Source organism: Mucilaginibacter pedocola, from assembly GCF_002013915.1.
Taxonomy (GTDB): Bacteria; Bacteroidota; Bacteroidia; order Sphingobacteriales; family Sphingobacteriaceae; genus Mucilaginibacter; species Mucilaginibacter pedocola.
Genome location: NZ_MBTF01000012.1, coordinates 576,529 through 634,199, shown reverse-complemented (window position 1 = coordinate 634,199; position 57,671 = coordinate 576,529). Strand labels below are relative to the sequence as shown.

The window sequence follows — 57,671 nt, the reverse complement described above, 5'->3', positions numbered from 1 at the left end:
CATTGCCGCTGTTATACCAGATGGTCAACCAGCACAAGGTAGAATTCGGCGTGCCGTTTGTTTTGGCAAAGCACCATGCTGACCACATCAAACATTTGCTTGCCGAGGCGAAGGCGGACGACCGGGAGCAACTATCTCTAATGGTGACCCGGGAAGGCGTAACCCCGAATTTTGTGCCGGAAGAAGCAAGGAAAAGTAATATCACCTATCTGGAGGGGCTATCTGCCTGGGTCAACGATCACTGCGAAATCAGGCTGTCTGCACGGGTTTTGGATTTCATCAGGCAGGCGAAGGCCACCGGGGCAAGACGTGATCTGGTGGATTACCTGGTAAATACGACCGTTATTATGGAAGACGACCAGGAATTAATGCTGATCTCCGATGATGCGATCTTCTATACGCTGGGTCTTCCGCAACACCGGATCACCAGTACGGAATACTTTGCAAAACGTATCCTGCCCGCGGGTTCACCAGCCCTCGACGAATTCATTACCAACCAGTACCGGGGCTACACTCCTTCACTGAGCCAGGTCAATGAGCAATACACTCAGAAACTGGCCGGTAAACCCCATCGTTATGAACTATGCCTTGAAAACCTATCTTTAAACCTGAACCCCTATAATGTGACCACCGGCGTGCTGCATGCCCGCTGGCTGGTACTCAGCAACCTGTTAAATGAAGCGGAACTTAAGATGGCCGTAACGGCAGTTTTTACCGGTATGCTGAAGGCTGTATCACTGCCAGGGATAAAAGATTTTGTCAGGCTGATCGTCCGCGAGCAGTTCAAGCTTCTGGGTGCCAGGCGGGAATTCGTTTTAGGTTGCCTGAATGATGCCATATCGGAAACCGGTATTTAAATTTATCGTTTGCTAACCGGAGGAAAGACATTGCAGGAAAAAAAACCGATCGTATTTGATTATCGTTTAGAAAACGAGGTTAATCAGGAGCCCTTCCAGCTTGTTATCAGCAGGACAGAAGGGCCGGTCGATAATGAGTTGCTGTTTCTCAGCTTGTACGAACGGCTCAGGGCAGAGATACTTCCAGGGCGGGAACAAATGTATTATAATGATCTGTCCAGGGTGTTACACCATCATTATTGGAAAAACGAAACAAAATTTGTTTTCGTAAACGAACTGGCGGGGGCGTACCATAAGGCACGAAAAGCAGGCCTGCTTAACGATGCCAGGGTTAACGATTTTTTAGAAGATTGGTTGAGCGAGCGTGAAACCAATTCGGCCATATATGAAGGAACGATCAGGTTAAGTGCCGTTGCCGATGAACAGACTGCCTTACGCATGGAGGTACCGGTAGGGACGCCGTACACGTATATTCCCGAACCCCAAAGTGACCGGGAGGCTTTTCTGCGGCTGAAATTCATGATGGGGCCACAGGTTTGTGAATTCCTTATTCGTGAATTTAACCGCAAGTACCAGGAGCCAACGGCTGAGGTTTATGTCAGCGAGCTTGCACCTCTTAAAAAATTCACGGAGCACGCAGATTATGGCCTGATAATATCGGCTTTCGAGCGTCACGATAACGATCATGAGCGTGAATACCTGCGGATATTGCACGGCTATTATGAAAATCATCGCTGCGAACAACACATTGGGAATACTGCTGCGCTGGTTTACGGGAAATACATCCTTTACCAGGAATGGCTGGAAAAACAACTGCGGGAATCTTTTACCGAAAATAAGCCGCGCGGCCTTCCTCAACTTGATCCCGGCAAAGTTTCCGCGGATTTCACTTTAGGGCAGGAACTATTCGACCGGATCTATCGGCGCAACCTGCTGGCGGATTTCTTTCTGGTGCCTGCGCCACCGGCTTCCGGGCGATTTTGGTATGACATAAACGACCGGGAAACCGACGATCCGGCAAAGGTGGTAAGGGTAAGCCCGCTATCCATCCCCCAGCGCCGGCGTGCGACGAAATCCGATTTTGTTTTGGTTCATGATCAGGTAAATATTATCCGGGATATTAAAAGCAAAGCCTACCGGCATTTTATTGATGACCTAATAACCTGTCTGCAGCAAATGATCGGGTTTCACCGAGATCTTTCCAAACCCGAAGAACGGAAGGAGGATCATTACAAGTTACTGGAACTTGCAGAGGATTTTATCAAATGGTTAAAGGCCGGCCCTAAACTAACCGCAAATCCCTCTAAATCCGGGACCAAAGGAGAAGCACTGTCTGGCCCGGAGGTGAAAATGGAAGAAACGCCACAGCCTGTAATCGCCCTGGCCTGTTACTATAAAAATGAAAAAATTGACCGGGCCAATTCGAGGGAAATCATACAGCGGTACAATCCCGGGCAAAGTGGTGATAAACTATACCACCATTACATTTTCTACAGCGATCATGCGAACCGGGTATCGCCCGGCGATACCAAAACCATCACGAAGAATAAACTGGAAAGGCTGCTAAAGGTCGTGGAATTACTCGCTGATCACCCTTCAGGTTTCGCCCACGCGAAGCGGGACCTTGAAGAATTTAAGCGCCGGGCAGGGATTGATTAAAAATAACTGGTTATGCTGGAATTTGTGACCGCAAATCACCGGTTACCAGGAAATGCCCTTCCCAAATTTGTACCTGTTAAACAGTTACAAATGAAAAAGAGTGTTGCATCCAAAAGAAGAATCGATCTCGAACAACTGATCAAGGCTGGCGTACAACTGACCATGCTGATCCAGGCTATTGACCACCTCCTCCGGCATTTTCAAATATGAAATTTTGATCCCGTTCCAAATCAGCTTTATTGAGCATTGCGATCAATATTTATCCTTAGAATCGCGGTCGTCAGGTTTTAAGGATGTTCTTGATCACCAGGCCGAGAAATGTTCCCTGCATCAGCAACCGGAAAAGAGCGAATAAAACATGATTGCATTTGGCGGTATTGTTCAGAGGCACCAGGTAGTTCTGATTAAAATTCAGTGCCTGGATCAGATAAGCGTATAAAAAAACTTTGATCTTGACGTGTTTGCCATTATAAAACTCATCGGTCCCCGGAATGACGGCCTGCTCTATGTAATCGATCTCTGCCTGGATGATCCTCTTCACTTTCCTGTATTCTTTTGGATCGGAAAGCCGGTTGGTGACCGCCCTGCTGAAATGAAAATACAGGTCCGGGTAGGTGCTGAGCAGCCTGTTCTGTAACAGAAAAAGGTTCCCACCTGCCAGGAATTCGTTCACCGGTGGCGTAGGGTGAGGCGGTAAAGAAATGCTTGCCGAATACACATGATAAACCGGAAGCCCGACAATTTCATAAATTTCCATAGCGGATTTGTCCTGTGAAAATGAACGCTGATCGATGCGAGTCCTTATGCTATCTGGATCGCCATCATCTAAATAGCCTAAAAATCGCACGGAAAGGTCGCCCTCCATGGCTTCCGATAATAAACGCCAAACAGAAGATTTCCGTTGTGCTTTTTCAGTAGCCTGCAGGTGGTTTTTTTGCGACGACTGATAGTAGTCGGCCAAATTGATATTATCCAGTTTAAAAGCGGCAGCTGTGGCTAAATGAATTAAAAAACCGATTATCCCGAACAGAAGCGAAAAAGATAACAATAATGTCAGGTTGATCACATAGTTCTCTAAAGGATCGAAACGGCCTACCTCCTTGATCCAGCAATAAGAGAAAAATGAAAAAAATACGATGAAAACCAGGGATACTGCCAATAAGATTCCTGACAGTCCCGCAGAGAACGACAGTTTAATTTTCTGAAGCCATTTCTCCGATTTTCGGTGGTTAAATAGCGAAATGATCAAAAAACCAAGTACAGTGCAGCACAACATTGCACCGAAATTACGCCATGGATAAATCCTAAGCAGGTCAAAGAGTTTATAAAGGAAATGCATGATCTTTTGATATTGGATAAAGTTCTAAGGTGAGCTTAAGATAATGATAATCCGCTAAAGAAGGCGTTGATAACGATGATGGCTATTAAAAAAAAATTTGCCGCCTTGTACCTGATGTCCCCTGCCGGGATGTCTTATACTAAATCGACGTATGGAAAAGAAGAACATCAGGGAATTGTTGATAAAAGCCCAGGAGGGGATTTTACCTGCCGGTGAAGCAGACGCTGTTGATTTTTGGCTGCATCACCTCAATGAAGACGGGCCGTCGGGACTGACAGATGAAGATTTGCTCCAGGCGCGGAAGCAGATGTGGGTGAAGATCACCAAAGCCAGCGAACCGTAATTGCTTTTGCCACAAACCGGAGGAGGGTTAAATTTCAGGGCACCATACCACTTTTTTTAATATACTTTTTTCTGCCCTTCCGCGGGGGGAAGCCAGGGCAAAGGTGGCCCGGTTTCCCCCGGTGATGCAGTATAACGCTTTCCGCAATCATGGTATAATCTTCCGGTCGACATAGCATTCGATGGCAAGCCTACTGGAAAGCAAAGCCCTCATCTCACGTGTGTCCGGCGAGTTCTTTTGCCAACCTAATGGCCAGTGCCGGCAAGACCTTAGCTGCGCTTTTCTTCTGTTTGAATGAAAAAATTAATAAAACAATAAAAAGTGCCTTTGGAGCCGGAGGCGATACCCGCCCTTGCCGGTTGGTTTGGATTAACCGCGGAGTACCCTTAAATTTATTTTTATGTCAGCACCCGAGAACTTTTTAAATCCCAGTATCACATCCGTCATCCGTATTATGAATAGAGAGCAGGCGGAAAGCATAGAAAACAGTATTCACCAACACGGCGCTTTTACCTTCGTGGTACCTAATAGTTCCGAATGGGACGAGCAGCGGTGGCTCGGATTGATCTGGTTGAACAGCGAACGGGATGATTTTTCGATCGGTTATATCGGTGTTTTTAAGAAGCAAACCAATATCGCCGTTGGGCAGGTTCGTTTAAAGAGTTATGATATTTTTGGAATGGAGCCTATATCGGCAGAATTGCTCAGCGGGTGCTTTCGTCATCATGTAATGGACGAGCATAGCTGGTTGCGTATAGGAGGTTATGAGCACTTAGGCAAGTGGAGGGGGGAGGAGTTATTTGAAAAGGTCATTAGCCTGCGTCCCGAGCTTAAAGAAACCATTTCGGAGTTATATAACCGTATCCATTTTCCTGAAATCGGGCAGGAAGATACCGGTCGGATATCGCAAATCGCGATTGAAAAAGATGCAGCAGGTTTGTCGCTTGATATTTTTGGTGTGGAGAGATCGAAGATTTTCGATAGCTGGCGAATGGGAACTAAGGGTTTTGGTGAATCTTTTCTGAGCGGTTTGACAGCGTTTACGGTCTACGAGGATGATGTTATTGCGCATGACCTTCATACCTTCCCGGGTTACGAGTTTGTGAATAAGGGCGATATAACCGGCGTGGTAGAATTCCAGAATGATGAGGGTGAAAAATTGACGGTAATTAACGCTAACCGTAAACCACTTGAAAAAGCTTTGGGTGTGGATCTTATTTATTTTCATCGTAGGTATGAGGCGTTTGTGATGGTGCAATACAAGATCATGGATCAACGGTCGGCGTCGGGTGAATATTATTATAATCCCAATCAGGAATCACATTTTGATGAGTTGGCAAGGCTGCAGCGGGTAAAAGCGGCAATTGACGGTGAAAATCCAGGTCTTGGTTTGAAATATTACCGTTTTGCTGACTGCCCCTTATTTTTCAAGCTATGCAGGAAAATAAATTTTAAAACCACAGATCATTCCCTGGCACCCGGTATGTACATTCCGCTTGACCAATGGGAATTGTTATTGTCCGATACCAGCACCGAAGGCCCCTCGGGAGGTGTGCAGATTGGCACGCATACTTTGAAGAGGCGGTATATGAACAAGGATACTTTTGTAGACCTTGTTCAGGCCGGTTTTGTTGGAACTACTGCGAATGCGTCAAAGAAAATCGGCGCATTTTTAGAGGATGCAATCGCCAAGGGGCGCTCGGTTATTTACACCATCGATGAGAAAACGGGGGCGCGAAAAAGGAATACCGCAGGGAAGGGAAAAGGCAGACGAACAAGATACCGCCTGGTAGATGATGATGAACCTTTTTAATTGAAAAGAGCAGTTATTTTAAAGGGTTTCCTTAGATTTAGCTGAGAAAGAATGGCGCAGGCCTTCGATAATATAGGCACTATTAACCTATTATCTGCTTATCACCTCTAAAATGTGCAATTTTCAACGTAAAGATCATCCGGGGATTACCTGTAAAATATCAATTATTTCTTCGGGGAAGCTCCTGTCAGAAAAAATGCCCCTGGATAAAAAAGGGCTGTGTATATTTCATAGCCGGGACATCGATTTTAAGCTTAAAAATAAATTTGATCGTTGGCTGGATGCAATGCTGGGACAGTCAAGAAAACATGTGCCGGATGACGATGAATATGAGCACCGGCTTGTGTCGGGTGAACCGGGGCCATTTGTATTTGATCTTCGGGGTGCCTACCTGATCGGAAAAGAAAGGGGATCAAAAGAAACAGGCAAGGTTACTGAAATACTGATAAGAAGTATTGAATTTGAATATGATACTGAGGTAAAACTGGATTATGCGGAGATAGCAGATCCCTTACGTATCGAAAATTGTCAGGTGAAAAAGGGAATCCTGAACTTTAAACACACTATTGTTAATGCGGAACTGTTTATAACGAACACTCATATAGGAACACTTTCCTTTAACGATGCCCGGTTAAACGGCGGATTACTGATGCGGAACTGCGACCTGGTTAATTACGCGGAATTCGGAGGAATGGTCGTTCGCAATGTTTTTCAATTAAGTGATGTCCATTTCAAAACGCATGCGTTCTTCAACAGTACTAATTTTGCGTGCGAAAGTGTGCTGATCGAAAATACGGACTTCCTCGGAAAGGCAGAATTCGGCCTGGCCACTTTTCACGGCGATGTGGAAATCCAGGAAAGCCGTTTTGACCAGCTTTTAAGTTTTTCTAATGCGACTTTTAAAGGGCCGGTATGTTTTACCGGCAACAAATATGAGGACAATGTGCAATTTACTTCTAATGACCGTAGCAACCGGATGTTTTATGAAGAAGTACGGTTTATCTTCATCGATAAATTCTCTGAAGTGCAGCAAAGGCTGATCTTTGACAATGTCAATTACTACCTGATCAGTGGCCCTGACCGGAAGGAGTTAGCGGCGCTGGAAAGAAGGAATAAGGTAACCGTTGGTGCCGGCTGTATCAAATACCGGGTACAAACGCCGTTAATCCATATCGATACGAGAGATGTGACCGGTAACATCGCACGGGAATTGGCCTACTCGTTCACCAACTATTTTACCTCTTCGACCGGTAGTAACCTGGGTGTCGAATTTGTAGATAAAAGGATCGATTCACTTTCATTGTTCTACTTTACGGACGAAGATATCAGTCAGGTAGAATTTAAGCGCCGCTTAAAAAAAGCGGAAACGGGGTATTGGGATTCCGGGCCTCCGGGACCGGATGATGTCGAAGAAGCGGAAATATCCCGAAAGGTAGATAATTATGTTTCGAAATATGCCATCATGGTCAAAATGGCGATGTTGCGCGACCGGGGTCAGTGGAGCAGTATTGATACAAAGGATGTATTGGAGGCGGTTAGCTTTACCGGAATCGACAAGCGAACAATGGAATTAAATCAAACTATTAATTTTTATATAGATATCATGAAAATCAGAAAGATCGTTGCCCAAGCCAACAGCCAGGTAAATATTGCAGAGGTAATCAAGAAAGTCGAATTTAAACCAAAGGTGCAACCTTACAGCGAAGCGGATTTTGAGGAGATTAAGGGCGTTTTAACCCGGTTGAACGAAGCGGAATTACAGGAACTGAGACAGGATTTGGTTGTGTTGCCTGCGGACGAGATGGATTTTACCGCAATGGAAAAGATCAGCCTGCGGTTGAACGAGTTTGCGGCAAAACATGGTGTTTCCATCGTGGACGGTATTGCCTCGTCCGCTATTTTTGAGATTCTCAAAGCGATCATGATCGGCTAATTTAGGTCCATTGATCTTTTGTATCCTTCTTCGTTGTTTAATTAATGCTTATGACCTTTAAAGACTTCCAATATTTGGGCCCGGCAATCGGGGTGTGCATCGGCTGGTTGCTCAGCGGTATCACGACCTATTTACGGGGCAGCCGTGAGGACCGGAAAGTGCTTAAGTCGATCCTTTATCATTTACTGAATGCCTATGCTTTGCTTCATAAGCTCAGGAAAGATAACCTGGATGAAGCCTACCGCCAGATCTACAGCCGTATACCGGAGCTTTCCGGCGAAGCTGTTGAAAAAGAGTTTTTAGAAAAGGTGAAACCGGTATTGATACAGGTACAAGCAGAGTCGGTGTTACAGGGTGACGACCTTTCCAAACTGAGAGAAGGATACAAAGAATCACTAAAAGAGCTTTCCAGGATTCGCCCGGTCATGGCATACTATATCTCTGACAGCGTTAATATCGATGCGTTGTTCAGTATCCTGGAAAAGATCATCGGCGGGATCGCTGAAGCGGCGACCGGGGCGCCCGACCCTGCAGGCGTTGCCGCAGTTAGTAAATGGATGCAGCCGCACATGGCAGAGCACGGCCTCAAAAGCCTGCGGTCCGATATTCGTTATGTGGCTATCAGAATAGGCCCGCTCACGTGTCTCGATGTTTGGAGGATACTTAAACGGCTCAATTCCGGGCTGTCCAAAAAAGCTATTGCTGCGACAACGGCGAGGATGTCGGAAATGATCCGGGATATTTCGTCCGGGGGAGGTGCTATGCATCAGGGATAGGAGCGGCATCCTGCGGAGCAGATACAGCGGATAGCCCGGCCCCGGAGGGGGATGCCCGGTTTGTTTTAATTTTCTTGTGGCTATCCGCCGTTCGCTTTCAACTACAGGCCAAGGGCATCGATCGCGGCAATTGCGTTGTCAAGCGTGATCGCCTGGGACTGATTAAGGTTGAATTGGAACTCCATTCTTTCGATGAGGTAGAATAGAAAATTCCAGTCCGGGTTATGTGCCGCTATTCCGGCTTCGAGCGCTTGTTTGACGGCTTGCAGGTTCCCGGCCGAATAGATGGCGAGGTTAAATAGGGCATCGGTTACTTGTCCGTCTATGCGATTAAAAACATCTGCGGTATTCTGGGGCTGCAGGCTGTATTCCAGCAAAGCCATTAATTTAGGCAACAACTCGATGCTGGTCAGGTTATTCAGGAAACGGAACCAGAAATCGTAACGGTCTTCGAGCTGCGGCCTGCTCAGAATGTAGTCGGCATAAAAATCAAATCCGGCCCGGATGTTCATTGCCGTTAGTCTTTTAGCGGCCTGCAATCTTTCCTGCTCTTCTTCTGAATCGTCATGCAATACGGCCATTAGGTAATCTTTGAGGTCCCCCTGAACCTCATCATCCTTCAGTATATCCGCAAGGTCCCAGCGAAAACTGTTTTTACCCTGGTTATAAAGCACCTTCATCAATCCCGTGGCATCCCCGGTTTCCTCAAGGTAGCGTCTTGCTACACCGGCCTTCACGGACAAAACATCCTCACGGGCGACCAGACTGTTTAAGATCGGTTCGTAAGCATCTTCCAGGTGCAGCGAGATTGCATATTCCGCATTGTTCTCCCAAACCTTGTCGTGCTGGTCCCCTTGCCTGAGGTTAAGGACCACCCGTTCTGCTACAGCTTTTTCCCCGACCTGGTTGACGATATAGGCAAACGGGTCTTCGTTATTCGGGGAGGAAAAATCATAAAACTCGGTCAGATCGAGCATTTTATCGTCCGGTATCCTGATGCCCCAGTTTTTAATGAAATAATTGATCATCAGAACGATATTGTCTATGTACCCACCGTGTTGCAGCCGGCTGATCGCCTTAATAAAATCCCGCCTTTGCGTCCAGCGGTTGACCCATTCGTTGATCATGGCGGTTTGGGGCGCACTGAGTTGGACCTGGTTATAATTTTTAAGCTGGTTATATATACTCTCGAAACGATCGAATTCCAATTGGGTATCATTGGCCATATAGGCCTCCAGTTCCTGTATATTAGTGGAACGGCCGTGGCGGGTCAGTTCCAGCACGATATCGACGGCGCTTTTTGGGTAATCCTGTTCCTCATCCAGTTCAAAACGCGTGTAAAGCGACCAGATCTCATTCCAGCCGACTTCTTCCTCGCCAATATCCCTCATGATACGGCGCACCTGTTCCTTAAGGCTTTCCGGATCGAATAAAAGATCAAAACTTTCCTGCTCGCGGCTGCGCCTGAGTTCCTGTATCGCGTTATTGCGCTGCCCTTCAAGGTCCTGCCCGGTGCGCTCAAGGTACAAGGCGCGCAAAAATCCGGGTTTATCCTCCAGGTCACTTTGCCGGGTATAGTTACTGGCCGCGATATAAAACGACACCAGCCACTTTTCGGTCTTCGCGCCTTCCAATACCAGCCTGATGGAATATGCAACGGTATCTTCGTTGAGCAGAAAGGAAAGCAACAGGTCGCGGTCAGTATCGCGAAGCTGCCCGTTGTGAAAAACCGCCTCAAAGGCGGTTCGCACGGTACCGGTCTGCTCAAAAAACTTCCGAAGCTCGTTTACGAATCCCGTGCCCCCGGATCGCCCGTAGTTGTTGTAAACCGATAAGATAAGGGTAAAGACTTCCGGATCTTCTGGGAAGAGCCTGATAGCCTGACCAATGGCATTTTTTAAGACATCCATTTTGTCGCGGTAGTGCCCGTATTCGGTGTTGTAAGGTTCTTTAAAGAATTCAAAGAGGGCATAAACCGAACGCTGATCTGTCACGGCAGTAAGGCCCCGTTTCAGGAGGATGGTCTCATCCAGTAAATTATCGCGGTTGTTTCGGTTGTTACGCCCCCGTAACGCTTCGATGGCGATACCCTCCAGGAACACATCGAGGTATTCGTGAACCTTATTCGTTTTGGTCAGCAGGCTGTAAACTGTTGCGCGGAAGTAAGGCAGACTTTCCTGGCGCAGGCGCGCGGTGAGTTCTGCAATGGTCTGATCGTCGAACAACTGCAGTTTCGCCATGCTGTTGACGGCTGAGTAAACAATTTCGGGTTTCGCCCAATTGGCGTTAATCAGGTTGAGTACCAGTTGCCTTATCTTCCCTTTCTCCGCTGCGGGGATAGCGAAGTGCTCGAGCACGGATAAGGCATTCAGTTTGGTTTTAAAAGTTTCATAGGGGCTATCAAGGATACCGGCGAGGTAATCCAAGGCGGCAGGTTGTTCAGCGAAGTAGGCCAGGTCGGCCTCTGAGAATTTGTTGGACCGGATCCAAAGCTGTTTTTGGCGGAAAGACTCGAAAATTCCCTTAAATATGGCGAGGCGGGTTTCGTCGGCTACGCGGTGGGGCTCGAATTTGATCACAGCTTCGGGCTCGGTCGCGACGATCCAGGCAATCAGCTCATCGCGCTGCGCTCCTTCTGTGATTGCGACATAAAACGAGAGTGTGTTCATCCAGCCCGGCTTGATTTTGTTATGGGCCGGCGGGAAAGTGATCAGGTTCTTCACTTGGTCGAAATTCATATCGATCATGCCCTTGGCCGCAAAATATTCCTGGATATTGTTATGCTCAAACGACCAGTTCCCTTTATGGGTGACGATTACGGCAGATCTGGAGACCAGGTCCCGGTCCTCCGGTTCGTAAATGGTTTGAGTGAATTCTGCCTCCGTAAGGTAGTTCCTGCCAATATATTCCATCACCAGCGCCATGCGGGTAAGCAGGCGCATCAGCTTGTCCTGCGTATCCTGTCGGCTGTATTGGAGGCGCGCCCTGATCGCTTCTTCGAAGATAAGGTGGCGGCCGCCCTTCAGGTTTTGGTTCCGGAGGTAAACAGGTGCCAGAATATTTAAAAAGAATGGTTTGGTGACCAGTTCACGGTATCCCTGGCCGACAGCTTCATCAAGAAAGGCCTGGCCGTTACCGCCTAACCGGTCGACGCTGTCAATGATCTGCTCAAAGCTTACCTCGTCGATATAGCAGATATCGAAACCTTTCAACGTTCCGGACTCTTTGCCGGCGGGCAATTCGTAGAAATTGGTGCGGCTTGAAACGATTATGTTCGTCTCCGGGTATTTTTCTGAAAATGCATCCAGGCTGGCGACCGCCTCCTTAAAATAGGGGGGCTCGATTTCGTCAAGTGCGTCGAGCACGATTACGGCGAGCCCGGCGGGTATCTCTTTGATTTCAGGCTGGAGAAAATCTTCTATGGAGCCGCCACGGTATTGCGATAGTTTCTTAAATACGGGGATCAGCGCGGTGCCCTTGTGCTGGAAATGTTCAACCAGCCGGACCAACTCGGTGGATTTGCCCGAGCCGGCGTTACCCAGCAAGGCGAGGTGCTTGTGGGTATCTGTCAGTGCCGCAAGCGTTTGCTGGCAGCTACCCAGGGAAAAGAAATGCAAAAATGGGTCTTCCCCTTCCAGGGTAACAGTCCTGGCAATAGGAGCCTCCACCGGTGGTACTTCCCTGGTTTCAGCGACAAACTCAGCCAGCGCCTCCAGAGTAGGCATGTCCGGCCTCGTCCCCGCTTTATCTACGATTTCAGACTTCGCCTCGATCTTCTCCTCCCTGATCTTGTTATGTATGCCGGAGGTTAGCCGGGATGTAAGTTTATCGGTTAGCTGAACGGCATTCTCAAAGTAGTTGACCCACCCGTTGGGCTGTATCTTTTTTTTAAAAGCCAGTACCTTGTTGTATTGCTCCAGTTCGTATGCCCCAACTGGCGGATCACCCGGGGCCTTGAAAAAGAAATAGATCGTGATATCCTCGCCTGCTTCCTTTCTTTCCGTGGCAAGGTAGAATTCTTCTTCGGTGCCTGAGTCGAAGGTCTGGCCATCTTCCATTTCGGTAGGCGTTCCGAAGCGCTTCCAAAGCAGCCCGACATAAAATCCGTAGTCGCTGAATACACGGTTGATCAATGTTTGGGGCCGCATATCCCCGTATTCACCGACAATATCTTTCCAGTAAAGTGGGATGAGGCTGATGGGCTGACGCATCTCGCGGAAGGTCGTTTCCAGGTTGCGGCAAATTTCGGTAATGCGGACGCGTTCTTCATCGACATCACCGGGGCAGGATATGAATAGTTGGAATTGCGGAACGTTTGTAAACTTCATAGAATCCAGGTTTAGAGATGCAATTTCTGAAAAATCCAAGCAAGAACCCATAAAACTTAAAAACGCCCGTGCCAGCTTTCATGGCGGTTTTAGCGGTTGCCAGCAAAATTTTAAAAGGCCGGCATCGTGGGCGGCTCCGGAATGCTAAAATCTACAGGCTAATTTGTTTAAAACGAATAAGTTTTAGTAAATTTATGCGACCTAACGATATCATAGATAATCCCCGTCCATTCTGGTTTAATTTTAAATCTTCCGAATCTGTCAAATTTTATATTTGTTCATTGACCGAGCGTAATACCGAAGTTAATATGGTTAATCAGCGGATTTCGAGCTAAAATCGCTTAGCATACAATTATAGAATCGGGGACAATTGAGCTTATTCATCGGGCTTGTAACCGATTCGCTTCCGCTTTTCCGCTGGCGGTTGTTGCTTTTCCAGTTTGGTCGAAAGCTCATCAAGGTAACTAAACAGGATTTCCATGTTTTTCCCTTGATTGAAAATTTCATTTTTAATTTTTTCGATTTCCAGCCTGATTTCTATTGTATCTGCCAGCGCTTTTCTAATATTGACAAATATTCTCATGATACGGCGATTTACCTGTATCGCTGCCGTGCTGTTCAAAACACTTGAAAGCATACTAATTCCCAGTTCGGTAAAGGCCATTGGGGCATACTTAAAATGTTGACCTTGCTTTAAGGTGCCAAAATGGCTCCTTAAGGTTTTATACTCATCGGGAGTAAGCTCAAACATAAAATCTTCGTCGGCAAATCGTTCTATATTCCTTCTCACTTGCCGTTTGAGGTGTTTGGTCTCAACTTCGTAAAGCTCGCCCAGGTCGTAGTCGAGCATTACTTTATGTCCTCTTATATAATATATCTTACTGGAGATTATCTCGTCGGGAGTCAATAAATTGTCTGTCATTACTAAAATGAATTAGAGAGGTTGTCACAAACCGTGACAACCTTGTTTAAATTTGTACTTCGTTTTTTTTCTTGCTATCAAGTTTATTTTTGAGGAGCGCCATATCCTCACTGACTTTGGCATCTAAGATCTTTGCGTAATGTTGCGTGGTGCGAATGTTTTTATGGCCAAGCATTTTAGATACACTTTCGATGGAAACACCATTAGCCAGTGTAACTGATGTAGCAAAAGTGTGCCGAGCGATATGGTAGGTTAATTCCTTACTTATGCCACATACGTCAGCGATCTCTTTCAGGTAGCTGTTCATTTTTTGGTTGGACAATACAGGCAGTACCCGGTCATGGTGAAGGCATTCGATATTGTCCTCATATTTTTTTAGGATCTGCAAGGCGATCGGCAATAATGGTATGCGGGAAGCAGTATCTGTTTTTTGCCTGCTGGTTACTATCCACTGTTGTTTGTCTATGCCTTTAATAATCTCTGACCTTTTTAGCTTTTTAACATCTGCATAAGCCAAACCTGTAAAGCAACTGAACAGGAAAGCATCCCTTACCTGATCCAGGCGGTAACTGACCAACTGTTTTTCTGTGATGACTTGTATTTCCTCAGCTGTCAGGTAATGCCTGATCACTTCCTTCACCTTGGGTTTATAATTGACGAACGGGTCTTTATCCAACCAGCCATTAGCGATGCAGATCCGGATGACCTTTTTAAAATTCTTTAAGTACTTGACAGCTGTATTATTGCAGCAATGCCTTTCCGAACGCAGGTAAAAATCATAAGAAGTAATGAACTCATGATCGATCTCAACGATATCTATGTCATTCTTCTTGTACTGCCATTGCATAAAATCAATGGTATGTTTAAGACTGGTCTCGTAACGTTCCAAGGTCCCGGCAGCATATTCCTTCCCGATCAGGGACTTTATACGTTTGTTATGCTCCTGAAAAATAGGAACAAGCATTTTGGAACGCTTTACGTTCGCCTTACCTAATAATCTATCTCTTAAATTTTCAGCAGTGACCGGTGACTTCGCGTCCAACATGAGCCTGTGCTCCTCAAATACTTTTTGCTCCAGTGTCTTTAAGTAATTATTGAACACCCTGGCCTCATCATTGGTGCCGGTCATTTTTTGGATATCGGAATTCCACCGCTCCGGTTTTATATAGCGTCGGGTGGTAAATTCGACACGTTCACCGGCAACGGTCAATCTTAAGTAAACGGGAGCTGTCCCGTTATTGAGGGTTTTTGACTTCTTCAAAGAGAAGTTGATACAGACGGTCCTGATCATCGCTTTAACAATTAAAAGTTAATAAATAAACATTTAGCGGTTTCGCGAGACCTAAAATTACGGGAGACCAACAGGTCTCGCAAGAGGTCTCGACCAGATCGAGATGTATTGCGTTCGGATGCGTTGTCTGTAAACAGAAAACGCCCCAAATCCTATGATTTGAAGCGTTTTTCAAAAACTTGATATACTAATTGCGGAGAGGGAGGGATTCAAACCCCCGGTACCTGTTACAGTACACCTGATTTCGAATCAGGCACATTCGATCACTCTGACACCTCTCCGAGTAACAAACCTATACCAAATTTTAATGCTTGGTTGGCGATTTGTCGGGCGGCAAATATAGAAGTAAAGTATTTAACGGGCAAGTGCTTTTTTATGAAATTTAAAGGCATTTGGGCTTTGGCTTTATCGCCATTTGCTTAAATTGGCATCTTTACCATCATATCTCATGAAAAAAGCCTGCATCGTTGCTCTTTTACTTCTAATAAGCATAGCCACCTTCGCCCAAAAGGCAGAACAATACGTAAAAATTGAAACACCGCAGGCATGGTGTATCGTAAAGCTTTATAACGAAACACCCGTGCATCGCGATAACTTTATCCGCCTGGCCAAAATGGGTTATTGGGACAAAACCACCTTTAACCGCATATTGAAAGGTTTTGTGATACAGGGCGGAGACCAGGATTCGCTTTACGATAGCCTGCACGTGCGCAATGCCGAGCAAAAATGGATAGCTGCCGAATTACGCCCTAACCTTTACCATAAGCGCGGCATATTGGCTATGGGGAGGGACGATAACAAAACCCAGGCATCATTTACCACGCAGATCTACTTTGTTGACGGGCGCACTTATACAAACGAGCAACTGGATGCCATCGAAAAACGATACCACAACCATTTTATCGAAGAGCAGCGCAAAGTTTATAACACCGTTGGCGGTACGCCTTCGCTTGATCAGCATTACACCGTGTTTGGCGAAATAGTAAAAGGTATCGACTTTATTGATAAAGTAACAGCCGTAAAAGTGAATAAAGATGGTAACCCCGATACCCCCGTACCGATGAAGGTTACTCTGCTGAAGGCTAAAGACGCGCAGAAAGCCCTGAAAGCAGAATAGCCGATGGTTGTGCTTGCTACTGATTTCCCCGAACAAAACCGCCTGCCGGTGGTTTATTTTGTATGATAATTAAAGAACACCCGCTTGCCATACAGCAGGTTGAGGTCTGTGCAATGCTTATCATTTTTGCCTATTTGATATAGAATAATTCGATTAGGATACTGTAAACCAATGCCCTAATTTTATCTCATCAAAACAGACGAAGGGCCCTCATGGCCCAATACAATTAAACCTATACAACATGGAAAACCAAACAGGCGACATTAACAAATGCCCGTTCCACAACGGCAGTATGAAACACAATACCGGCGGTGGCGGTACCCGCAACCGCGATTGGTGGCCAAACCAGCTTAAGCTGAACATCCTGCGCCAGCACTCCTCGTTATCAAACCCAATGGGCGAAGATTTTAACTATGCCGAAGCCTTTAACAGCCTCGATTTGGAAGCCGTTAAAGCCGATCTACATGCTTTAATGACCGATTCGCAAGATTGGTGGCCTGCAGATTTTGGGCACTATGGTCCCTTGTTCATCCGTATGGCATGGCACAGCGCCGGTACTTACCGCGTTAGCGACGGCCGCGGTGGCGGTGGTGCAGGCCAACAGCGTTTTGCACCATTGAATAGCTGGCCCGATAACGTAAGCCTCGATAAAGCGCGCCGTTTGCTTTGGCCCATCAAACAAAAATACGGCAACAAAATATCGTGGGCCGATCTGATGATACTGACGGGTAACGTTGCACTGGAATCGATGGGTTTTAAAACCTTTGGTTTTGCCGGTGGCCGTGTTGATACCTGGGAACCACAGGAGGATGTATACTGGGGCAGCGAAACTACCTGGCTGGGTAACGATAAACGCTATTCGGATGGTTCGCAGGGCGTAGCCGGGCATGGCGTTTTGTCGGCAGATGAAGATGCTGACGGCGGTAAGCATTCGCGCGACCTGGAAAAACCGCTTGCGGCGGCACATATGGGTTTGATATACGTAAACCCCGAAGGCCCGGATGGCAACCCCGACCCGATAGCAGCAGCTAAAGACATCCGCGATACCTTCGGCCGCATGGCCATGAATGATGAAGAAACCGTTGCGCTGATAGCGGGTGGGCACACCTTTGGTAAAACACATGGTGCAGCATCCTCTGATAACGTTGGTAAAGAGCCGGAAGCCGTTGATCTGGAGGCACAGGGTTTTGGCTGGGCCAATAAGTACGGCAGCGGTAAAGGTGCCGATACCATTACCAGTGGCTTGGAAGTTACCTGGACAACCACGCCAACACAGTGGAGCAATAACTTCTTCGAGAACCTCTTCGGCTTTGAATGGCAACTAACTAAAAGCCCTGCCGGTGCACACCAATGGGTAGCTAAAGATGCTGACGATATTATACCGCATGCATACGATAGCAGCAAAAAACAAAAGCCGACCATGCTGACCACCGACCTTGCTTTGAGGTTGGATCCTGCGTATGAAAAAATATCGCGTAACTTTTTAGAGAACCCCGATGCTTTTGCAGATGCATTTGCACGTGCATGGTTCAAACTAACCCACCGCGATATGGGGCCGCGCGAGCTTTACCTCGGCGCAGACGTACCGCAGGAAGAGCTGCTATGGCAAGACCCTATCCCGGCTGTTGACCATGCTTTAATAGACGACGCTGATGCGGCATCGTTAAAAGCAAAAGTGCTGGCGTCGGGCCTAACAGTATCTGAATTAGTGGGTACTGCATGGGCATCGGCCTCAACCTACCGCGGTTCTGATAAACGCGGTGGCGCAAATGGTGCCCGTATCCGTTTGGCTCCGCAAAAATACTGGAAGGTGAATAATCCTGGTCAGTTACAAAAAGTGCTTGATGTGCTGGAAGGTATTCAGAAAGAGTTTCAGGCCGGCGGCAAAAAAGTATCTATTGCAGATTTGATCGTGCTGGCCGGTAATGCCGGTATCGAGAAAGCCGCAAAAGATGCAGGCAGCGAAATATCTGTACCGTTCACACCGGGCCGTATGGATGCCTCGCAGGAGAAAACCGATGTGGAATCGGTTGGTTACCTGGAGCCTGTTGCCGATGGTTTCCGCAACTACCGCGGCTTTAAATACAGCGTATCTACCGAAGAATTGCTGATCGATAAAGCTCAATTGCTAACCCTTACCGGCCCGGAACTTACCGTGCTTATGGGCGGCTTAAAAGGCATCAACATCAACTTTGATGGCAGCAATAAAGGTGTATTCACCAACCGCCCCGGCCAGCTTACCAACGATTACTTTGTGAACCTGCTGGATATGGGCACCGCTTGGAAAGCAGCATCGCCGGATAGGGAACTTTATGATGGTACCGACCGTAAAACCGGCGAGGCCAAATGGACCGGCACTCGTGCCGACCTGGTATTCGGCTCAAATTCCGAACTACGCGCTTTGGCCGAAGTTTACGGCAGCGCCGATGCTCAAAGCAAATTCCTGAAGGATTTTGTAGCCGCATGGGCAAAGGTTACAAACCTGGGCAGGACAGACCTGGCATAAGCTGATATATTTCCTGAATAATTTAAAAGGTGCTGTTAACTTTGGTTAGCGGCACCTTTTTTTATATTTACCGCAGCCAATAAACCGGGTGAAGAAGAGCGAGATGCAGTTTGAGGAAGCAACAGCATATATATTGAATAAACTGAGCAGCGAATTACCTGCCCATTTAACTTACCATTGCCTTGCGCATACGCAGGATGTGGTACGCTCGGCCCGGCAAATTGGCGTGGCCGAAGGCATAGGGGAGTACGATATGAAGCTTTTGCTTACCGCTGCGTACTACCACGATGCCGGTTTTTTGAAAGGCGCTGCAGGCCACGAAGAGGAATCGTGCAGGATGGCGGAAGAAGCATTACCGGGTTTTGGCTACTCTGCGGATGATATTAAACAAGTATGCGGCATGATAATGGCCACCCAGATACCTCAAAATCCGCAGAACCTTTTAGAGCAAATTATTGCCGATGCAGACCTGGATTACCTGGGGCGCGATGATTTCTTTACCATCGGTAATACCCTGTTCGATGAGTTGGCCTTTTTCGGCGTAATAAAAACAGAAGATGAATGGAATGCCCTTCAGGTCCGCTTTCTGGAGAAACACCATTTCTTTACCTACACGGCCATTACATCTCGCCAGCAAAAGAAAGAAGAGAACCTGGAATTGGTGAAACAAAAGCTGCCGTAATAGCCTATAGCTTCCCTAACAATTCCCGCGCTTTTTGATAGTTTGATGTACCCGCGGCCACCTTTTGCAGCCACACTTTGGCGTTGGCGTTATCCTTTTGTTTCACGTAGCTCAGTCCTACGTAATAGGCGGCATCATACTTAAATGCCGATTCGCCGTTGTACAATTGCTGCAATATTTCTCTTGCCTTCGCTTCCTGCTTGTCTTCTATTAGCGTGAGCGCATAGTAGTAAGCTATAAGGCTGTTTTTGGTATCGGCAGTATACTCTTTCGCCAGCAGGCCTTCGGCTTTGGTAAATTCTTTATTGTTATAAAATGCGGCGGCTTTCTCCAAATTGGTTTCGGCTCCGTCGCCACGTTCTGCTACCGACATGGTAGTGGCTGTGTTATATTCCTCGTAAAGCCCTCTACGGAAAGGGTTGAAAACGATAATACCCAGTATCAGCACTGCAGCTACCGCGCTTAGCCAACGGCTATAATTTCCAAACGATACCACTTTGGCCTCGGGCTTAAAGTATTGCTGGTTTAGGCTGCCGAGCGTTTGTTTTAAAGCCTCGGCATTGCTATCGGGCACTAAAAACCGGCGTAGTGCCGTATTGGCCTCGCGGTATTGTGCTACGTACTCGCGCAATTCGGCATCGGCCTGCATTTGCAGCTCGAACTCCGCGCGTTCTTCGGCGCTCATCTCCCCATCTACATAATTTGCTGCCTGTAACAGGCTGTCGTTTTCCAGTGCCATTGCTTTAAAGTTGAACCAGTTTTACCAATGATGCCATACACTCCGATTTCTTTTTGCGCAAATACCCGTAGGTAACACCCATGGCCTCGGCCACTTTTTCCTGCGCCTCGCCCTGCATGCTCCAGCGGATAATTTCTTTACAACGCTCGCCCAGTTGCTCAAAGGCGGCCCAAAACCTGCCGGTTTGTTGGTTATGCTCTTCAAGCTGTTCGGCCAGCGCAAAAGTATCCTCGCTGCCTTCTAATAAATCGTCGCCCGAATTTGTTACCGGGGAAGCTGCTCTTTTTTTCAATTCGTTGAACCACTTGCGCTTGCACACCATAAAAACAAAGGCATTAAAGGGGCAGGTAAGCTGCAGGCCTTTGTCTTTGGCCTGGTGGTATATATCTATCAGCGCTTCCTGGAAAATATCGGCGGCATCATCCTCGGTGCCATTATTAAAGCATATGTAGCTTTTTACCTGGCGGGCGCAGCTTTTATACACTTCGCCAATTAAGGCTGCATCATTATTCAGCAGCGCCGTAACGTAGCGTTGGTCGGGATGGGTGGGTTTTGTCATAAAATAGGCTGAGCGAAAATTACGAAAAAATATTTTTTAAAAAATTTTTCAAAAAGGGGGGTAACAAAGTTTTGGCGGCGCTGATATAGGTGCAAACAACGATAAACACGGCGAAACGCTGAAAAGCCAAAACAGAGTAAGCAATAAAAAATTAAAAATAACACACCATGAAAAAGTTCAATTTAACCTCAGTAGCAGTTGCAGCATTATTGTTATTATCAGTATCCTGCAAAAAAGAAAATTTCAAACCTATCAACGCCGACTTCACCGCGAAGGATTTTGTGGCCAACAACGGCCCTAAAGTACAAAGCGTACAAATTAACGCATCGGCACTACCACAAACCGTAAGCCTGGCAGGTGGTACTAAAATTACCTTCCCGGTTGGTTCGTTAACAGTTGGCGGCAACGCGGTGACCGGCACAGCAACCGTAGAAGTAATAGAAGTATTGAAACGCAGCGCGGTAGTATCATTCGGTAGCAATACCAACCACATCAGCGGCGCGCCTTTAGCATCAGACGGTTTTATTTATGTAGATGTAAAGGCCAACGGCGTGAGTGTAGACCACGATATGCCTGTAGCTATGCAGATATCTATACCCGCAAAACGCAACGGCGTAACCCAAATATGGCAAGGGGTAGATCAACAAGGCGCACCGCTACAACCCGGCGCAGCAGCACAAATGGCCTGGGCCGCACCTAAAGACCGCCCTAACGGCGTAGGTGGCAACAAAGAAGTAGCCTCGGTAGATAATAACTTCACCTTTAACTTTGGCAGCACCGGCTGGATAAATACCGACGTATTCTACAGCTACAGCAACCCAAAAACTACCGTGAATGTTGATCTGGTGAACAACCCCGGCACGCTTTCAACCTTCCACTCTTACAGCGGCGAAACTTATGTATACTTCTGCGCAAAAGGCTCTAACGTGGCGGCACAATTGTATACCACAACCGGCCCTAACAGCGTAAAAAGCTACGATAACGTAATGCCGATAGGTGTTGAAGGTAAATTCATGAGCTTCTCTATCAAAGATGGCAAATACTACTACGCCGAACTGGAAAGCACCATCACTGCCGACCAGCACGTAACCCTAACCCTTACCGAAACTACTCAAACTGCGGTACAGGCTTCTATAGATGCTTTGGATAATTATTAAACCACATTAAAATTCGAATAGAAGATCGGCTCCGTTGAGGGGCCGGTCTTTATTTGTTTAATTTTCTATATTTAGTCGCCAATTCTAACCTATCTGCCTTTATGAAAAAGTTATTGTTCATTGCCTTTGCCTGCATTGCGGGTAAGCTGCATGCCCAGGGGCAGCTTGGCACTATGCCTGCCGATACCGTGCCCGCCATTATCAACCACACCATAGAGAACGGTACCGCCAAGTTTTCGCCGCAATTGCGCCCTCTGCGGCCCATTGCAGGAGCACCGGCACCTTACTTCACTTACTTTTGGGAGTTTGGTGATGGCGGTTTCAGTTTCGAAAAAGAGCCGGAGCATACTTATTTAGATACTGGCAAATTTGATGTGCGGCTGTATGCAACCAATAACTACGATGACGGCAAGCGCCCGCCAACCCGCCCCAAAAAGCTCATCAACAAAACACCAAAAAAAATGATGGCTTCGGCACCTGTGCCAAGCAATATGTTTCAGCAGGGGAGCAGCATTACGTTAAAGAACAACTGCATGCCCAAACCCGGCGATGATATGATGATACTATTGGGCTACCGTAACAAGGGCGAAAACCTGCGCCCCAATGTAGCGGGCACCATTGCCATTTTGTATAACGATAAAGAGTTTACCAGTAATAACTTCGAACTTGCCGAAGCACGCAACTATCATGGCGAAACAGCAACCGAATTGAAAGCTATCCCATCGCTGGCGGCAGCTTCGCTCAGGAAGCAGCAGGTAACCAAATACTATGCATCCGCTGAACCGGGTATAACCATGGGCGAGATAGAAGAACTGCTGGAGAAAGAAAAGCTGGTAGTAGCCGACCAGCTAAAGAACTTTAAAAGCAGCAAGGCATGGCATTTTGATAAACTGGCAGCAGGGCAGGAGAACTTTGTTTTCCTGAATTTTAAAACTACACCCGAAATGATAAAAGACACTAACGCCACCGTGCGCCTCACCGGTGTTTTTTTGCCGGATGACCCTACGCTGGAAAAAGAAGCATTCGGGATAGAGTTGCAGATAGTAGCCTCGCACGACCCCAATAAAATGTCTATCCGCCAAACCCGCATGAGCTACCGCCTAACCGGGAAGAACCGGGAGTTGACTTACAAGGTACGTTTCCAGAATACCGGTAAAGGCCCCGCCAAAAAGGTGAACGTAGGGGTGAGCATTTCGCCGGTGTTTGATGTGAATACCATCCGCGTAAGCAAAACCAAACCCGAAGTAAAAAGCTGCGACTCGGCATACGCCAACCAAAGCTGCCTGAGCAAAATTGTGGGTACAGATAGCGTGAACTTCATCTTCAACAACATTTACCTGCCCGGCACCCAGCAGGAGGGCGTAGACGATGCCGACTCCACCATGGGTTTTGTTGAGTACAAAATAAAATTTAAAGAAAAGCCTAAGAAGCAGCCCATTTATACCCGAGCAGCCATCATTTTTGATAAGAACGAACCCATTTATACCAACCGAGCCACCGGGAGGTTCAGGATGGGTATTTCGCCGGGCATCATCGTAGGTTATGGTTTTCCTATCCAGTCGAAAAGCAATAACTACCTAACGCAAAGTAATTTTACTATCGGTGCCACAATTTCACCGTACTCCACCTTTGGCAAATACCTGCAGACCGAGCTTTATTTCAGCAGTTTCAGGGAGACGGCAGAAACGCGGTCTATCACAGGCATTCGTAAAGATACCTCGGTAGATGCGGGTAAATACCTTATCACCAGCCGAACCCAAACACGCTCTACCAAGGTGACCACTATCAACGTGGTGCCGGTATCGTTACGCTGGAATTTTAACACCTACTTTGGTGCCGGAGTAGGTGCATTGCTGGCACTGGATATTAATAACACCGCAAAAAACAATATCACCTACGGCTTAACAGGTACTAACGGTACGCCGGATATTACGGTTAATGCGCTTTCAGAAAAAATATCGAACTCCTTCTCCGATATCCGCACCACCTTTTTTGCCGATGTGGTGGTAGGGCGTGTACGCGTTGGCCCCTCCCTTGGTTTGAGGTATTATTACGACCCTAAAACATCTGCTTCGCAAATGACGACTTATGTGGCGTGGAAGTTGTAAGTGGCGTTGATTTATAGCGATGGGTTTTAAACCCATCGCTATAAATCAACCGCCCATTCAGGCGTCCACGCCTGAATGTAAAATCCTGCCAGCGTCCACGCTGGCGAAAGCCGTGATCGTGTACGCTCAAAAATGTTCTCATCCAGGCGCGGACGCCTGGACGGGCGTTAATATCAATTAATAGCGATGGGTTTGAAACCCATCGCTATGGTTACCGCACGTCGATTTAATTAAATACCTTATTTTAGGCGAACCAATATCGCCTATGCTTCGTTTTGCCTGTTGTATGTTGCTCGCTTTGCTGTTACTAAACAGCACAGAAAGCCGTGCGCAGGACGCAACCCTTAACAGCAAACTAACCGAATTAAAAAAGCAAAACAACCTTACCGACTGGCTATACGAACGCATAGAATACACCAACGCCAACCCGCAGCAATTACCTTTTTTGCTGAAAACCCAAACCGAGGCCTGGCGGCAACCTGCCAATGCCGATGAACGCGTGGCATGGCTTACGCTACTTACCACCCAGGGGTACGACCAATTGCAGGCCGGCGATATCCTGAGTTCTATCAATTACTACGAGGAAGCTTACGCTTATTATTACAAATACAAGGTGGCCGATTTTGATGCGAATGAGTACATCTGTAAGCCGCTGAGTAACAATTACACCCGCCTTGGCGATTACGAACGCGCGGTATTCATTCAGCAACGCTCGGTAGATAATTTGCCGGCTGCCGATGTTGATAATATTGCTTCGGTGTATAGCAATATGGCTATCTCGTATTATTCGATGGGGAATTACCCCATGGCCGAAAGCTGCATTGCCAAAGGCGAAAAACTGGTGAAAAGCTCCGAAGTAAAGTTCAGGCTGCAAAATATACTGGCAGATATTTATTACGACCATAATCAATTGCCCGAGGCGCGTGCACTGCTTACTAAAAACATCGCGCATCAAAAAAAAGTAGATGCCGAAAGTGCCTACAGCAGGTTTGGCGCTTATACAACTTTGGGTAGGGTAGAACTGAAGGCCGGGCGTTTAGATGCTGCAGAGTCTGCCTTTAAAACGGCGCTATTGCTGGTTAATAAATGGTTCCCCGGCGACAGGCAGCGCGAACGGGCGAATATTACTGCTGCCTTGGGAAAAATAGAGCGGGAGCTTGGCCGGCAAACAAATGCTTTGGCTTATTTGAATGATGCCTTAAAGTTATTACGGATAAATACTGCCGAAGGTAAAACGCAGGCTAAGCTTATTTATGGCGAGAATAATTTGGTAGATATTTTCCACGAGAAGGCTTTGGTTTACAAGTCCCTCAAACAGGACGAAGCGGCTATGGAAAACCTGCGTTACGCCTTGCTGGCAACCGATAAAATGCGGCGCGAGTTTGCCGATAACAAAACCAAAGAGCGCCTGCAGCACGATGCCAAAGGCCTTGCCGAAGAGGCAATTGAAATGGCGAGCGCACTTTACAGTAAAACAAAGGATAGCAAATACCTTAACCTGGTACTGGAAATTGCAGAGCAAACCAAGGCCCGTACGCTGGCCGACGAGATACAGCACAGCCACCAGCAAATTGCCAATCGGCACGATACCGCCATGCGCCACCTGCTGGATATAGAACGCGCCATTGCCTACAACGAGCGCCTGGCCATGGAGGGCAAAGATGCGGGCAGGTACCGCCAAACAGTAAATGTGCTAAAGTATAACCTATCGCTCCTCAATAAAACCTACCGGCGCGAGGCCGCAGATGGTATGCTGCCAACTTCGGCTACGCTTGCTGCCCTGCCGCAACAATTGCATGTGGTGGAATACTTTTGGGGAAACAAAGCAATGTATGCCATTAGTATCCGCAACAGGGCGGTAGAAAGGGTAGTGCGTGTTGCCAATGCCGATTCGCTATCCAAACAGATTACGACATTCATCAACAACTATTACCGTAACGGGCCGGGTGCCATGCTGAATGCGCCCAAAGCGTTTTACGGGCAGTCGAACGCTATTTACCGGCAATTGCTTAGCGGGATGAGTTTAAAGAATGGCGAACAGCTATGTTTGGTGCCCGACGATGTGCTGGGTCATTTGGGTTTTGATGGCTTAATTACCAATAGTAACTACAAGCCCATCATACAACAATGGCCTTTTTTGCTGAGGCAGGTAAGTACAACTTATACATTCTCGCTGAATGCGCTCCTGAAAAACAAACCTCAAGGCAGCGCACACGATAACTTTACCGGGCTGTTTGTTACCCATCAGAATAACAGCAACACACCTATTATCGCAGTGAAAAAAGAGGCCGAAGCCGTAAATAAACTTGTGAGGGGCGATTACCTGTACGATGCGGAAGTTAATAATAAAGCCTTCTTTAACGCTTTTGAAAATTCGGCGGTTCTGCACATCAGTACGCATGCCTACTTATCGGGTGTAAATAAAGAACCCACGCTTGATTTTGGTACGCAAAAACTCTTCCTGTTCGAGTTATTGGCTAAGCGTAATAAGCCCTCGCTGGTGGTATTGAGCGCCTGCCGTACAGGCGATGGTTTGCTGGCGCAGGGGGAGGGTGTTATCAGCCTCTCGCGCGGGTTTAGTGCGGTGGGCACGCCCGCCACCATTGCCGGGCTTTGGAACGTGAACGATGATGCCGTGGCCACCATCACCGCCGGCATGTATAAACACTTGCTTGCGGGTAAAAGCACGGGCGCGGCCTTACACCTTGCCAAGCTCAACTGGCTCCAAGCCGTACGCCCGGCCGATGCCCTGTATTTACCCTATTATTGGGATAGCCTAACGCTGATGGGTACCGATGCAACTGTAAAATTGCAGCAGGCGAGAGGCTTCAACTACTTGTATTTGTTGTTGCTGTTTTTACCGCTTGTAGCTTATGTGGTATGGCGATTAAGGCGCTGATAATTAATGGTTAGCGTTGGGTTTTTATTGGATAAAATAATAAAAGGTTATCCAATTATCACGCCTGTATTATGCACTTGTAAAGCCATTGTAACGCTCTCCAAAAAATATCCAAACTTCATTAATGATTTGATAATGCAAACTTCTTATTAAGTAAAAAACAGCCCGGTAACTTTAATGAAGTTTTTACAACGGATTTGAAAATGCCGGTTTTGGGGGTACCTGCGCCGGGATTTTTGCGTCTCGGGAATTCAGCACAGCCCCTGTACTTATTATGAAGAAAAAGGTATTATTTATTACCGGCTCTATCAACCAAACCTCCCAAATGCACCAGATAGCAGCACTGCTGCCCGATTACGATTGCTGGTTCAGCCAACTCTTTACCGACTCAGGCACTATCAATACGGTTATTAACCATACACCATTGCTTAACAGCACCATATTAGCAGGCCGCTTCAAAACCAACTCCGAAGCATACCTTGCTAAAAATGGTTTGCAGATAGATTATGCTGCCAAACGCAACCTGTACGACCTGGTGGTTTACTGTACCGATGTATTGGTGCCCATGCGCATGCGCAATGTAAAAACCATTTGGGTGCAGGAGGGGATGACCGATAAGCCAACAGTGGTAACCAAACTGGTAAAAGCACTAAACCTCCCGCCGTTTTATAGCGGCAACACGGCGCTCAATGGCTCGTCGAATTTGTGCGATGTGTACTGTGCAGCTTCGGAAGGCTACCGCCGCCAGTTCATCCAAAACGGTACCGATGCCCGCAAAATAGTAGTTACGGGTATCCCCAACTATGATAATATAGCGCAGCACCTTAATAACGATTTCCCGCACAGCGGCTACGTAATGGTGGCCACTACCGATATGCGCGAAACTTATCGTTACGAAAACCGCTCGGCATTTATCCGTAGCGCGGTTGAGATAGCAAATGGCCGCCAACTGCTTTTCAAACTGCACCCTAACGAGAACTTTGAACGCGCTATTCGTGAGATAAAACAACATGCTCCGGAAGGTACCATGATATACACCGAGGGCGATACCAATAAAATGATAGCCAATTGCTGTGAACTTATTACGCAGTACTCAACGGTGGTGTACGTAGGTATTGCTCTTGGCAAAAAGGTGCACTCGTGGTTTAATGTAAAACAGTTGGAAAAACTGGCACCTATACAAAACGGCGGTACATCGGCACAAACCATAGCCAACTTGTGCCGCAAGTTTATAGCGCATAGCGGACCTAAAGCCGGCTTTGATGCGCAGGCGGCAATGGTAGAAGAAGTAAGGTTTGAGATAACAGAAGAGTTAGTACTAAACTAAAAGGCAGGATGGGGAAGAACATTGTTATAGTTGTACAGGCGCGTATGGCATCAAGCAGGTTGCCGGGTAAAGTAATGCTGCCAATATTGAGCAAAACTTTGCTGGCGCGAATGATAGAGCGCTTGGAAATGATATATACGCCGGCTACGGTAGTAATTGCCACTTCGCAGCACCCCAATGATAATGTGATAGCCAGGGAAGCCGATATGCTGGACGTGCCATACTACCGGGGCGATTTGAACAACCTGCTCGACCGCCACTACCAATTGGCTAAAGCATACCAGGCAGATGTGGTATTGAAAATACCTTCGGACTGCCCGCTGATAGACCCTGCGGTTATTGATGAAGTACTTGGCTTTTTCCTGGATAGCCCGGAGAAATATGATTATGTAAGCAACCTGCACCCCGCAACCTGGCCCGATGGTAACGATGTGGAAATAATTACCATGGATTGCCTGGAGCGCACCTGGAAGCAGGCAACACGCCCGTTGGAACTGGAGCACACTACGCCTTACATATGGGAGAACCCCTCGCAGTTTAAAATAGGCAATGTGGAGTGGGCAACGGGGCTGGATTACTCCATGTCGCACCGTTTCACTATCGATTATCACGAAGACTACCTGTTCATCAAACGTGTTTTTGAGGAGTTGTATGAGGATAAGCCCGATTTCTCCTGCGAGGATATCCTTAACCTGCTCGAACGAAAGCCCGAGATATACGAACTGAACGCCAAATACGCCGGGGTAAACTGGTACCGCAACCACCTGGACGAATTAATAACGGTGGGCGAGGGACAAACCAACCTACTTTTTAAAAACGAGGTTGAATAATTATTCAAACATCAAAAAAACATCATAGTGCATCAGCAATATAGTAACGAAGAATTGGAAGCCGTAGCCCTTAGGGTGCGCGAGCATATTGTACGTATGTCTACCGATGGGGGCTGCTTCACCGGCGCCTCGCTTTCGGCGGTAGACCTTATTGTGTACCTCTACAGCAACTACCTTAACATCAATAAAGATAACTTGTACGACCCGGAGCGCGATTACCTGTTCCTGTCGAAAGGGCACGATGTACCCGCTTTGTACGGCACGCTTGCCGAGCTTGGGCTGCTGGATAAAGAACGCCTGAAGAACCACCTCTCTATCGACGATTACATTTATTGGCACCCTAACACCCGCATACCTGGTATCGAGTTCCATTCGGGTTCGCTGGGGCATTTGCCATCGGTAGCTATGGGTGTGGCCATGGATATTAAAATTAGCGGGGGCAGCAACAAAGTGGTTTGCATTTTGGGCGATGGCGAACTGAACGAAGGCACCTGCTGGGAAGCCGTGTTGGTGGCCAATGCCTACAAACTGGATAACCTCATTTTTGTGGTAGACCGTAACCACTTCCAGGCCAATATGCGTACCGAGGATCTGATCCCGCTGGAGCCGCTTGCCGATAAATTCGAGGCCTTTGGCGCGGCTGTAAAACGTATAAACGGGCACAGCTTTGATGCTTTGCACGAGGCTTTTAGCGCGTACCCTTTCCAGGAAGGGAAACTGAATGTGGTGATAGCCGATACTGTTCGTGGTAAAGGGCTGCCCAGCATACAGGAACGTGCCGACCGCTGGTTCTGCAACTTCAATGACGGCGAAATTGAGCAATTGCTGGAAGAATTGCATGGCAACCACACAACCCTATTAACATCCGAAACGCTAATTGTGCGCTAAAATGACCTACCAAGAATTATTGACCCAAACTGCTTTAGATAATGAGCAGGTAATAGTGATGACTGCCGAGAACCGTGCGCTGGTACGCAACCTGCCCGGTATTTTAGGCAAGCGTTTTATTGATACCGGCATTACCGAGCAAACCATGATAGGTGCTGCCGCCGGCCTTGCCCTGCGCAACCGCATCCCGGTGGTGCACGCCCTTGCAGCATTTTTAACCATGCGCGCCTTCGAGTTTGTGCGTACCGATTTAGGTATTGCCGACCTGCCTGTAAAGCTGAGCGGTTTTATTCCCGGATTATTATCAGATGCCAACGGCCCTACACACCAGGCTATTGAGGATATTGCCATTATGCGCGGCATCCCAAATCTAACCGTATTTGCCCCGGCAGATGAAGACGATTTGGTGAAAATGCTTCCGCAAATATGGGAATCGCAAAGCCCTGCCTACACGCGCATCAACACCCGTAAAACGGCTTACGTGCACACGCCATTTGAAATGGGCAAGGCAGAAGTAATTGCCGAGGGTACCGATGTTACCATACTTACCTACGGATTGCTGTTCGAGCAGGCACTGGTTGCGGTAGATATGCTGAAAGCCGAAGGGCTTTCTGTAGGCTTGATAAACATGCGCAGCCTGAAACCGGTGGATGAAGAAGCAATACTGAAAGCCGCTGCATCAAGCAAAATGCTGGTTACACTGGAAGACCACTTCCAAACCGGCGGGCTTTACACCATAGTTGCCGAAGTATTGCTGAAAAACCAAAGAACCGCCAAAGTAATGCCAATAGCCCTTGACGAGAAGTGGTTCCGTCCGGCATTGCTGCCTGCCGTGCTGGAGCATGAAGGCTTAACAGGCAAACAAATTGCCGAACGCATTTTAGGCCAGCGAACCAATCAGCAACAACCCGAAATATTGATATCCGAATTTTCAGAATAAAAGAACTTACACCATGCCCAATACTATCGATCTAAATAACAACTTCCCCGACATCACTGAGTCGGACAAGATATACGAACGCGCCCTGAAGTTGCAGAAACCCGTTACCCAAACCCTGGCAAAAGGCCCGGGCCAGTTTACCAAAGGCGTAGCGCCAAAGTACCTTACCAAAGGCAAAGGCTCGCACGTTTGGGATGCGGACGGTAACGAGTACATCGATTTTAATGCCGCCATTGGCCCCGTATCGTTAGGCTATGCTTACCCCGCTGTTGATGAGGCTATCCGCAAGCAACTGAACGATGGTATTACCTTCTCGTTGATGCATCCCTTAGAGGTGGAATTGTCGGAGCTTGTCACCAAAGTTATCCCAAACGCCGAAGCTGTAAAAATTGCAAAAACAGGTGCCGATGTTTGTTCGGCAGCTATCCGTGTAGCGCGTGCCTTTACCGGGCGCGATAAGGTTTTTTGCTGTGGTTACCACGGCTGGCACGATTGGTACATAGGCATCACCAGCCGCAACGCCGGTATCCCCGAATCTACCCAGGAGATGACCTATACATTCGAGTATAACGATATCGAATCGGTTAAGGCAGCTTTAGATGAAACCGTTGCAGCGCTTATATTGGAGCCATTTATCTTTCAGGCACCTGCACCGGGTTTCTTGCAAGAGCTTGCCGAGCTTTGCAAAGCCAACGGTACTCTGCTGATATTCGACGAAATGTGGACAGGCTTCCGCGTTGCCTTAGGCGGTGCGCAGGAGTACTTTAATGTAAAAGCCGATCTGGCGGTGTTCTCTAAAGCCTGTGCCAACGGTATGCCTATAGCATTGCTTACCGGCCGTGCCGATGTAATGGAACTCTTCAATTCTGAAGTTTTCAGTTACACCACCTTCGGTGGCGAGGCTTTATCGATTGCTTCTTGCATAGCTACCATTAACGAGCTGCGCGATAAACTGGTACCTCAATATTTGGACGAAAAAGGCGCATTACTGAAAGATGGCTATAACGCCTTAACCATTGAGTTGGGTATGGACCAATATACTACCTGCATTGGCTTCAACTGCCGCACCATGGTAACTTTCACGCCCGATGCCGGCAACGGTTTGGAATTGAAAACCCTGATGCAGCAGGAAATGATAAAACGCGGCGTGCTTTGGGCGGGCTTCCACAATATGTGCTACAGCCACACCAATGAGGATATCCAATATACCCTTTCTGCTTACCGCGATGTACTGCCTATAGTGAAAGAAGCCATCCTGAGCGGCGATATCAAACAATACCTCAAAGGCGAGGTGCTCGAAGCAGTATTCCGCAAGGTGAGCAACTACAACATCAAACCCAAAACCGTTGCCTAACATGGAGCTATTCTCATTAAAAGGGAAAACCGCCATAGTAACGGGTGCGCTTGGGCTCATCGGCAAAAAACATTGCGAGGCACTGGCACTGGCCGGTGCGCAGGTAGTGGTTGCCGATGTAAATAAAGAAGCGGCAGTTGCCTTTGCTACAGCCCTTGGGTCCGAGCACATTGGCTTAGGCGTTGATGTTACCGATAAAGCATCGCTCGAAACAGCCTGCACCGGCATTAAAGCCCGATACGGCTCGATAGACATACTGGTGAATAACGCCGCGATAAACGATATGTTCGAGAACCCGGCCATGGCCAAAGAGCTTTCGGCATTTGAGAATTATCCGCTGGATGCTTTTCAAAAGTCGATAAATGTAAACGTTACGGGTGTGTTTCTGTGCTCGCAGGTTTTCGGCGCGGTAATGGCAGGGCAGGGGACTGGCAGCATTATCAATGTGGCTTCTACCTATGGCATCGTAGGCCCCGACCAAAGCATCTACCGCGACGAGCAGGGACAACAAACTTTTTATAAATCGCCTGCCTACCCGGTTACCAAGGGTGCTGTAATAAACTTTACCCGCTTTTTAGCTGCCTACTGGGGCAATAAAGGCGTGAGGGTAAATACCCTATCGCCGGGTGGCGTTGAAAATAACCAAAACGAATTTTTTGTAAACAATTATTCCGCTAAAACACTGCTGGGCCGCATGGCGCAACCTAACGATTACCAGGGCGCGTTGATATTCCTGGCAAGCGATGCTTCGGCCTATATGACCGGCGCTAACCTTATTGTTGATGGCGGCTGGACAGCAATTTAACCCCTATACCTAACATGGAACAAAATTTAAAAAACAAGGCAGCAAACATTAAACTTTTGCTAACCGATTGCGATGGCGTACTAACCGACGCGGGCGTTTACTATGGCGCCGATGGCGAAGAACTAAAGAAATTTAACATGCGCGATGGCATGGGCGCCGAACGCCTGCGCAAAGTAGCCGGTGTGCAAACCGGTATCATCACCGGCGAAACCTCGCCCTCGGTAGCTAAACGTGCCGAAAAATTGGGTATTACCGAACTGCACTTAGGCATTAAAAATAAAGTAGAAGTTTTTAAAGAGATAAGCAGCCGCTTAGGTTTAGCTGCCGAAGAGATAGCCTACATTGGCGACGACTACAACGATCTGGAAGTAATGGAACTGGCAGGCCTAACCGCAGCCCCTGCAGATGCCTTGCCGCTGGTGTTAGAGCGTGTTGATGTGGTTTGTCGCGCCGGTGCGGGCGAAGGCTGTTTCCGCGAGTTTGCCGAGTTTATCATCGAAGCAAAAACCGAAACGGTTGTAAACGTAAAAGGCGGCCCTGTTACGCTGAGCAACGGCCGTATTATAGGCAAAGGCCAGCCATCATATATAATTGCCGAAATTGGCATTAACCACAATGGTTCGCTGGAAATTGCCAAAAAACTGATAGACGAAGCAGTTGCTGCCAAAGCCGATGCGGTTAAATTCCAGAAACGTACGCCGGAAATTTGTGTACCCAAAGACCAATGGGAAATGATGCGCGATACCCCATGGGGCCGCATGAGCTACATCGATTACAAACGCAAAACAGAATTTGGCATTGCCGAATACGCCGCTATCGACCGCTATTGCAAAAAAGTAGGTATCGATTGGTTCGTATCTACCTGGGATGTGCCTTCGGTTGATTTTATGGAGCAATTCGAGACTGTGATGTACAAACTGGCCTCGGCATCGTTAACCGATTTCCCGTTGATACAACGCATATTGGAAACCGGCAAGCCACTAATGCTATCTACCGGCATGAGCACCATGAACGAGATAGAGAACACTATGGCTTTTGTTAACGCTTTTGCGCCAAACTACCCGCTGTTTATTGCGCACTCAACATCGGCATACCCATGCCCGCCGCAGGAGCTTAACCTGCGTATGATACAAACGCTGGAAGACAAATACAAGGGCATCCCGATAGGTTACTCGGGCCACGAGACAGGCTTGGCCACCACCGTAGCTGCCGTTGCCATGGGCGCAACCTTCGTAGAACGCCACTTTACGCTTGACCGCGCCATGTGGGGTTCAGACCATGCCGCTTCGGTAGAGCCACAAGGCCTATCGCGTTTGGTTCGCGATATACGCGATGCCGAAATTGCTGCCGGCGATGGCGTTAAAAAAGTATACGAATCGGAACTTGGCCCCATGAAACGCCTGCGCGTAAACATCAGCGACGAGTACAAAGAAAAGTCAATAAGCTAAACAATGCCGCAGGAAAAACTGCTTACCATAACCACTACTATTTTGGTGTGCTGGGTGATATTTATTATCGCCTGGGAACGCATAAATCCTTACCGTAAAAGCCTTCCCTTCTTCAGGGAGGGCTTTTGGGTTGATCTGGTTTGGTACACCATCATCCAAAGCTACTTCCTCAAAATATTGATATTCGACTATATTATTGCGCCTGTTAAGTCGCATTTCGATTGGTCATCTTTTCAATTTGTAAGCCATTGGCCGGTATGGGTGCAGGTGGCGTTCTTCCTGTTTACGCACGATTTGTATATCTACTTGTTCCACCGCTTTCAGCATAGTAACAAATTCTTCTGGCGCACGCACGAGGCGCACCACTCGGGTAAGGAAGTTGATTTTTTGGCCGGTTCGCGTTCGCATATTGCCGAGATCATCATTAACCAAACTATCGAGTTCGCACCCATAATTCTGTTAGGAGCAGCCCCGGAAGTGATACCAATCAAAGCCCTGCTCGATGCCATGTTCGGTATGTTTATCCATGCCAACGTGAAGGTGAAAATGGGTAAGCTGAAGTATTTCATCAACTCGCCCGAGCTGCATTTGTGGCACCATGCCAATTACATCGAGGTGTTTCATGCTAACTTCTCTACTAAATTTTCTTTCTGGGATCACTTGTTCAAAACGGCTTATGACCCGGGCCATCCGCCCGGCAACCTGCCCGAAAACTGGGGGCTGGGTTACGAATACCCAAAAGATTACTTTCTACAGCATGCTTTCTCGGTAAAACGTTTTGATGAAAAAGGGCTGCTGAAATACAAATGGTTTGAGAGATACTACAACCTGCGCCCTAACCTGCTGAAAAGGATAGAAGTGATGCTGGGTAAGGCACCGCGCAAAGCGCAAAAGCCTGCGAAAGGCAGCCCGGTTTATCCGTTGGTGATGGAAGAACAAGAAGAAAAATACGCAAATACTTAAGCCTTGGCCTGGATATATATTATTGTTGCCGCCATTTTCGAAACCGCCTGGACCTACAGCGTTAAGTTCCTCAAATTCGATAATTTTAAAACCCTTGCCTGGGTAAATTTTTATAAATGGGACGGCGGGCTGCCCATTATAGGTCCGTTGGTGGGTTATATCATCTTCGGGTTGGCCAATGTTTATTTCTTTTCGTTAGGCATTAAAGAACTCCCCATAGCCACCGCCTACGCCGTTTGGACGGCCGTAACGCTGGTGCTTATCAAGATAACCGAGGTTATGTTCCTGAGTGAACCCTTCTCCTGGAAGGATACCGTTTTCCTGCTGCTCATCATGACGGGGATAATAGGGTTGAAGATGCAGGCAAGCAGTTAAATGCTTTTTTGAGCCGCCTGCTAAAGTAATTTGAACCTCTCAACAAAACGCGCATTGTTTTTATTGCGGATATTTGTACTGCATATATCCGCTTATGAAAAAACTATCCCGCATTTTAAAACGCTTCGTGCTTATTAGTCTTGCTTTAGCAGGCGTACTCAGCTTGGCTACCTGTGCTTTTATGCAGCAGCCGCAATTTGGCAGTTTACCCAAAGGCGAACGCTTGGAGGAGGTGAAGAAGTCACCAAGGTATAGCGACGGAAAATTTCATAATTTGATTGAGCGGCCGACTATCACGGAGGGCTACAGCATTGTAGGCGAATCGTGGAAAACGCTTTTTGGTAATTTGCCAAGGCGAACCCCTGTAGATTCGTTGCCATCGGTAAAGACTGATTTGAAAGCTATTCCTGCCAACCAAAATGTAATGGTATGGTTCGGGCACTCGTCGGTTTTTATACAGGCAGGCGGCGTTACTTTCTTGGCCGACCCGATATTTAGCGGAAAGGCCACCCCGCTGCCGTGGGGTGTAAAAGCCTACAAAGGCAGCGATGTTTATACGGCAGATGATATGCCCGAAATAGATTACCTGCTGATATCTCACGACCATTACGACCACCTCGACTATGAAACGGTAACAGCCCTGAAAAATAAAGTGAAGCATGTGGTTTGCGGGCTGGGCGTGGGCGCGCATTTTCAGCGCTGGGGCTACAAGCCCGAACAAATTATTGAGAGGGACTGGTATCAGAAAGTGCCCGTAAATGATAGCGTTGTCATATATAACGAATCATCACACCATCGATCGGGCAGGGGTTTTGTGCAAAATAAAGCGCTGTGGATGTCGTACCTAATTAAAACGCCGGCAAACAAAATATACATCAGCGGTGATGGTGGCTTCGACGGGCGCTTTGCTGCTATCGGTAAGAAATTTGATGGCGTAGATTGGGCGGTAATGGAGAACGGGCAGTATGATATGGCCTGGCATTCGGTACACAACCTGCCCGACGAAGTAATTGCCGCAACCATGGGGCTGCGCGCCAAAAACTTGCTGCCCGTGCACCACTCCAAATTCACGCTTGCCAAACACCCCTGGGACGAACCATTGAATAAAGTGACCGAACTATCCGTCGGCAAACCCTACCGCCTTGCCACCCCAATGATAGGCGAGGTGGTACGCATGGATGACAGCACCCAGTTATTTAAACAATGGTGGAAGGGGTTGAACTGATCTAAACTTTCACCCAAACACTAAGAGGGCCCATTTTTTTGCCTCCGATCGCCACAGCTTCCTGTAAAGCATCGCCGCTTTCGTACCCAACTACAGGCAGCGCTTGGGCAAAGGCAACCAATGCTGATCTGTATTGGCGGCTATTATCTCTGCAAAAGAAATTAGAAAGCCCTGCAACGCCATGGCTGGTGTGAATGATGCCTCCGCTAATTATCTTGCCGTAGTCTTCGTGATAAACGAATTTAATTTCTGGGTGCTGCAGTAAGCTATCTTTAAATATCCTGTCCTGCTTGTCATTACCCCAGGCCTTTTCCCATGCTTGCAGCTTTTCGGAGGTGTCGGCTATCTTAAAATCGATCGTTGTTTCTGTTTCATCAGCGTAGTTTACCCACTGCGCTTCGAAGAGTTTATGAAAACCATGCGCCTCCAGTTCAAGGGAATTAAAACTGTCCTTTAATGATTTCAGCAGGGGCAAACCACGCATCGCATCAACAACGGCATTAGTATCGATAGAACTGCTAAGGGTAACTAGGTCGGGATAATAAGGCGGCACCGGCCCGGGCGACCGCCAGATATTTTGCTGAACGCTACCCGGCGCACCGTGGGTAGCACATATGATACCACACCACTCAGCATTATTTAAAATGGTGCGTTGGAGTAGGTTATCAGGGTTTGAGTATTCGGGCATTGTATCCAAAAATAGTAAAGTGAGGATAAAAATTAGCGGTCTCTTTTTTAACCGCGGAGGGCACAGAGGTTGCGCGGAGGTTCGCAGAGAGCCTATCACGTGGTTAAGAGTTATAACAGCGTCAATTATATAGAGGAAAAAGTTTCCCCTTTGCGCCTTGGCGTCTTTGCGTGAAAAAAGTAACCACATGATAGGCTCTGTGCCTCTCCGCGTAAAACTCTGTGCCCTCTGCGGTAAAAATAACCAACTTGTTACACCAAATCGGCCCGTCTCTAATAGCACTTTATAATTATTGCCCTATCTTGGCTTTTACTAACTATAACCATGAAAAAACTCATCTTCCTGCTATTACTTATACCTTTCACCACAAAGGCCCAGCAAACTTATGTTGCCAAAAAAGGCATTCAATATTACGCAGAGAGCGTAAATAAGCAAGATGCCTACATCAACTCCCAATGCAAACTTGATTTGTATTACCCAAAAGATGCAAAAGGTTTCGCTACCATAGTATGGTTCCATGGAGGTGGTTTAACCGGCGGGGGTAAGGAAATTCCGCAAGCTTTAATGGAAAAAGGATACGCGGTGATAGGGGTAGGGTACAGGCTATCGCCAAAGGCAAAAGGCCCTGCCTATATAGAAGACGCAGCGGCTGCGGTCGCCTGGGCATTTAACCACATAACCCAATACGGCGGCAGCGATAAACAGATATACCTTTCGGGGCACTCGGCCGGCGGCTACCTGGCCATGATGATCACCCTCAACAAAAAATATCTGGCAAAATACGATATAGATGCCAACAGGATAGCCGAACTGATACCCTTCAGCGGGCAGTGCATAACACACTTCACCATCAGGCAGGAGCATGGCATAAAAGATACCCAGCCCACTATTGATGAATACGCCCCGCTTTATTGGGTGCGAGCCGATGCGCCACCTATGCTGCTGATCACCGGCGACGCCGAGATGGAACTACTGGGCCGCTACGAAGAGAACGCTTACATGGCACGCATGATGAAACTGGCCGGGCATAAGGCTACGCGCCTGTTTCAGCTGCAGGGTTTTGATCATGGGGGCATGGCCACGCCGGCCTTTCCGCTCCTGCTAAAAGAAATTGCGGCGCGTAAAAAAGCCATTGGCGATTAATTAGGGGCGGTTTTCAAAATTATTTTAAATGCTCATTTAGTTTCATTCTAAAATATCAACAAGGGTTGGTTTAAAGCTAAGATTAATTAAATTGCGCTGTAATTTAAACTAACGAATGGCCCAGCAAACCATTATGGTCATTGATGATGACCAGGAGATACTAACCCTTATCAATTTAATACTAAGGGATGCAGGTTACCTTGTGAAGATAGGCAAGGATGTGACTGACTTGTTCGAGGTGGAGAAAAACCCGCCCGACTTGCTGCTTATTGATAATTGGTTGGATGGGAAAATGGGCCGTGATATTTGTTATCAACTTAAAACCAGCCCCAAAACACAGCACCTCAAAGTATTGCTGATATCGGCCACACACAATTTACCACAAACAGCCGAAGCCGCCAAAGCTGATGGTTATGTAGCTAAACCATTTGATGTAGATGTGTTGCTGAATGCAGTTAAAAATGCGCTTAGTGCCGCTTAAAGGAGCCGATAGCATAGTTCACATCAGACGTTGCTATGGAACGTAGAAATTGAATTTGTTATTTTTCTACCAACCAGCCCTTCCTACGGAAGGTTCTTTTTTTTTATCCTGTAAGACAATGCTATTAAGTCAAAACCACCCCAGAGGAGTGAAAGATCGGTAGCAAATAGTGTCTACCAACGAAACGTTGCGATGGAACAATCTTTTTTCATCCCATAGGGATGTTTGGTTGGTAGCAGTGGCCATAATAAAATGAGCGGCGTTCCCTCGGAACGCATGGTGGATTGGCAACTATCCCCCGCGTGATGTGTTCGGATGCTTATACCGCCGGAATAACGAATGAAAAGGTAGCACCTTTGCCCGGCTCGCTCTCTACCCAAATACGCCCGTCGTGGCGTTTAATTATCTCGGCACTTAAGTAAAGGCCTATGCCAAAGCCCGAAATGTGACGGGTTTGTTCGCCTTCAACCCGGTAAAACCTATCGAATAGTTTGGGTTGGTCTGCCAGGCTGATACCCATGCCTTCATCCCGTACACTTACCAATGCACCTTTGGTCGTTCGTTCGCATTTTATTTCGATGCTGGTGCCTTTTGGCGAGTATTTTACAGCATTGCTTAGCAGGTTAGATATTACCGAACCGATCTTATCGTGGTCGGCATATACGTTTATGGCATCGCCGGGAGTGAATAAGAAAGTGTAGCCGCTGGTAGTAAGTTCGGTTTCGCGGATGTTGCCTTCTATCAGTTTTTCCAGGTCGAATGTTTCACGGTCTATCTGTATCTGGCTCGATTCGAGGCGCGAGATGTTCAGGAAACCGTTTATCATGTTGGCCATTTTGCGGGCCTGCACATTGGCTTTATCCATAGCGCCCGATAAAAATTTATCGTCGCTGTTCTTCAGCTTCATGTTGGCCACCTGTATAAGCGCGGTGAGCGATGTCAGCGGTGTTTTCAGTTCGTGGCTCACCATGCCGATAAAATCGTTCTTGCGCATCTCATCGCGCTTTTTCTCTGATATATCGCGCGATATTTTTGATATACCTATAATGTCGCCCTGCGGGTTCCGTACCGGCGATATGGTGAGCGAAACATCGATCAGTTGCCCGTCTTTTTTTGCGCGGATGGTTTCAAAATGCTCCACTCGTTCGCCTGCGCGTATGCGCGCTATAATGGCGGGTTCTTCGTCGTGCCTGTCGGTTGGTATTAGTTTCAGGATAGACTGGCCCACCATATCTTCTTCACTATACCCAAAGATGCGCCTGGCACCGGCATTCCAGCTGGTAATAATACCGTCTAAGGTTTTACCAATGATGGCATCGTCGGACGAATCGACGATGGCCGCCAGTTTGGCACTGCGCTCTTCGGCTTGTTTAACGTCCGAAATATCAAGGGCGATGATCAGCCCTGCATATTGCAGGCCGGCAGCATCGAATAAGGGTACAAAATCAACCCTGAAGGCATTGCCATTAAGCCCCTGGCGTTCTACAGTGAAGCGCTCACCGCTGGTAAGGCGCCTGTAAAGGTGGCGGGTTGATGCATATCGTTGTGTTTCTAATACCTCGCTTAACAGCTTACCAGTATTATGCTGCCCTTCAAAGCCAAGTTCTTCCATCAGGTCGCCCTCCAAGCCTAAAATGCGCTGGTTATTATCAATAACAATAATGAGCGAGTTAGGGATATTAACGGCTATCGATTTAAACAGGGCTTCGCTTTTGCGTAATTCCTCGCGGTTACGGGCAAGCTCTTCGTTGGTTGCCAGCATTTCTTCGTTGGCGGCCGCCAATTCTTCGTTCGTTGCGGCCAGCTCCTCGTTTATGGCCGTTAGTTCCTCGTTAAGCGCCTGTGTTTCTTCTTCGCTTTCTTGCAATTCCTTAGTGCGCTGTTCTACGCGGTCTTCCAGCGATGCATTTACAAGTGAAAGTTCATCGCGTGTGGCCTCCAATTCTTCGTTGGTGGCTTCCAGTTCTTCGTTAGAAGCCGTAAGTTCTTCATTAAAGGCTGCGGTTTCCTGCTCTTTAAATTGCAATACCTTTTGCAGCCGGTCTTTCTCACGCACATCAGCCGTTACGCTGATATAAGAGAAGCATACGATGATGAGGGCAATGCCAATACCTATCAGGAACACGGGAGGTGTAAAGCGGGCATAGCGTTGTAGTTCGGCATTGCGTTGTTCCAGTAAAAGCTGTTCGGCATCTTCGGCTTTGTCGGCAGCCACGCGCAGGGCATCCATAGCGGCTTTGCTGCCGTTAAGGTCGGCCAAGGTAATGGGTTGTTTGTTTTCTTTCTTTTTGATGATGGCTTGCAGGATGTTCATCCTTTCTAACAGCACCTTATTCAGTTCATCTATATTTTGTTGTTGAACAGGATTGTCGGCGGTCAGCCCTTTTACTTCATTTACCAGGCTTTGGGCTTTTTCGTAAGAGCCCTGGTTAGGTTCCAGAAAACTTTTCTCGTTGGTAAGCAGGTAACCTCGCTGCCCGGTTTCAGCATCTTTCATTACCGAGAGGGCTTTTTCCAGTTTGCTTATTACTTCGTTGCTGTGCGCAACGGCCTTATTGCTGGCCAATAAATTACGAAGGGTAGTGTACGAGAATACAGCAATAACAGCCATAATAAATATGGCAGAGCCATAGCCGATCTGCAAATTCCGGTTCAACCTGGGTTTCATAAAAGTAGATGTGTGTGCACTCCGGGGCGAGAATGCGCCCTAAATATAGGTGTTTGCACAAATTACTCCAAACAGGCGTGTTAAAACAACAATTAAAACAGAGGAATAATGGTTTTTGACCCGATTTTACTCACCCTGACGGCCCGCAATTCGCGGGCGTCGCCCCTCTCTGCTTCTCAAAGCGGTTGGAAGAACAGGGAATGAAGCTTACCCTCTTTCCCTTTACGGAGAGAGGGTGGCCCAGCAATAGCGTCGGCCGGGTGAGTTAAATCGTAAGCTGTGTTTAAACGTTTTTCGCCGTAAATGCCCGCATATCTATCACGTACCTAAAGCGCACATCGTCGTCTTTCAGTTTTTCAAAGGCATCGTTTATATCCTCCATCTCTATCATCTCTACATGGGGGAGGATGTTGTGTTCGGCACAAAAGTTTAGCACCTCCTGTGTTTCGGCAATACCGCCTATGAGTGAGCCGCCTATGCTGCGCCCCTGGCTGGCCACATCCATATTATTCACGGGTGTTTTATAAGGTGCCAATAAGCCCACGGTAACCAGCGAGCCACGGCGGCGCAGCAGGCAAACGTAGGGGTTCACGTCAAAGGCATCGGGGATGGTAACTAAAATAAAGTTGAAGTACTTTTCGTGCCGTTTCATTTCGGCCTTATTGTCGGATACGATAACTTTATCGGCACCCAATTCTCCTGCCAGCTTCCGTTTGTCTTCATGGGTGGTTATGGCGGTAACTTCGGCACCCATGGCTTTGGCTATCATTACGGCCATGTGGCCAAGACCGCCTATGCCTGCAATAGCTACTTTGTCGCCGGGTTTAACGTTCCAGTGTTTCAGGGGCGAATAGGTAGTAATGCCTGCGCAAAGTATAGGAGCGGCTTTGCGTATATCAAGAGCATCAGGTATCTTCAACAAAAAGTCTTCGGGAACTACTAAGTTGGTAGAGTAGCCGCCGTAGGTATTATATTCAGATGCATCGGGTTTAAAGTAGCCGTTATACGTCATGGTAGGGCCGTGCGGGCCTTCGCAAAACTGTTCTTCGCCATCGCGGCAGGCGCTGCAGCTGCGGCAGCTATCTATCATACAGCCCACGCCAACAATTTCACCCTCGGCAAACTTAGTAACCGCGCTGCCTGCATAGGTTATGCGGCCAATTACTTCGTGGCCAGGTACGCAGGGGTAAATGGTGTTTTTCCAGTCGTTCTCTACCTGGTGCACATCCGAGTGGCAAACACCGCAATAAAGTACTTCAATCAGCACTTCGTTATCTTTCGGAGCATCCCGCTCGAACTTTATGGGTTTCAGCGTTTCGCCGCCCACCAGGTTGCCCGAGGCTCCGTAGCCCCTGGCGGCAATTTTTTCTAACGTTAGTGTTGCCATGGCTGTGTGTTGTTGATATATTAATTAACTGTAAATAAATTTAATTGTTTGGAGGAGCGTTTGCGCACACTCCTGCTTAAAAGCCTGCCTGTCACTAACAGCAGCTCGCATAAAAGCTTTATTTGGCTGAGTATTCCCAAATGTTGTTTCCAATTAAATTGTTTCTTAAAAAGAAAACACTACTTTAGCCCAATACTTCTGCCTTGTTTTACCTGTTAGTTGCGCCCGTTATTCACCCGCAGGCCCGGCATCCGGTTACAACGCCGTAAATACCTAATTAAATGGCTGCACTAAAAAATTACGATTCGGATTTTTGCGGAAGCTTGCCGCTTAGCCACATCAACGTTATACAGGATTATGGTTACTTGGTAGTTGTAGCACGCGAAACACTCTCGATAATACAGGTGAGCGAAAATGTTGCCGAATTGCTTGGCGTAGCGCTTGATGATATTATTGATTCGCCCCTTGGTAACTACACCGATGCTGCCGCCATAGCCAAACTGCAAAAAGGCTTTGCCGACAAAATAAGGAACAAAATACCTTTCACGCTGCCGTTTGGCGGGCAAAATATGTCGGCCCTTGCCCATTTCAGGGAAGATAGCCTGCTGTTGGAGCTGGAAAAGCCCGATGCCAACGGCGAGCGCTCATTCACCAATGTTTTCGAGGATATAAAATACGCTATTGCCGCCATTGAGCAGGCAAACAGCGTTGAACAGCTAAGCCAGATAGCCATTGCCGAACTGCGTAAGCTAACCGGTTTTGATGGTATTATGATGTACCGCTTTGATGCCGACTGGAACGGAACGGTGATAGCCGAAGAGAAAGTAGAAGGGCTGGAGAATTACCTGGGCCATACCTTCCCGGCATCGGATATACCCAAACAGGCCCGGCAGTTGTATCTGCAAAACCCCTACAGGCTTATCCCCGACAGGGATTTTAAACCCGTGAGGCTTTACCCGGTAATTAACCCGCAAACCCGCTCGTTTACGGATATGGCCGGTTGCAACCTGCGTGGCGTTGCGGCAGTGCACCTGGAGTACCTGAAGAATATGAACGTGCAGGCTTCCATGTCCATCCGGGTAATATACCACGAGCAGCTTTGGGGGCTTATTGCCTGCCACCACCTTACCCCGCGCTACCTCAGCCTCGAGCTTTGTTCGGTTTGCGAGTTGTTGTCGTCGGTAATATCAAACAAGGTAACGGCCATATTGTATAAAGAAACATTTGAAGAAGAAGCCGAATTGCAGCGCATGCAAACCGGCCTGGCAGCTGCAGTTTATGCTGATAACGATTTGGTAGAAGGGCTATTGAATCCCGACAAACCCAACCTGATGCAATTGTTTGGCGCAGGGGGCGTGGTAGCCGTTTTAAACGGCAGGCAACACACGCTTGGCGAAGCGCCCGATGCGGCCTTTATAGAGAACATGGTGCTTTGGCTGCAAAACAAACATGCCGGCCGCGTGTTTGTAACCGACGAGTTGCCTTTGATATATGATGATGCCTTGCCCTATGCAGCAGAAGCAAGCGGTGCATTGGCCATACCGGTGGATGCAGAGAATGGCGAGTATATCATCTGTTTCAGGCCCGAGTTGGTGAAAACCATTAACTGGGGCGGCGATCCGGATAAAGCAATAAATTTTGAACCGGATGGTAAGAACTATCACCCGCGTAATTCGTTTAAATTGTGGCAGCAAACCGTGCGCAACACGGCGCGGCCATGGAGCGAACAACACATTAGGGTGGCCGAAAACATGCGCAGTTTGGTGTATGAGTTTACCACCCGAAATTTATAACAGATATTTTGGCAAAGGCGAGTAATATAGAATTTATGGAAAGCAAACCGTCCGACCGCTTTATTATAGCGATAGGGGCATCGGCAGGCGGTTTGGAGGCTATCCATGAGTTTTTCGACCATATGCCCGCCAATTCGGGCTTCACCTTTGTAGTGATACAACACCTCTCGCCCGATTATAAAAGCCTGCTGGTTGAGCTGGTATCTAAACACACCCACATGAAGGTGTACGAGGCCGCCAACGATGTTACCCTACAGCGCGATTGCGTATACATTATCCCTAATAAAAAGCTGATGACCATACGCGGGCATAAGCTTAAACTGGCGGATAAGGTGAAGGATAAATCGCCTAACACGGCTATCGATACCTTTTTGTTTACACTGGCGAAAGAGAAGCGCGAGAAGGCCATTGCGGTTATACTCTCAGGTACAGGTACCGACGGCACCAAGGGCATAGAGGCCATTAAAGAGTGCGGCGGTATGGTGATCGTACAAGAGCCGGCCACCGCCAAATTCGATGGCATGCCCAATAGCGCCATCACATCGGGCAATGCCGATTTTATATTGCCTCCTTCAAAAATGCATGTAGAGGTATACAACTATGTGCACCAAAGCCATATCCCGCAGATAGAAGAAAGCAGCTTTGACGACGGGCACCTGAACGATATTTTCCACCTTGTATCAAAAAGCAGCGGGCAGGATTTTAACCTTTATAAAACGCCCACCATACTGCGCCGCATAACCCGCCGTATGGCTGCGGTTGAAATGGTGAATCTGGACGATTACGTAAACCTGCTGCACAACGAACCGGCAGAAGTGAAACTGCTGGCCAAAGATTTTTTAATTGGCGTGACCAGCTTTTTCCGTGACAGGCCAGCCTTTGAATTACTGGAGAAGGAAGTTATCCCCAACATCATCAAAAACAAAAACGACGGCGATATACTGAAGGTATGGGTTTGCGCCTGTAGCACCGGCGAGGAGGCTTACTCCATTGCCATATTGCTGAACGAAGTAGTAGCACGCAGCGATAAAAACCTCGAGATAAAAATATTTGCTACCGATGTAGATGAATCGAGCATTGAGGTTGCTGCGCGTAACAGCTACCCACTGTCGGTTGCTAAAGAGATACCTTCGCAATACCTCAAAAAATATTTTATTAAAGATAATAAGGGTTACTCGGTGCTGCCCGGCATTCGCAAACAAATTGTGTTTGCCAGGCACAACGTTATTAAATCGCCACCCTTCATCAAAAACGACCTGGTTACCTGCCGCAACATGCTCATTTACATGAATAACCTGTTGCAACAAAAGGTGATAGCTACCTTCCATTACGCGCTTAATAAGGAGGGTTACCTGTTTTTAGGTTCGAGCGAAAATGCAGCGAGTATTAAAGAAGGCGTAACCGAAATTAGCAGCAAATGGAAAATATACCAGCGCTCGGGCACCATCAGCTACGGGTTGCACCATACCTATACTTCGGTATCGCCCAGCCTGAAATACACCGATAAACGCATAGCCTTTAAAAATACCGAAGCACCCAAAACCGCCGATGAAGAGTTTCGCGATCTGGTAGTTGAGGAGTTTGGCCCGGTGGGGATATTTATAGATAAAAGCTACATCGTACACGAAACCATAGGCAACTTCAACCGTTTTTTGATGATGCCCGAGAAGAAACTCGACCTCAACATACTGAATATGGTGGGCAAGGAAGTTTCTATTGTGCTCAATACCGCTATACGCAAAGCCTGGAAGGAGGGGAAAAAGGCACACCTTACTAACGTGCGCATTAAGCGCGAGGGCCGCCCTTTGCTTTTGCAGGTAACGGTGAAACCGCCGGACAGCCGCTCGCCAAATGGTTATACGCTGGTGATGTTCTCTGAAACTAAGGCAGAGCCGGTGAAAGAGGGGATAGTATTGCCGCCTGTAGATACCCACGGGCAGGGAGAATACCTGATGGAGATGGAAGCAGAGTTGAGCGAAACCCGCATTAACCTGCAGATGGCCATCGAGGAGATGGAAACCACCAACGAGGAATTGCAATCGAGCAACGAGGAGTTACTTTCGGCTAACGAAGAACTGCAGTCGGGTAACGAAGAACTGCAATCGCTCAACGAGGAATTACATACCCTGAATACCGAACACCAGTTGAAGATAAAGGAACTGGTAGAGCTGAACGACGACCTGGATAACTATTTCCGTAGTACCGATATAGGGCAGATATTTATTGATGCCAACCTGCGCATCCGTAAGTTTAACCCTGCTGCCATAAAAATGGTGAACCTGATAGAGGCAGATATTGGCAGGCCGATAAACCATATCTCCAGCAATATACTGGCAGATAATTTGGTGAACGACCTGCATACTGTATTGGCCAAAAATAAGGTGGTTGAAAAGGAGATAACCTTAAAGAATGGCACCAACAACCTGATGCGTATTTTGCCCTACATCCGCAAGGATAAACAGGTTGATGGGGCGGTAATATCCTTTATTGATATATCGGTTATTACCGAGCTGAATAACATTATAAGCGGCGTTTTCAATGCCAGCGCTTCGGCGATATTGGCGTTCCGCGAGATGGGCGGCGGCAACAAGCCTAAAGATTATAAATGCATTGCTTTCAATCAGTCGGCCCTAACGCTTGTTGGAAAAACTAAGGAGGATATGAATACGCAGCCATCTATCCGCGATTTTGAGGAACTGATGGCACCGTTAAGCTTTGAGCAATATGCAAAAGTGGCCGAAGGCGGCAAACCATTACAGGCCGAGATACAAACGGTAAGCAATAAGTACTTCCAGTTGCTTGGCGCAAAAATGAACGACGGCTTTGTACTGAGCCTTACCGATATTACCATCCGTAAAAATGCGGAGCAAAAGCTTAAAAACAATTACAACGAACTGATAACTGCACGTGAAGGCTTGCGCAACCTTAACCACCAACTGGAAGACAAGGTGCAGGAGCGTACCCAAAAGCTTACCGAGAGCGAAGAGAGGTTCAAACTGGTATCGAAAGCAACAAATGATACTATTTGGGACTGGAACCTTGTGAGCAACACGATGTGGAGGAGCGAGAATTTTACCGCCATGTTCGGCTACGAGCGCGATGAAGCGAGCAATACGATGGATTTTTGGTTCGGTAAAGTACATCCCGACGACCGTAGGAAGGTGGAAGAAGGTGTTTTCCGTGCCATTAACAAGCATGAGGAAAACTGGTCGGCCGAGTACCGTGTACAGAAAGCTGATGGCAGCTATGCCGTGATATTAGACCGTGGCAGCATCTTAGAAGATGAGTTGAAAACGCCTTACCGCGTGGTAGGTTCTATCATTGATATTACCCGCCTGGTAGAAACCGAGCGCAGGCTGAATACGAGCGAGAGCCGTTTCCGCAAAGTGTTCGAATCTAATATGATAGGGATGCTGTTTGCTACGCTCGATGGCGAAGTGCTGGAAACCAACGATGCCTTCCTGAATATGCTGGGCTATAAGTCCGGCGAACCTGCAAGTAAAACGCTAAACTGGAAATACATTACTCCGAAGCAATACCTTGATGTAAGCTATTGGGCGGTAAAACAACTGAAAGAGAATGGCGTATGCCCGCCATTTGAGAAACAGTATTACAAAAAAGACGGCAGCACGGTATCGGTGCTGATGGGCTCGGCCTTGCTGGAGGAAGATAACCGCCTAACATCAGTAAGTTATATTATTGATATTACCAAGCAGAAGGAGGCCGAGCGCGTGCGGCAGGAACTGCAGGGGCTGGTGCAAAAGCAGCAGGAAGAGTTTTCGAACATATTCAGCAATGCGCCTGCGCTGATAACCATACGTCGTGGCAAAGAACTGCGCTACGAGTTTGTGAACAAAGCCTTTGTGGAGTTCGACGGGCGCGAGCATTACATTGGGCTTACCATGGCCGAAGTGCACCCCGAACTGGCCGGTTCGGAACTGCTGGAAATTGAAAGGCAGGTTTACGAAAGCGGACAACCTTATTACGGCAATTCGCAACCCATTAAAAAACTGGGCTGGCAAACCGCCGGCCGCGCCGAGCGCTGGTTCGACTTGGTTTATACCCCGGTATTTGCCGATAATGGGCAGGTAGATGGTATTGCCTTTTTTGGTTTTGAGGTTACCGAATTGGTAGAGGCACGCAGTGCTGCCGAAGAACTGATGCAGAAGAAGGACGAGTTTATGAGTATTGCCAGCCATGAGCTAAAAACGCCTATCACCAGTTTAAAAGGCTCGCTGCAGATAGTACAACGTATGCTGGCAAAAGCCGATGATGCCAACCCCATGAGCCGTTTTATTGATAAGGCCAGCAGCCAAACCGATAAACTAACCGGCCTGGTGAGCGACTTGCTTGATGTTACACGCATACAAGCCGGTAAAATGCCGCTTAACCCAACTACCTTTAATGCAGTGGCCATGGTGAGCGATTGTGTAGACGAAGTGAAGGCCCAGCAACCCAACCAAAAACTTATCTTCCACACCGATTGTGATGTTGATGTAACTGCCGATAAAACCCGGTTGGAGCAGGTGATACATAACTTTTTAACCAACGCCATTAAGTACTCGCCGGGTGCGGATACGGTGCTGATAAGCTGCACCATGCAAGATGGGCAATTTAGGGTAGCCGTAAAAGATTTTGGCATTGGAGTGCCCGAAGATAAACAACCCTACCTGTTCGACCGCTTTTACCGCGTGCAGGAATCATCTACCCATTTCTCTGGCCTTGGGCTGGGCCTATTCATTTCGGCCGAAATTGTGAAACGCCACAACGGGCAAATAGGCATCGAGAGCGCCCCCGGCGAAGGCTCTACCTTCTGGTTCACCATCCCGCTCGATTAAACGCCGTTACTTTTGCGCTTCCAAATAGCGGAAGGTGCTTTTATCAACCACTATTTTTGCGGGCTTACTCTTATCGAATTTAATAGCTATAACCGCTGTTTTGCGTTCGCCAACCTTGGTGTTGCTATGGTGGGTATGCAATACGTAGTATAGTTTACCATCGGGGCCGGTAAAAACATCGCCGTGCCCGGTTCCGTTAGCGCCCGTGTTTTGTCGGCTGATGATGGGGCCGTCTTCCGCCTTTTTCCACGGCCCCATGGGCGAGGCCGAGGTAGCGTACCCTACGGCATAATCGATATTCCTAAAATCGTTTACAGAATACAGCAAGTAGTACAGCTTGCCGTGTTTCAGCACCGTTGGGCCTTCGCTTACCGGCCAATCGGTTTTGGCGGTGTTTTCCCATGGGAGTTCGGCATGCAGGCATTCTTTAGTGGTGGTAGTATCAATGTCGGAGAGGTTGGCCTTCAGGCGTGCCATAAATATGCGGTTGCCCTTTTGCAGGCGCACGTGGTACATATACAAGTCACCGTTGGTGTCTTTAAAAATAAATGGGTCTATCTGCTTGCCCGGGCCCGATATTGGCTTTAATTCCTTTTGCGTGAAAGGCCCCAGCGGGCTATCGCTTTCAGCAATGGCAATATGCTCGTTGGCGGTGTAGGCCATGTAGTATTTACCGCCCTGCTTAAATATCTGCGGTGCCCAAAAGCCCTGTGTGCCATAGCTATCACCTTTGGTTAAAGCATAGCCATCGCGTTTGCCAATAGGCCCTGTCCAGGTCTTAAGATCGGCAGACTGGTATACCATAAAGCCATTGCGTCCGCCGGTACCGTAAAGGTAATACATGCCTTTATCGGCAAATATGGTTGGGTCGGCCAGTAAAATGGTGTCGCCAACAGGTTTGGGCAGGGCAGAGGCCTTGAGCGGAAAGTACGAAGCTACGAAGCAAAGTAAAGCAGCAACAATAATAGTGTTTTTGGGCAGGCGGGTGTTTTGCATAACGGGCCCAAGATAACAAAAGCCCGGCAAACGGTTGGGTTTGGCGGGCTTTTGCATGTATGATTTACAGGCTATTGCTCTCGAGATCAATTCTTAGGAGCATCGATCTTTAATTTAACAGGGCGCATTAATTGCGAAAACGTGAGCGAACCCATCTTCCACTTGCCGTCTTGTTTCAAATAAACTTCGGTAACCATAAACGAGTGTACTACCTCGTTACCGCCTACAACTGCCACAAGGTCAATGTCGTTCAGCAAAATGGCCGTATTGCCGAAAACGTTTACCGATGCACCGTAAACTTCTGCCTTTTTGTACCATATCATGCCGCCTTTTATGGTATTCAATTCCTGTGTTTTGCCCCAGCTGCCGCCCATATGTACAAATACGCATTTATCATCGAACAGGCCGTTGAGTTGGTCGGTGTTTTTGTCGGCCATCCAACCCCATTTATTTTTCGATAAGGTTAGCACTTCCTGCTCTTCTGCAGAGGTACTTTTTTGTGCGCCGGGTAAATTGGCCTGTGCTATTGCCATTTGCAAGCCTGCAAGGCATAATGCCATTAAAATGAATGCTCTTTTCATAATAGGTTTTATTTTAAGGTTGGTTTAGTTTTTCACGCTTTTGTATTCTTCGTCGGTTACGCGCTGCAGCCATACGGTTTTGTTTTTGGCGCTGTTGGTGCTTGCAGCAATATAAGTGAAGGTGGAGTTTGGCGATGCGCCATGCCAGTGCGCAACACCCGGTGTACATTTTAAAACATCGCCTTTGTGCACTATTTGTATGGCTTTGCCTTTTTCCTGGTAGTAGCCGGTGCCCTCGGTTATCATTAATATTTGGCCGGCGGGGTGTATGTGCCAATCAAGTTTTGCGCCCGGGGCAAAGGTCGCGGTAGCAATAGCGCAATCTATGGTGGTGTCGGCGTGGTTAAGTTCGCGCAGCCAAACATCGCCGGTATGGTTATCGGTTTTTGATAATTCGCCGCGTTTGAAAATTTCAGTTGTTTGAGCTCTAGCACGGGTAGTTGCTAAAGAAACGAACAGCGTTAGCGCAATAATTACTTTCTTCATATTGGTATTTTTAGTTATTTAGTTTTCGTTCGCCCAGCCATTTCACCATTGCAGGGTCGCGATGGTCAAAAAAGGCACTGGCAGCAGTGTCAAGGGTTTTTATTGCCTCCATATCATCCGCCGATAACTTAAAATCGAACACATTGATATTTTCGGCCATGCGTTCTTTTCGTACCGATTTGGGTATGGCCACTACGCCGCGTTGGGTAAGCCAACGCAGTATTACCTGGGCTATGGTTTTATCGTATTTTTCGGCAATGCCTTTCAGTAGTTCGTTTTGAAAGATGCCATTCTTACCCTCGGCAAATGGCCCCCACGATTCTATTTGCACATTGTTCTCGGCCATATACTGCTGCGCCGCAAATTGCTGATGGAAGGGGTGGGTTTCTACCTGGTTCACAGCGGGGGTTATCTCATTATGGATAATAAGGTCAATAAGCCTGTCGGGATGGAAATTGCTCACGCCGATGGCCCGTACTTTTCCTTCTTTATACAATTCTTCCATTGCGCGCCATTCACCGTAAACATCACCAAAGGGCTGATGGATGAGGTAAAGGTCAAGATAGTCCAGTTGTAGTTTCTTTAGTGATGTTTCAAATGCTTTCTTCGCGCCCTCGTAGCCCAGGCTTTGTATCCATAATTTGGTGGTTATGAAAAGCTCTTCGCGGGCAACACCGCTTTGTTTAATGGCCTTGCCAACGGCTTCCTCGTTCATGTATGATTGTGCCGTGTCTATCAACCGGTAGCCAGTTTCTATGGCATCCATCACACTACGTTCGCACTCGGCCAGGTCGGTTACCTGGAACACACCAAAGCCTAAAAGAGGCATTTCAACACCGTTATTTAATTTTATAGTTTCCATATTATCGTATTATTCACAATCGTTGCCCGCCTTTGCATGCTGCGGTTAATGCAAGTTACCACTCGTAACGGCTTTTTCAATTACATCCAACCTTGCTTTTTTCGGGTCGGGTTTTCCCGTTGCTGCACCATCGGCCTGTATCTCCAGCAGTTCATTTTTTTGAGGAGTATACGCTGGCCAGGCAGGTAATTCGCCACCGTTGGGGTTACCGATTTTGGCAAAGTTGGTCCAGTAGGTATTCATCAGTTTGGCAACTTCGCGGTCTTTATCATCAATAGGGGCATCGTTTCGGCTGCGCAGGTCATCAAACACATAAGCTATTTCCGATGCATGCCCCGCGCCATAACGCATCTATTGTTTCATGGAAGGCGATACGTACGAGAACAGGTATACGTAAGCAGATGCGCCCTTTGCGTTAATGGCGTTTGCGGTAAAACGTGCGGGCTCGGCCCAAACCTTATCGGTATTTACCATCGTAAGCATTAGTGGCAATTCCGTTTTACCATCGGTATCGTAAACGGCGGCGGCATCGTCTTTCATTTTGCCGAATAAGCCTAACAGGCTTTCTTTAGTAGTCGCGTTCACAAAGCCTGCCGGCACTTCGGCACTGTTAGAGCCTATCATGATGGGTATTTTGGGTGCCCGGCCATTGTTATAGGCGCTTTGTGCGGTTTCCACAACCAGTTTGCCATCCAATATAGGGCCTGAATATATCGGTGTGCTTCCATCTGCCTCTTGCCCGCCATCAACAATTTCTGATACGCTCAGCGCGCGGAGTTTCTCTAATGCCGCAGCATCGGTACCTGTTATGCCATGTTTTTTGGCGAAGTTGATGCCGATGGTTTCCGCAGATACCGGGTAATAACTATCTGCATTCTCTTTACTGATAGGGCGGCCGGTAAGCACGCCATCGCGGCCGCCGCCCGATTCTACAATAGCTTTATGAAACAGCCCTTTTGCCGATGGGATAGTCAGCAGCGACTGCACCGAAACCCCACCCGCCGATTCGCCGAAAATGGTTACGTTTTTTGGGTCGCCGCCAAAGGCACCAATGTTTTGTTTTATCCATTGCAGCGCAGCAATTTGGTCCATATAGGCGTAGTTGCCTTTGGCTTCTTCGGGATGCTCAGCATTAAGCGCCGGGAAGGCAAAAAAGCCCAAGCGGCCGAGACGGTAATTAATGGTCACTAATATAACGCCTTTGCCGGTAAACGATTCGCCGGAGAAGCCTCGCTGTGCACCGCTGCCTGCAACAAAGCCGCCGCCGTGTATCCAAACCATTACGGGCAGTTTAGCGCCTTTTGCAGTTACCGCAGGTTTCCAGATATTCAGGAACAGGCAATCTTCTGCCGAAGCAGGCGAAATATTTGTACCATTGCGCGGCCAACCCATCTGAGCGCAATCGGCACCAAATTTTGTTGCATCACGCTCACCCTGCCATGCCGGCATAGGTTGCGGTGCGCGCCAGCGTAGTTGCCCAATAGGTGCAGCAGCGTAGGGAATACCTATAAAGCTGCTTACATTGCCTTCCGTTGCGCCGCGCAAACTACCGCCCGATGTTTTTATTACCGGCGAAGTACCCGCTTTATTACCGTTGGTTTGCGCGTGTACCGTACATACAGCCAGCAGCGCTAAAATTGTTAATGCCTTTTTCATAAATAATTCGGTTTGGTTTTGGTGTGCCGGTTAAACTTGCTCACGTGTTTTAACCGGCGATACAAAGGTGCCCGCTTTTATTTAGCCAAACAGGATACGTATTACAGATGTTTGTACCACTTTTACGGATACGGGCATCAAGATGGGAGATGGCTTATATAATATGCTAAATTTGGTAAGCAAATGATGAAGAATATGGAAGACATGCTCAGGTTCAACACGGTAAGCGATTACAACGTGTTTAACAATAACCCCACAAGGCACCCGCTCATAAGTGTTGTAGATTTTACCAAAGCTGCGCCGCGCCATGGGTACAAAATGTATTTCGGCTTTTATACCATTTTTCTGAAGGACCTGAAATGCGGCGATATGTCTTACGGTCGTAACACCTACGATTACCAGGAGGGCACCATGGTTTTTTTGGCACCGGGGCAGGTGGCAGGCGTAAATAGCAAAGGCGAAGTGTACCAGCCAAAAGGGCACGGCCTGGTTTTTCATGCCGACCTCATACACGGCACCTCGCTTGGGCGACATATAGCCGATTATGGTTTCTTCGGCTACCAGTCAAACGAGGCGCTGCATTTATCCGACAAGGAACGGAACATTGTGCTTGATTGCTTCGACAAAGTAGATCATGAGTTGGAACAAAATATAGACAAACATAGCAAACGCCTTATTGTGGCTAATATTGAACTGTTGCTTGATTACTGCGTACGCTTTTACGACCGCCAGTTTATCACCCGCGATAACGTTAACCGCGGTATACTGGAAAAATTTGAGGCCATACTGAACGATTATTTTATATCCGATAAACCCCAAACCATTGGCCTGCCATCCGTGGCTTACTGTGCAGAGCAGTTGTACCTGTCGCCCAACTATTTTGGCGACCTTATAAAAAAGGAAACCGGCAAAACGGCGCTTGAATATATACAGGCCAAACTAATAGCCATGGCCAAAGAGCGCATATTCGACCATGGTAAAACCGTTAGCGAAATTGCCTATGAACTGGGCTTTAAATACCCGCAGCATTTTGCAAGGTTGTTCAAGCAAAAGGTGGGGCATTCTCCGCTCGAATATCGGTCGCTTAATTAATGCTCTCTACTTCATCAACTCCTGCTGAATATTGAATAAAAATTCAAACAGGTTCATCTCTGTTGGTATCTGCAGTTTTTTGCGCAGGCGGTAGCGGCTTACCTCTACGCCACGTACCGATATGGCCATTAGTTGGGCTATCTCCTTGCTTGATAAATTCATGATGAGGTAGGCGCAAAGCTTTAGTTCCTGTTGGTTAATGGTGGGGTAACGGTTTTTAAGCAGGGTTAAAAAGCCGGCGTGTACCTTATCAAAATGAATAGAGAATTGCTGCCATTGCTCGTTCAGCTTATCCTCTTCGGTGAGCATGCGCTGTATCTTTTTTATCTCCTTTACATCCACAGTACCCGCCTCGGCTTTTTGCAGGCGCTGTAATTCTTCTTTTACCTTAGTTAAAAACTCCTTTTGCTGCACCAGGTTCAGGGCCGATGATGCCAGTTCAGATGTTTTATACTCTACTTCGGCTTGCAGTTTTTCGGCTTTCAGGTTGGCGAGTTCTTTTTGGGAGCGTTCTAATTTTAACTGGTGCTGATAGGACAGTTGGCGTTGCTCTTCGGCATTCTGTTCCTGTTGTTGTTGTAGCTGGCGCTGTTGTTTTAAAATGTGGCGCTTCTCCTGTTTTTGGTAGATGAAATACAACAGCCCGGTTACGGCGAATATGTAGATAGCATAGGCCCATAGCGTTTGATACCAGGGCGGGTTTACGGTAAAAGTGTATTCGGTTATGGCCGATTGGTTATTATGGTGATTGCGTGCCTTTACCTTAAAAACGTATTTCCCCGGCGGCAGGTTGGTGTAATCCTTCTCGGCCTTTTTATTCCACTCGGCCCAGCCTTTATCGAAGCCTTCCAGCAGGTAGCTATACTCTACGTTTGATTGCTCATCAAACACGGGCGACGAGTACTCGAAATGTAGCGAGTTATAGGCGTAACTTAAATTAAGCACATCGCTTGCGGTTTGCTTGTTGGTACTATCGCGCCCGTCGAACCCGCCATAAAGCAAACTATCCGCCCCCGAACCCGACCGTACGCTGCGGATGTAAACCTTTAGCGGGCGTATGTTCTCTTTGTATTTGGCGTAATTGATATGGTAAAAACCATTCTCGCTGCCCACAAACACATTCTCGGTATTAATAGGGTATACATTCTCGAAACCGCTGAGGATACGGTTGTTCAATTCGGGGAAGTTGATGATGGTAGGTGCTGCCGAATAATCTACTACGCCCAGCGTTTTACCCTCCACAAACCAGATGTTACCTGCCGGGTCTTCTTTAAGGTAACGGATGCCTCGCTCGCCAAAAATGGTTTTAAAAGGCTGCGAGGGCATAAATTTATCGGCGCCGGCATTGTATTGGTAAATACCTTTCTCGGTAGCCACCACCACCTGGCCTTTTACTTTAAATACGAAGTTATTCAACGTTGACGGCAGCCCTTGCTCTTTGGTATAGTTTTTCACCTGGCCAGTTTCGGGGTTAAGGCAATATACACCTCGGTAGGGGTGCGAGGTCCATATCATATTATTCTCGTCAACCTCTAAAAACCTTGCCGACTCGTAGTACTTACCTAAATTACCCTTATCGGCAAGTGTTGCCCCATGGTTTTCAAACAGGCGCACACCGTAGTAATTACCCGCTGCTATTAATGGCTGGCCTGCCTTGTTGGTAAAGGGTTGGAATATCCAGAAACCGGTGGCGTTGTAAATAGGTGTAATATGCCCATCGCCCACCTCAAATAAACCATCATCCTTACCCGCAAGCAGGTGCCCGCCGGCCGCCATAATATTCCAGGTTTGGCCCTCGGCCGCTATTTTGAATTTGT

Annotated in this window: 44 protein-coding genes and 1 tRNA gene (2 of these 45 only partly in view); 28 read left to right on the top strand and 17 right to left on the bottom strand. The window is 47.6% G+C overall.

Annotation, left to right across the window (positions count from 1 at the left end; all coding sequences use genetic code 11):
* The 3 genes in view from BC343_RS14965 to BC343_RS14955 are tightly spaced (at most 30 nt apart) and all read left to right on the top strand, a layout consistent with a single transcriptional unit that may run on beyond the window.
* Positions 1 to 857 carry the end of a PIN domain-containing protein gene (locus BC343_RS14965; RefSeq protein ID WP_078348586.1) on the top strand. Its footprint begins 2,902 nt before the window's first position, so the window shows 857 of its 3,759 coding nt (coding positions 2,903-3,759); its start codon lies off the left edge, out of view; the stop codon is at positions 855 to 857.
* A 30-nt stretch (positions 858 to 887) separates the two neighbouring features.
* Complete coding sequence (locus tag BC343_RS14960; protein ID WP_078348585.1) at positions 888 to 2,516, top strand: hypothetical protein; 1,629 nt, start codon at positions 888 to 890, stop codon at positions 2,514 to 2,516.
* Positions 2,517 to 2,528: 12 nt separating this feature from the next.
* Complete coding sequence (locus BC343_RS14955) at positions 2,529 to 2,726, top strand: PX domain-containing protein (protein ID WP_078348584.1); 198 nt, start codon at positions 2,529 to 2,531, stop codon at positions 2,724 to 2,726.
* Between the two features lie 70 nt (positions 2,727 to 2,796).
* On the opposite strand, the gene BC343_RS14950 is transcribed toward BC343_RS14955, so the two are convergent.
* A complete protein-coding gene (locus tag BC343_RS14950; RefSeq protein WP_078348583.1) occupies positions 2,797 to 3,855 on the bottom strand; it encodes a hypothetical protein in 1,059 nt (352 codons plus the stop codon).
* Between the two features lie 151 nt (positions 3,856 to 4,006).
* On the opposite strand from BC343_RS14950, the gene BC343_RS14945 reads away from it, so the two are divergent.
* From BC343_RS14945 to BC343_RS14930, 4 genes are all read left to right on the top strand, one after another.
* Positions 4,007 to 4,198: a hypothetical protein gene (locus tag BC343_RS14945; RefSeq protein WP_078348582.1), complete on the top strand. Its 192-nt coding sequence runs from the start codon at positions 4,007 to 4,009 to the stop codon at positions 4,196 to 4,198.
* A gap of 400 nt (positions 4,199 to 4,598) precedes the next feature.
* Positions 4,599 to 6,011 carry a hypothetical protein gene (locus BC343_RS14940; protein ID WP_078348581.1) on the top strand — a complete coding sequence of 471 codons (1,413 nt, stop codon included), beginning with the start codon at positions 4,599 to 4,601 and terminating at the stop codon, positions 6,009 to 6,011.
* 112 nt (positions 6,012 to 6,123) lie between these two features.
* Complete coding sequence (locus BC343_RS14935; RefSeq protein WP_078348580.1) at positions 6,124 to 7,944, top strand: pentapeptide repeat-containing protein; 1,821 nt, start codon at positions 6,124 to 6,126, stop codon at positions 7,942 to 7,944.
* A gap of 50 nt (positions 7,945 to 7,994) precedes the next feature.
* Positions 7,995 to 8,720 (top strand): hypothetical protein, encoded by a 726-nt coding sequence (locus BC343_RS14930; protein ID WP_143822190.1) that lies wholly within the window; start codon positions 7,995 to 7,997, stop codon positions 8,718 to 8,720.
* A gap of 101 nt (positions 8,721 to 8,821) precedes the next feature.
* Here the strand turns inward: BC343_RS14930 and BC343_RS14925 are convergent, their stop codons facing one another.
* From BC343_RS14925 to BC343_RS14910, 4 genes are all read right to left on the bottom strand, one after another.
* Positions 8,822 to 13,048, bottom strand: coding sequence for a hypothetical protein (locus BC343_RS14925; protein WP_078348578.1), 4,227 nt, complete (start codon positions 13,046 to 13,048; stop codon positions 8,822 to 8,824).
* Positions 13,049 to 13,424: 376 nt separating this feature from the next.
* A complete protein-coding gene (locus BC343_RS14920) occupies positions 13,425 to 13,898 on the bottom strand; it encodes an ORF6N domain-containing protein (protein ID WP_238381780.1) in 474 nt (157 codons plus the stop codon).
* A gap of 118 nt (positions 13,899 to 14,016) precedes the next feature.
* On the bottom strand, positions 14,017 to 15,231 hold the full coding sequence (locus BC343_RS14915; RefSeq protein WP_238381779.1) for a site-specific integrase: 1,215 nt from the start codon (positions 15,229 to 15,231) through the stop codon (positions 14,017 to 14,019).
* Positions 15,232 to 15,455: 224 nt separating this feature from the next.
* Positions 15,456 to 15,542, bottom strand: a tRNA-Ser gene (locus BC343_RS14910).
* A 167-nt stretch (positions 15,543 to 15,709) separates the two neighbouring features.
* Here BC343_RS14910 and BC343_RS14905 point away from each other — a divergent pair.
* The 3 genes from BC343_RS14905 to BC343_RS14895 all read left to right on the top strand — a co-directional run bounded on the left by BC343_RS14905 (position 15,710) and on the right by BC343_RS14895 (position 19,566).
* Positions 15,710 to 16,378, top strand: a complete 669-nt coding sequence (locus tag BC343_RS14905) for a peptidylprolyl isomerase (RefSeq protein WP_078348575.1) — start codon at positions 15,710 to 15,712, stop codon at positions 16,376 to 16,378.
* A 241-nt stretch (positions 16,379 to 16,619) separates the two neighbouring features.
* A complete protein-coding gene (gene katG / locus BC343_RS14900; protein ID WP_078348574.1) occupies positions 16,620 to 18,884 on the top strand; it encodes a catalase/peroxidase HPI in 2,265 nt (754 codons plus the stop codon).
* Between the two features lie 88 nt (positions 18,885 to 18,972).
* The gene (locus BC343_RS14895; RefSeq protein ID WP_202909799.1) at positions 18,973 to 19,566 is read left to right on the top strand and encodes an HD domain-containing protein; all 594 of its coding nucleotides are present in this window, start codon (positions 18,973 to 18,975) and stop codon (positions 19,564 to 19,566) included.
* A 4-nt stretch (positions 19,567 to 19,570) separates the two neighbouring features.
* Here BC343_RS14895 and BC343_RS14890 read toward each other — a convergent pair whose 3' ends face one another.
* The gene (locus tag BC343_RS14890) at positions 19,571 to 20,305 is read right to left on the bottom strand and encodes an anti-sigma factor (RefSeq protein ID WP_078348572.1); all 735 of its coding nucleotides are present in this window, start codon (positions 20,303 to 20,305) and stop codon (positions 19,571 to 19,573) included.
* 4 nt (positions 20,306 to 20,309) lie between these two features.
* Entirely contained in the window at positions 20,310 to 20,864 is a 555-nt protein-coding gene (locus BC343_RS14885; RefSeq protein ID WP_078348571.1) for an RNA polymerase sigma factor, read from the bottom strand.
* 167 nt (positions 20,865 to 21,031) lie between these two features.
* Between BC343_RS14885 and BC343_RS14880 the strand changes: the two genes are divergently transcribed.
* The 13 genes from BC343_RS14880 (at position 21,032) to BC343_RS14820 (ending at position 37,183) form a co-directional block, all read left to right on the top strand.
* Positions 21,032 to 22,021: a hypothetical protein gene (locus BC343_RS14880; RefSeq protein WP_078348570.1), complete on the top strand. Its 990-nt coding sequence runs from the start codon at positions 21,032 to 21,034 to the stop codon at positions 22,019 to 22,021.
* A 101-nt stretch (positions 22,022 to 22,122) separates the two neighbouring features.
* Positions 22,123 to 24,129, top strand: coding sequence for a DUF7849 domain-containing protein (locus BC343_RS14875; RefSeq protein WP_078348569.1), 2,007 nt, complete (start codon positions 22,123 to 22,125; stop codon positions 24,127 to 24,129).
* A 265-nt stretch (positions 24,130 to 24,394) separates the two neighbouring features.
* The gene (locus tag BC343_RS14870) at positions 24,395 to 27,028 is read left to right on the top strand and encodes a CHAT domain-containing protein (RefSeq protein WP_078348568.1); all 2,634 of its coding nucleotides are present in this window, start codon (positions 24,395 to 24,397) and stop codon (positions 27,026 to 27,028) included.
* A 274-nt stretch (positions 27,029 to 27,302) separates the two neighbouring features.
* The gene (locus BC343_RS14865) at positions 27,303 to 28,355 is read left to right on the top strand and encodes a UDP-N-acetyl glucosamine 2-epimerase (protein ID WP_078348567.1); all 1,053 of its coding nucleotides are present in this window, start codon (positions 27,303 to 27,305) and stop codon (positions 28,353 to 28,355) included.
* An 8-nt stretch (positions 28,356 to 28,363) separates the two neighbouring features.
* Complete coding sequence (locus BC343_RS14860) at positions 28,364 to 29,185, top strand: cytidylyltransferase domain-containing protein (protein WP_078348566.1); 822 nt, start codon at positions 28,364 to 28,366, stop codon at positions 29,183 to 29,185.
* 27 nt (positions 29,186 to 29,212) lie between these two features.
* On the top strand, positions 29,213 to 30,073 hold the full coding sequence (locus tag BC343_RS14855; protein WP_238381778.1) for a transketolase: 861 nt from the start codon (positions 29,213 to 29,215) through the stop codon (positions 30,071 to 30,073).
* Position 30,074: 1 nt separating this feature from the next.
* Entirely contained in the window at positions 30,075 to 31,013 is a 939-nt protein-coding gene (locus tag BC343_RS14850) for a transketolase family protein (protein ID WP_078348564.1), read from the top strand.
* A gap of 13 nt (positions 31,014 to 31,026) precedes the next feature.
* Positions 31,027 to 32,367, top strand: coding sequence for an aminotransferase class III-fold pyridoxal phosphate-dependent enzyme (locus tag BC343_RS14845; RefSeq protein WP_078348563.1), 1,341 nt, complete (start codon positions 31,027 to 31,029; stop codon positions 32,365 to 32,367).
* 1 nt (position 32,368) lies between these two features.
* Positions 32,369 to 33,172 carry an SDR family oxidoreductase gene (locus tag BC343_RS14840; protein ID WP_078348562.1) on the top strand — a complete coding sequence of 268 codons (804 nt, stop codon included), beginning with the start codon at positions 32,369 to 32,371 and terminating at the stop codon, positions 33,170 to 33,172.
* Positions 33,173 to 33,186: 14 nt separating this feature from the next.
* A complete protein-coding gene (locus BC343_RS31585) occupies positions 33,187 to 34,620 on the top strand; it encodes an N-acetylneuraminate synthase family protein (RefSeq protein ID WP_162276876.1) in 1,434 nt (477 codons plus the stop codon).
* Positions 34,621 to 34,623: 3 nt separating this feature from the next.
* Entirely contained in the window at positions 34,624 to 35,583 is a 960-nt protein-coding gene (locus tag BC343_RS14830; protein WP_078348561.1) for a sterol desaturase family protein, read from the top strand.
* Positions 35,584 to 35,586: 3 nt separating this feature from the next.
* The gene (locus tag BC343_RS14825) at positions 35,587 to 35,958 is read left to right on the top strand and encodes a DMT family transporter (protein WP_078348560.1); all 372 of its coding nucleotides are present in this window, start codon (positions 35,587 to 35,589) and stop codon (positions 35,956 to 35,958) included.
* Between the two features lie 94 nt (positions 35,959 to 36,052).
* The gene (locus BC343_RS14820) at positions 36,053 to 37,183 is read left to right on the top strand and encodes an MBL fold metallo-hydrolase (RefSeq protein ID WP_078348559.1); all 1,131 of its coding nucleotides are present in this window, start codon (positions 36,053 to 36,055) and stop codon (positions 37,181 to 37,183) included.
* Position 37,184: 1 nt separating this feature from the next.
* On the opposite strand, the gene BC343_RS14815 is transcribed toward BC343_RS14820, so the two are convergent.
* Positions 37,185 to 37,871, bottom strand: coding sequence for a hypothetical protein (locus BC343_RS14815; RefSeq protein WP_078348558.1), 687 nt, complete (start codon positions 37,869 to 37,871; stop codon positions 37,185 to 37,187).
* 324 nt (positions 37,872 to 38,195) lie between these two features.
* Here BC343_RS14815 and BC343_RS14810 point away from each other — a divergent pair, with 324 nt between their 5' ends.
* Entirely contained in the window at positions 38,196 to 39,014 is an 819-nt protein-coding gene (locus BC343_RS14810; protein ID WP_078348557.1) for an alpha/beta hydrolase, read from the top strand.
* Between the two features lie 115 nt (positions 39,015 to 39,129).
* Positions 39,130 to 39,495, top strand: a complete 366-nt coding sequence (locus BC343_RS14805; protein WP_078348556.1) for a response regulator — start codon at positions 39,130 to 39,132, stop codon at positions 39,493 to 39,495.
* 319 nt (positions 39,496 to 39,814) lie between these two features.
* Here the strand turns inward: BC343_RS14805 and BC343_RS14800 are convergent, their stop codons facing one another.
* Entirely contained in the window at positions 39,815 to 42,163 is a 2,349-nt protein-coding gene (locus BC343_RS14800) for a PAS domain S-box protein (RefSeq protein WP_078348555.1), read from the bottom strand.
* Between the two features lie 283 nt (positions 42,164 to 42,446).
* Complete coding sequence (locus BC343_RS14795; RefSeq protein WP_078348554.1) at positions 42,447 to 43,550, bottom strand: NAD(P)-dependent alcohol dehydrogenase; 1,104 nt, start codon at positions 43,548 to 43,550, stop codon at positions 42,447 to 42,449.
* A 281-nt stretch (positions 43,551 to 43,831) separates the two neighbouring features.
* Between BC343_RS14795 and BC343_RS14790 the strand changes: the two genes are divergently transcribed.
* Both BC343_RS14790 and BC343_RS14785 read left to right on the top strand, forming a co-directional pair.
* Positions 43,832 to 45,343, top strand: coding sequence for a GAF domain-containing protein (locus BC343_RS14790; protein WP_078348553.1), 1,512 nt, complete (start codon positions 43,832 to 43,834; stop codon positions 45,341 to 45,343).
* Between the two features lie 35 nt (positions 45,344 to 45,378).
* Entirely contained in the window at positions 45,379 to 50,181 is a 4,803-nt protein-coding gene (locus tag BC343_RS14785; protein ID WP_238381777.1) for a chemotaxis protein CheB, read from the top strand.
* A gap of 6 nt (positions 50,182 to 50,187) precedes the next feature.
* On the opposite strand, the gene BC343_RS14780 is transcribed toward BC343_RS14785, so the two are convergent.
* From BC343_RS14780 to BC343_RS14760, 6 genes are read right to left on the bottom strand one after another with little or no spacing between them, the layout of a single operon-like run.
* Positions 50,188 to 51,234: a glycoside hydrolase family 43 protein gene (locus BC343_RS14780; protein WP_202909798.1), complete on the bottom strand. Its 1,047-nt coding sequence runs from the start codon at positions 51,232 to 51,234 to the stop codon at positions 50,188 to 50,190.
* A 29-nt stretch (positions 51,235 to 51,263) separates the two neighbouring features.
* Entirely contained in the window at positions 51,264 to 51,758 is a 495-nt protein-coding gene (locus BC343_RS14775; protein WP_143822189.1) for a nuclear transport factor 2 family protein, read from the bottom strand.
* A gap of 24 nt (positions 51,759 to 51,782) precedes the next feature.
* A complete protein-coding gene (locus BC343_RS14770; RefSeq protein ID WP_078348550.1) occupies positions 51,783 to 52,244 on the bottom strand; it encodes a cupin domain-containing protein in 462 nt (153 codons plus the stop codon).
* 10 nt (positions 52,245 to 52,254) lie between these two features.
* Positions 52,255 to 53,106 carry an aldo/keto reductase gene (locus BC343_RS14765; protein WP_078348549.1) on the bottom strand — a complete coding sequence of 284 codons (852 nt, stop codon included), beginning with the start codon at positions 53,104 to 53,106 and terminating at the stop codon, positions 52,255 to 52,257.
* A gap of 45 nt (positions 53,107 to 53,151) precedes the next feature.
* On the bottom strand, positions 53,152 to 53,457 hold the full coding sequence (locus BC343_RS31980; protein WP_202909797.1) for a carboxylesterase family protein: 306 nt from the start codon (positions 53,455 to 53,457) through the stop codon (positions 53,152 to 53,154).
* A complete protein-coding gene (locus BC343_RS14760) occupies positions 53,458 to 54,762 on the bottom strand; it encodes a carboxylesterase/lipase family protein (RefSeq protein ID WP_202909796.1) in 1,305 nt (434 codons plus the stop codon). It lies immediately after the preceding gene.
* Positions 54,763 to 54,945: 183 nt separating this feature from the next.
* Here BC343_RS14760 and BC343_RS14755 point away from each other — a divergent pair, with 183 nt between their 5' ends.
* Positions 54,946 to 55,854, top strand: a complete 909-nt coding sequence (locus tag BC343_RS14755; protein ID WP_317043644.1) for a helix-turn-helix domain-containing protein — start codon at positions 54,946 to 54,948, stop codon at positions 55,852 to 55,854.
* Positions 55,855 to 55,860: 6 nt separating this feature from the next.
* Here BC343_RS14755 and BC343_RS14750 read toward each other — a convergent pair whose 3' ends face one another.
* Positions 55,861 to 57,671: the 3' portion of a triple tyrosine motif-containing protein gene (locus BC343_RS14750; RefSeq protein ID WP_078348547.1), read on the bottom strand. 1,123 nt of this gene lie beyond the right edge of the window; the window shows 1,811 of its 2,934 coding nt (coding positions 1,124-2,934); its start codon lies beyond the right edge, outside the window; its stop codon occupies positions 55,861 to 55,863.

What these genes read in the sequence shown, in the direction of transcription:
- BC343_RS14955 (WP_078348584.1), top strand. Translation starts at nt 2,529, where the DNA reads ATGCTGGAATTTGTGACCGCAAATCACCGGTTACCAGGAAATGCCCTT.
- BC343_RS14850 (WP_078348564.1), top strand. Translation starts at nt 30,075, where the DNA reads ATGACCTACCAAGAATTATTGACCCAAACTGCTTTAGATAATGAGCAG.
- BC343_RS14945 (WP_078348582.1), top strand. Translation starts at nt 4,007, where the DNA reads ATGGAAAAGAAGAACATCAGGGAATTGTTGATAAAAGCCCAGGAGGGG.
- BC343_RS14780 (WP_202909798.1), bottom strand. Translation starts at nt 51,234, where the DNA reads ATGCAAAAGCCCGCCAAACCCAACCGTTTGCCGGGCTTTTGTTATCTT.
- BC343_RS14930 (WP_143822190.1), top strand. Translation starts at nt 7,995, where the DNA reads ATGACCTTTAAAGACTTCCAATATTTGGGCCCGGCAATCGGGGTGTGC.
- BC343_RS14810 (WP_078348557.1), top strand. Translation starts at nt 38,196, where the DNA reads ATGAAAAAACTCATCTTCCTGCTATTACTTATACCTTTCACCACAAAG.
- BC343_RS31980 (WP_202909797.1), bottom strand. Translation starts at nt 53,457, where the DNA reads ATGCGTTATGGCGCGGGGCATGCATCGGAAATAGCTTATGTGTTTGAT.
- BC343_RS14830 (WP_078348561.1), top strand. Translation starts at nt 34,624, where the DNA reads ATGCCGCAGGAAAAACTGCTTACCATAACCACTACTATTTTGGTGTGC.
- katG (WP_078348574.1), top strand. Translation starts at nt 16,620, where the DNA reads ATGGAAAACCAAACAGGCGACATTAACAAATGCCCGTTCCACAACGGC.
- BC343_RS14795 (WP_078348554.1), bottom strand. Translation starts at nt 43,550, where the DNA reads ATGGCAACACTAACGTTAGAAAAAATTGCCGCCAGGGGCTACGGAGCC.
- BC343_RS14840 (WP_078348562.1), top strand. Translation starts at nt 32,369, where the DNA reads ATGGAGCTATTCTCATTAAAAGGGAAAACCGCCATAGTAACGGGTGCG.
- BC343_RS14770 (WP_078348550.1), bottom strand. Translation starts at nt 52,244, where the DNA reads ATGAAGAAAGTAATTATTGCGCTAACGCTGTTCGTTTCTTTAGCAACT.
- BC343_RS14920 (WP_238381780.1), bottom strand. Translation starts at nt 13,898, where the DNA reads ATGCTCGACTACGACCTGGGCGAGCTTTACGAAGTTGAGACCAAACAC.
- BC343_RS14800 (WP_078348555.1), bottom strand. Translation starts at nt 42,163, where the DNA reads ATGAAACCCAGGTTGAACCGGAATTTGCAGATCGGCTATGGCTCTGCC.
- BC343_RS14940 (WP_078348581.1), top strand. Translation starts at nt 4,599, where the DNA reads ATGTCAGCACCCGAGAACTTTTTAAATCCCAGTATCACATCCGTCATC.
- BC343_RS14760 (WP_202909796.1), bottom strand. Translation starts at nt 54,762, where the DNA reads ATGAAAAAGGCATTAACAATTTTAGCGCTGCTGGCTGTATGTACGGTA.
- BC343_RS14875 (WP_078348569.1), top strand. Translation starts at nt 22,123, where the DNA reads ATGAAAAAGTTATTGTTCATTGCCTTTGCCTGCATTGCGGGTAAGCTG.
- BC343_RS14820 (WP_078348559.1), top strand. Translation starts at nt 36,053, where the DNA reads ATGAAAAAACTATCCCGCATTTTAAAACGCTTCGTGCTTATTAGTCTT.
- BC343_RS14845 (WP_078348563.1), top strand. Translation starts at nt 31,027, where the DNA reads ATGCCCAATACTATCGATCTAAATAACAACTTCCCCGACATCACTGAG.
- BC343_RS14870 (WP_078348568.1), top strand. Translation starts at nt 24,395, where the DNA reads ATGCTTCGTTTTGCCTGTTGTATGTTGCTCGCTTTGCTGTTACTAAAC.
- BC343_RS14765 (WP_078348549.1), bottom strand. Translation starts at nt 53,106, where the DNA reads ATGGAAACTATAAAATTAAATAACGGTGTTGAAATGCCTCTTTTAGGC.
- BC343_RS14805 (WP_078348556.1), top strand. Translation starts at nt 39,130, where the DNA reads ATGGCCCAGCAAACCATTATGGTCATTGATGATGACCAGGAGATACTA.
- BC343_RS14935 (WP_078348580.1), top strand. Translation starts at nt 6,124, where the DNA reads ATGTGCAATTTTCAACGTAAAGATCATCCGGGGATTACCTGTAAAATA.
- BC343_RS14885 (WP_078348571.1), bottom strand. Translation starts at nt 20,864, where the DNA reads ATGACAAAACCCACCCATCCCGACCAACGCTACGTTACGGCGCTGCTG.
- BC343_RS14890 (WP_078348572.1), bottom strand. Translation starts at nt 20,305, where the DNA reads ATGGCACTGGAAAACGACAGCCTGTTACAGGCAGCAAATTATGTAGAT.
- BC343_RS14790 (WP_078348553.1), top strand. Translation starts at nt 43,832, where the DNA reads ATGGCTGCACTAAAAAATTACGATTCGGATTTTTGCGGAAGCTTGCCG.
- BC343_RS14950 (WP_078348583.1), bottom strand. Translation starts at nt 3,855, where the DNA reads ATGCATTTCCTTTATAAACTCTTTGACCTGCTTAGGATTTATCCATGG.
- BC343_RS14925 (WP_078348578.1), bottom strand. Translation starts at nt 13,048, where the DNA reads ATGAAGTTTACAAACGTTCCGCAATTCCAACTATTCATATCCTGCCCC.
- BC343_RS14865 (WP_078348567.1), top strand. Translation starts at nt 27,303, where the DNA reads ATGAAGAAAAAGGTATTATTTATTACCGGCTCTATCAACCAAACCTCC.
- BC343_RS14775 (WP_143822189.1), bottom strand. Translation starts at nt 51,758, where the DNA reads ATGAAAAGAGCATTCATTTTAATGGCATTATGCCTTGCAGGCTTGCAA.
- BC343_RS14815 (WP_078348558.1), bottom strand. Translation starts at nt 37,871, where the DNA reads ATGCCCGAATACTCAAACCCTGATAACCTACTCCAACGCACCATTTTA.
- BC343_RS14880 (WP_078348570.1), top strand. Translation starts at nt 21,032, where the DNA reads ATGAAAAAGTTCAATTTAACCTCAGTAGCAGTTGCAGCATTATTGTTA.
- BC343_RS14785 (WP_238381777.1), top strand. Translation starts at nt 45,379, where the DNA reads ATGGAAAGCAAACCGTCCGACCGCTTTATTATAGCGATAGGGGCATCG.
- BC343_RS14755 (WP_317043644.1), top strand. Translation starts at nt 54,946, where the DNA reads ATGATGAAGAATATGGAAGACATGCTCAGGTTCAACACGGTAAGCGAT.
- BC343_RS31585 (WP_162276876.1), top strand. Translation starts at nt 33,187, where the DNA reads ATGGAACAAAATTTAAAAAACAAGGCAGCAAACATTAAACTTTTGCTA.
- BC343_RS14905 (WP_078348575.1), top strand. Translation starts at nt 15,710, where the DNA reads ATGAAAAAAGCCTGCATCGTTGCTCTTTTACTTCTAATAAGCATAGCC.
- BC343_RS14860 (WP_078348566.1), top strand. Translation starts at nt 28,364, where the DNA reads ATGGGGAAGAACATTGTTATAGTTGTACAGGCGCGTATGGCATCAAGC.